Source organism: Paenibacillus gyeongsangnamensis, from assembly GCF_027533625.1.
Taxonomy (GTDB): Bacteria; Bacillota; Bacilli; order Paenibacillales; family NBRC-103111; genus Paenibacillus_G; species Paenibacillus_G gyeongsangnamensis.
This window is the reverse complement of record NZ_JAQAGZ010000011.1, coordinates 1-57,671: the sequence shown is the minus strand read 5'-3', so window position 1 is coordinate 57,671 and position 57,671 is coordinate 1. Positions and strand designations below refer to the sequence as shown.

Annotated in this window: 51 protein-coding genes, 1 pseudogene and 3 riboswitches; of the genes and pseudogenes, 39 read left to right on the top strand and 13 right to left on the bottom strand. The window is 54.8% G+C overall.

Annotated features, from left to right (window positions below; genetic code table 11):
• Positions 1-23 precede the first annotated feature (23 nt).
• From O9H85_RS17580 to O9H85_RS17545, 8 genes are all read left to right on the top strand, one after another.
• Positions 24-260 (top strand): GH36 C-terminal domain-containing protein, encoded by a 237-nt coding sequence (locus tag O9H85_RS17580; protein ID WP_269882732.1) that lies wholly within the window; start codon positions 24-26, stop codon positions 258-260.
• Positions 257-628: a cupin domain-containing protein gene (locus tag O9H85_RS17575; protein WP_269882731.1), complete on the top strand. Its 372-nt coding sequence runs from the start codon at positions 257-259 to the stop codon at positions 626-628. Before O9H85_RS17580 ends, O9H85_RS17575 begins: the two co-directional genes overlap by 4 nt.
• Positions 629-689: 61 nt before the next feature.
• Positions 690-1,877 carry a glucuronate isomerase gene (locus O9H85_RS17570; RefSeq protein ID WP_269882730.1) on the top strand — a complete coding sequence of 396 codons (1,188 nt, stop codon included), beginning with the start codon at positions 690-692 and terminating at the stop codon, positions 1,875-1,877.
• A gap of 155 nt (positions 1,878-2,032) precedes the next feature.
• Positions 2,033-2,935 carry an ABC transporter permease gene (locus O9H85_RS17565; RefSeq protein WP_269882901.1) on the top strand — a complete coding sequence of 301 codons (903 nt, stop codon included), beginning with the start codon at positions 2,033-2,035 and terminating at the stop codon, positions 2,933-2,935.
• Between the two features lie 17 nt (positions 2,936-2,952).
• A complete protein-coding gene (locus O9H85_RS17560) occupies positions 2,953-3,822 on the top strand; it encodes a carbohydrate ABC transporter permease (protein WP_269882729.1) in 870 nt (289 codons plus the stop codon).
• A gap of 76 nt (positions 3,823-3,898) precedes the next feature.
• Complete coding sequence (locus O9H85_RS17555; RefSeq protein WP_269882728.1) at positions 3,899-4,927, top strand: glycoside hydrolase family protein; 1,029 nt, start codon at positions 3,899-3,901, stop codon at positions 4,925-4,927.
• 125 nt (positions 4,928-5,052) lie between these two features.
• Positions 5,053-6,072, top strand: coding sequence for a response regulator (locus O9H85_RS17550; protein ID WP_269882727.1), 1,020 nt, complete (start codon positions 5,053-5,055; stop codon positions 6,070-6,072).
• Positions 6,073-7,893, top strand: a complete 1,821-nt coding sequence (locus tag O9H85_RS17545) for a cache domain-containing sensor histidine kinase (RefSeq protein WP_269882726.1) — start codon at positions 6,073-6,075, stop codon at positions 7,891-7,893.
• 192 nt (positions 7,894-8,085) lie between these two features.
• Here the strand turns inward: O9H85_RS17545 and O9H85_RS17540 are convergent, their stop codons facing one another.
• Positions 8,086-9,183 carry a citrate synthase/methylcitrate synthase gene (locus tag O9H85_RS17540; protein WP_269882725.1) on the bottom strand — a complete coding sequence of 366 codons (1,098 nt, stop codon included), beginning with the start codon at positions 9,181-9,183 and terminating at the stop codon, positions 8,086-8,088.
• A 232-nt stretch (positions 9,184-9,415) separates the two neighbouring features.
• On the opposite strand from O9H85_RS17540, the gene O9H85_RS17535 reads away from it, so the two are divergent.
• On the top strand, positions 9,416-9,541 hold the full coding sequence (locus tag O9H85_RS17535) for a hypothetical protein (RefSeq protein ID WP_269882724.1): 126 nt from the start codon (positions 9,416-9,418) through the stop codon (positions 9,539-9,541).
• Between the two features lie 175 nt (positions 9,542-9,716).
• Positions 9,717-11,081: a helix-turn-helix domain-containing protein gene (locus tag O9H85_RS17530; protein ID WP_269882723.1), complete on the top strand. Its 1,365-nt coding sequence runs from the start codon at positions 9,717-9,719 to the stop codon at positions 11,079-11,081.
• A gap of 201 nt (positions 11,082-11,282) precedes the next feature.
• Here the strand turns inward: O9H85_RS17530 and O9H85_RS17525 are convergent, their stop codons facing one another.
• Positions 11,283-12,011, bottom strand: coding sequence for an alginate lyase family protein (locus O9H85_RS17525; protein ID WP_269882722.1), 729 nt, complete (start codon positions 12,009-12,011; stop codon positions 11,283-11,285).
• On the bottom strand, positions 11,971-12,309 hold the full coding sequence (locus O9H85_RS17520; protein WP_269882721.1) for a hypothetical protein: 339 nt from the start codon (positions 12,307-12,309) through the stop codon (positions 11,971-11,973). Before O9H85_RS17520 ends, O9H85_RS17525 begins: the two co-directional genes overlap by 41 nt.
• 178 nt (positions 12,310-12,487) lie before the next feature.
• On the opposite strand from O9H85_RS17520, the gene O9H85_RS17515 reads away from it, so the two are divergent.
• The 8 genes from O9H85_RS17515 to O9H85_RS17480 all read left to right on the top strand — a co-directional run bounded on the left by O9H85_RS17515 (position 12,488) and on the right by O9H85_RS17480 (position 24,029).
• The gene (locus O9H85_RS17515) at positions 12,488-14,152 is read left to right on the top strand and encodes an extracellular solute-binding protein (RefSeq protein ID WP_269882720.1); all 1,665 of its coding nucleotides are present in this window, start codon (positions 12,488-12,490) and stop codon (positions 14,150-14,152) included.
• 43 nt (positions 14,153-14,195) lie between these two features.
• The gene (locus tag O9H85_RS17510) at positions 14,196-15,218 is read left to right on the top strand and encodes a response regulator transcription factor (protein ID WP_269882719.1); all 1,023 of its coding nucleotides are present in this window, start codon (positions 14,196-14,198) and stop codon (positions 15,216-15,218) included.
• Positions 15,218-17,053, top strand: coding sequence for a sensor histidine kinase (locus tag O9H85_RS17505; RefSeq protein ID WP_269882718.1), 1,836 nt, complete (start codon positions 15,218-15,220; stop codon positions 17,051-17,053). The genes O9H85_RS17510 and O9H85_RS17505 overlap by 1 nt, the downstream gene beginning before the upstream one ends.
• Positions 17,054-17,232: 179 nt before the next feature.
• A riboswitch (purine riboswitch) is annotated at positions 17,233-17,332 on the top strand.
• A gap of 87 nt (positions 17,333-17,419) precedes the next feature.
• Positions 17,420-18,862 (top strand): NAD(P)/FAD-dependent oxidoreductase, encoded by a 1,443-nt coding sequence (locus tag O9H85_RS17500; protein ID WP_269882717.1) that lies wholly within the window; start codon positions 17,420-17,422, stop codon positions 18,860-18,862.
• A 112-nt stretch (positions 18,863-18,974) separates the two neighbouring features.
• Complete coding sequence (locus O9H85_RS17495; RefSeq protein ID WP_269882716.1) at positions 18,975-19,952, top strand: LacI family DNA-binding transcriptional regulator; 978 nt, start codon at positions 18,975-18,977, stop codon at positions 19,950-19,952.
• Between the two features lie 544 nt (positions 19,953-20,496).
• Positions 20,497-21,951 carry a glycoside hydrolase family 32 protein gene (locus O9H85_RS17490; protein ID WP_269882900.1) on the top strand — a complete coding sequence of 485 codons (1,455 nt, stop codon included), beginning with the start codon at positions 20,497-20,499 and terminating at the stop codon, positions 21,949-21,951.
• A gap of 14 nt (positions 21,952-21,965) precedes the next feature.
• On the top strand, positions 21,966-22,943 hold the full coding sequence (locus O9H85_RS17485; RefSeq protein WP_269882715.1) for a PfkB family carbohydrate kinase: 978 nt from the start codon (positions 21,966-21,968) through the stop codon (positions 22,941-22,943).
• Positions 22,944-23,093: 150 nt separating this feature from the next.
• Complete coding sequence (locus O9H85_RS17480) at positions 23,094-24,029, top strand: MsnO8 family LLM class oxidoreductase (RefSeq protein WP_269882714.1); 936 nt, start codon at positions 23,094-23,096, stop codon at positions 24,027-24,029.
• 19 nt (positions 24,030-24,048) lie between these two features.
• Here O9H85_RS17480 and O9H85_RS17475 read toward each other — a convergent pair whose 3' ends face one another.
• Positions 24,049-24,351: a hypothetical protein gene (locus O9H85_RS17475; RefSeq protein WP_269882713.1), complete on the bottom strand. Its 303-nt coding sequence runs from the start codon at positions 24,349-24,351 to the stop codon at positions 24,049-24,051.
• Between the two features lie 181 nt (positions 24,352-24,532).
• Between O9H85_RS17475 and O9H85_RS17470 the strand changes: the two genes are divergently transcribed.
• Positions 24,533-25,225 (top strand): metal-dependent hydrolase, encoded by a 693-nt coding sequence (locus tag O9H85_RS17470; protein WP_269882712.1) that lies wholly within the window; start codon positions 24,533-24,535, stop codon positions 25,223-25,225.
• Between the two features lie 243 nt (positions 25,226-25,468).
• On the opposite strand, the gene O9H85_RS17465 is transcribed toward O9H85_RS17470, so the two are convergent.
• Entirely contained in the window at positions 25,469-26,440 is a 972-nt protein-coding gene (locus tag O9H85_RS17465; RefSeq protein WP_269882711.1) for a Gfo/Idh/MocA family protein, read from the bottom strand.
• Positions 26,441-26,568: 128 nt separating this feature from the next.
• Positions 26,569-26,652, top strand: a riboswitch (cyclic di-GMP riboswitch).
• A 101-nt stretch (positions 26,653-26,753) separates the two neighbouring features.
• Between O9H85_RS17465 and O9H85_RS17460 the strand changes: the two genes are divergently transcribed.
• From O9H85_RS17460 to O9H85_RS17440, 5 genes are all read left to right on the top strand, one after another.
• Positions 26,754-27,116, top strand: a complete 363-nt coding sequence (locus O9H85_RS17460; RefSeq protein WP_269882710.1) for a response regulator — start codon at positions 26,754-26,756, stop codon at positions 27,114-27,116.
• A 54-nt stretch (positions 27,117-27,170) separates the two neighbouring features.
• Complete coding sequence (locus tag O9H85_RS17455) at positions 27,171-27,611, top strand: GNAT family N-acetyltransferase (protein ID WP_269882709.1); 441 nt, start codon at positions 27,171-27,173, stop codon at positions 27,609-27,611.
• Between the two features lie 320 nt (positions 27,612-27,931).
• Positions 27,932-28,429, top strand: coding sequence for a hypothetical protein (locus tag O9H85_RS17450; protein ID WP_269882708.1), 498 nt, complete (start codon positions 27,932-27,934; stop codon positions 28,427-28,429).
• Between the two features lie 300 nt (positions 28,430-28,729).
• On the top strand, positions 28,730-30,490 hold the full coding sequence (locus tag O9H85_RS17445; protein WP_269882707.1) for an ABC transporter ATP-binding protein: 1,761 nt from the start codon (positions 28,730-28,732) through the stop codon (positions 30,488-30,490).
• Complete coding sequence (locus O9H85_RS17440) at positions 30,487-32,244, top strand: ABC transporter ATP-binding protein (protein WP_269882706.1); 1,758 nt, start codon at positions 30,487-30,489, stop codon at positions 32,242-32,244. The genes O9H85_RS17445 and O9H85_RS17440 overlap by 4 nt, the downstream gene beginning before the upstream one ends.
• Before the next feature lie 113 nt (positions 32,245-32,357).
• Here the strand turns inward: O9H85_RS17440 and O9H85_RS17435 are convergent, their stop codons facing one another.
• Positions 32,358-33,404 carry a YeiH family protein gene (locus O9H85_RS17435; RefSeq protein WP_269882705.1) on the bottom strand — a complete coding sequence of 349 codons (1,047 nt, stop codon included), beginning with the start codon at positions 33,402-33,404 and terminating at the stop codon, positions 32,358-32,360.
• 153 nt (positions 33,405-33,557) lie between these two features.
• On the opposite strand from O9H85_RS17435, the gene O9H85_RS17430 reads away from it, so the two are divergent.
• Both O9H85_RS17430 and O9H85_RS17425 read left to right on the top strand, forming a co-directional pair.
• On the top strand, positions 33,558-34,454 hold the full coding sequence (locus O9H85_RS17430; protein ID WP_269882704.1) for a LysR family transcriptional regulator: 897 nt from the start codon (positions 33,558-33,560) through the stop codon (positions 34,452-34,454).
• An 84-nt stretch (positions 34,455-34,538) separates the two neighbouring features.
• On the top strand, positions 34,539-34,949 hold the full coding sequence (locus tag O9H85_RS17425; RefSeq protein WP_269882703.1) for a cytochrome-c oxidase: 411 nt from the start codon (positions 34,539-34,541) through the stop codon (positions 34,947-34,949).
• 107 nt (positions 34,950-35,056) lie between these two features.
• On the opposite strand, the gene O9H85_RS17420 is transcribed toward O9H85_RS17425, so the two are convergent.
• Entirely contained in the window at positions 35,057-36,601 is a 1,545-nt protein-coding gene (locus O9H85_RS17420) for a sulfatase-like hydrolase/transferase (RefSeq protein ID WP_269882701.1), read from the bottom strand.
• A 233-nt stretch (positions 36,602-36,834) separates the two neighbouring features.
• Here O9H85_RS17420 and O9H85_RS17415 point away from each other — a divergent pair, with 233 nt between their 5' ends.
• The 6 genes from O9H85_RS17415 to O9H85_RS17390 all read left to right on the top strand — a co-directional run bounded on the left by O9H85_RS17415 (position 36,835) and on the right by O9H85_RS17390 (position 43,046).
• Positions 36,835-37,611, top strand: coding sequence for an FHA domain-containing protein (locus O9H85_RS17415; protein WP_269882700.1), 777 nt, complete (start codon positions 36,835-36,837; stop codon positions 37,609-37,611).
• An 18-nt stretch (positions 37,612-37,629) separates the two neighbouring features.
• Positions 37,630-38,922, top strand: a complete 1,293-nt coding sequence (murA, locus tag O9H85_RS17410; RefSeq protein WP_269882699.1) for a UDP-N-acetylglucosamine 1-carboxyvinyltransferase — start codon at positions 37,630-37,632, stop codon at positions 38,920-38,922.
• A 109-nt stretch (positions 38,923-39,031) separates the two neighbouring features.
• Positions 39,032-39,850, top strand: a complete 819-nt coding sequence (locus tag O9H85_RS17405; protein WP_269882698.1) for a sugar phosphate isomerase/epimerase family protein — start codon at positions 39,032-39,034, stop codon at positions 39,848-39,850.
• A 185-nt stretch (positions 39,851-40,035) separates the two neighbouring features.
• Positions 40,036-40,800, top strand: a complete 765-nt coding sequence (locus O9H85_RS17400; RefSeq protein ID WP_269882696.1) for a sugar phosphate isomerase/epimerase family protein — start codon at positions 40,036-40,038, stop codon at positions 40,798-40,800.
• A gap of 479 nt (positions 40,801-41,279) precedes the next feature.
• Positions 41,280-41,723: a nucleoside-diphosphate kinase gene (gene ndk / locus O9H85_RS17395; RefSeq protein WP_269882695.1), complete on the top strand. Its 444-nt coding sequence runs from the start codon at positions 41,280-41,282 to the stop codon at positions 41,721-41,723.
• 207 nt (positions 41,724-41,930) lie between these two features.
• Positions 41,931-43,046: an aminopeptidase gene (locus tag O9H85_RS17390; protein WP_269882694.1), complete on the top strand. Its 1,116-nt coding sequence runs from the start codon at positions 41,931-41,933 to the stop codon at positions 43,044-43,046.
• Here the strand turns inward: O9H85_RS17390 and O9H85_RS17385 are convergent.
• Positions 43,043-43,912, bottom strand: a complete 870-nt coding sequence (locus tag O9H85_RS17385) for an AraC family transcriptional regulator (RefSeq protein WP_269882693.1) — start codon at positions 43,910-43,912, stop codon at positions 43,043-43,045. The genes O9H85_RS17390 and O9H85_RS17385 overlap by 4 nt on opposite strands.
• A 128-nt stretch (positions 43,913-44,040) precedes the next feature.
• Here O9H85_RS17385 and O9H85_RS17380 point away from each other — a divergent pair, with 128 nt between their 5' ends.
• Positions 44,041-45,327 carry a Gfo/Idh/MocA family protein gene (locus O9H85_RS17380; protein ID WP_269882692.1) on the top strand — a complete coding sequence of 429 codons (1,287 nt, stop codon included), beginning with the start codon at positions 44,041-44,043 and terminating at the stop codon, positions 45,325-45,327.
• 487 nt (positions 45,328-45,814) lie between these two features.
• Here the strand turns inward: O9H85_RS17380 and O9H85_RS17375 are convergent, their stop codons facing one another.
• Together O9H85_RS17375 and O9H85_RS17370 are read right to left on the bottom strand one after the other, a co-directional pair.
• The gene (locus O9H85_RS17375) at positions 45,815-46,774 is read right to left on the bottom strand and encodes an MraY family glycosyltransferase (protein ID WP_269882899.1); all 960 of its coding nucleotides are present in this window, start codon (positions 46,772-46,774) and stop codon (positions 45,815-45,817) included.
• 104 nt (positions 46,775-46,878) lie between these two features.
• The gene (locus tag O9H85_RS17370; protein ID WP_269882691.1) at positions 46,879-47,745 is read right to left on the bottom strand and encodes a helix-turn-helix domain-containing protein; all 867 of its coding nucleotides are present in this window, start codon (positions 47,743-47,745) and stop codon (positions 46,879-46,881) included.
• Positions 47,746-47,921: 176 nt separating this feature from the next.
• Between O9H85_RS17370 and O9H85_RS17365 the strand changes: the two genes are divergently transcribed.
• The 6 genes from O9H85_RS17365 to O9H85_RS17340 all read left to right on the top strand — a co-directional run bounded on the left by O9H85_RS17365 (position 47,922) and on the right by O9H85_RS17340 (position 54,396).
• Positions 47,922-49,424, top strand: coding sequence for a tagaturonate epimerase family protein (locus tag O9H85_RS17365; RefSeq protein ID WP_269882690.1), 1,503 nt, complete (start codon positions 47,922-47,924; stop codon positions 49,422-49,424).
• A 92-nt stretch (positions 49,425-49,516) separates the two neighbouring features.
• Positions 49,517-50,539 (top strand): hypothetical protein, encoded by a 1,023-nt coding sequence (locus O9H85_RS17360; protein WP_269882689.1) that lies wholly within the window; start codon positions 49,517-49,519, stop codon positions 50,537-50,539.
• 243 nt (positions 50,540-50,782) lie between these two features.
• Positions 50,783-51,427 carry a chromate transporter gene (locus O9H85_RS17355; RefSeq protein ID WP_269882688.1) on the top strand — a complete coding sequence of 215 codons (645 nt, stop codon included), beginning with the start codon at positions 50,783-50,785 and terminating at the stop codon, positions 51,425-51,427.
• Between the two features lie 131 nt (positions 51,428-51,558).
• Positions 51,559-51,712: riboswitch (SAM riboswitch) on the top strand.
• Between the two features lie 109 nt (positions 51,713-51,821).
• Entirely contained in the window at positions 51,822-52,838 is a 1,017-nt protein-coding gene (locus O9H85_RS17350; protein ID WP_269882687.1) for a methionine ABC transporter ATP-binding protein, read from the top strand.
• A complete protein-coding gene (locus O9H85_RS17345; protein ID WP_269882686.1) occupies positions 52,831-53,496 on the top strand; it encodes a methionine ABC transporter permease in 666 nt (221 codons plus the stop codon). Before O9H85_RS17350 ends, O9H85_RS17345 begins: the two co-directional genes overlap by 8 nt.
• Before the next feature lie 48 nt (positions 53,497-53,544).
• The gene (locus O9H85_RS17340; RefSeq protein ID WP_269882685.1) at positions 53,545-54,396 is read left to right on the top strand and encodes a MetQ/NlpA family ABC transporter substrate-binding protein; all 852 of its coding nucleotides are present in this window, start codon (positions 53,545-53,547) and stop codon (positions 54,394-54,396) included.
• 67 nt (positions 54,397-54,463) lie between these two features.
• Here the strand turns inward: O9H85_RS17340 and O9H85_RS17335 are convergent, their stop codons facing one another.
• The 3 genes and pseudogenes from O9H85_RS17335 to O9H85_RS37785 form a co-directional block, all read right to left on the bottom strand.
• Positions 54,464-55,633, bottom strand: coding sequence for an iron-containing alcohol dehydrogenase (locus tag O9H85_RS17335; protein ID WP_269882684.1), 1,170 nt, complete (start codon positions 55,631-55,633; stop codon positions 54,464-54,466).
• 803 nt (positions 55,634-56,436) lie between these two features.
• Positions 56,437-57,111, bottom strand: coding sequence for a hypothetical protein (locus O9H85_RS17330; protein WP_269882683.1), 675 nt, complete (start codon positions 57,109-57,111; stop codon positions 56,437-56,439).
• 57 nt (positions 57,112-57,168) lie between these two features.
• Positions 57,169-57,345 (bottom strand): annotated as a pseudogene (locus O9H85_RS37785) (transposase); the annotation flags it as partial.
• Between the last annotated feature and the right edge of the window lie 326 nt (positions 57,346-57,671).

The following is a 57,671-nucleotide window of genomic DNA, read 5'->3' as shown; positions in this document are numbered from 1 at the left end:
AAAACTTTGCCGGGGAGGCCTTCATGAGCATTGTCTTCGACGCTTCATCGCAAACATTCCTCCGGAAGCTGCGCCTGAAGGGGCTGCGTCCGGACTGGGATTATACCGTGCTCGAATCGGCCGAAGGGTCTGAGCCGGCGTTGTTCGGCGGCGACGAGCTGATGGGAGCGGGACTTAACCTTCCGGTATGGAAAGGGGATTTCCGCAGCCGCCTATACCGGCTGCGAGCCGAGAATAGTACAGGAGGAGTCGTAAGATGAGAAGATACCGGTTCAAGGATTTGCAGGATGTGAGCGAGGGGCATATTCTTCAGAGCGTGCTGGATGGAGAATTCCTGTCCAGCGGAGGGCTTGCCTTTTCCAAGCCGGGAGACCGCAGCCATACGAACGACGGTCCGGACGGGCGCGACTATCACGTGCACAAGGACGACTGCGAAGCGTTCTTCATCCTTCAAGGCAAAGGCATGATGGAGCTGAACGGCGAGATGCATCCGGTACAAACCGGAGACATCCTCATCATTGAGCCGATGGAGGACCATCATCTGATCTCCAGCGAGGAGGATCCCGTCGTAACGCTCTGGTGCCATGCGGGACCTCTGAGGCATAAAAATCAAAGGAGTCCGGAATGAAAGTGATTCGCTTTGGCGTCTGATACGGATTGACATTACATACAAAGGATGGAGAACGAATATGGAGTCCAAGCTGTCGTTTATGGAAGAAATCGATCAACTGGATGTGCTGGATACCCATACGCATTTGGTGGGCGACCGGCTCGCGGCAAAGGATTTCTGGGAAATCGCGCATTACTTCTGGCTTAACCGGGAGATGCAGGCGGCCGGCTATCCGGCGAATGCCCAGGAGCTGCCGGAGAATGAGCGGATCGGCGCGTTTCTAAGCGCTTATCAAGGCTCGCGCAATACGCTGATGAACTGGGTATTGACCCGGATCTTCCAAGAGCTGTACGGGATCGATCTGAAGGATGAACGGTCCGTGCTTGAAGCGGACGAAGCGGTGAAGGCGAGCCATGCCCGTTCCGATTGGGCGCAGCAGGCGGCGGACCAAATGCAGATTCGGGGATTCGTTACGAATATTCCCGAGCATGCGGCCTTCCAAGGCATGCGGCGCAATGCGCTCGTGATCCCCCGGATTGACGGCCGCATTAACGAGTGGACCCGGCGTATCCATCGCTCCACAGGCCGGCCTTTCGAATTCGAGGCGGTCGGCGCGGAGCTGGACGAGCTCCTTGCTTCGTTCACGCAGAAGGGTTATCCGGGCATCATGACGACGCTTCCCCGCTATGGGTCCAGCGCCAACCGGGTGGACGGCGTTCGGGCGGACTCCGAGCCGGACGAGATCCTTATGGCGATTATGCACGCCATCAGCGGCTCCGCCGAACGGCGAGGCTTGTTCGTTCAGCTGTTCCTCGGGGTCGAGCGCTCTTGGTGCGGGGAAGCCGTGCCGGCGAACGATTCGGAGCGCATTCTGAAGATTGCCGGATTGTTTGACAAGTATCATTGCCCCTTCGAGCTCGTCGTCGCTTCGGAGCTGAACAATCTGGATGTCGTGCAGGCCGCCTGGAACTTTCCCAACGTTTCCGTAGGGGGCATGTGGTGGTTTAATTTCCGGGCCAGCACCTATCGGGACGCCATGCAGTACCGCCTCGAAGCGATTCCGTCCATGAAGAGCTCGATCATCGCCTCCGACGCCCGTTGTATCGAATGGAGCTACGGCAAGATCCGGCTCGTCAAGCGGCTGCTGGGGGAATTTCTGTATGAGCGGATGGCGTCGGGCTGGATCGACAAGGAGCTTGCACTTCAGGTCGCGAAGAACTGGCTTCATGACAGCGCGGCGGAGCGGTACCGGTTTTACAAATCGTAAAAAAACACAACCGGTTTCTAAGTTACGCCATGGCTCGTATTCCGTTCCCATAGTATGATCGAGGTATTCAACGGATAAGGAATTGAGGGAGGTTAACCATGGCAAGCAAATCGGCTATATCCAAGCACATCGAAGCCAGCGCTCCGGCAGTTCAAATGAGCTGGGGCGCAACGTTAAAGAGGTATTGGCCGCTTTACGTCATTTCGTTGCCGGGCATTTTCTTTTTTATCATCTTTAAATACTTGCCTTTGTTCGGTTCGGTCATCGCATTCCAGAACTATAACATTTTCAAAGGCATAACGGGCAGCCCGTGGGTAGGGCTCGAGCACTTCAAGCGGATGTTCGCTTATACCGAGTTCCTGATCATCCTGAAGAATACATTGATTATCGGGGTGTACGATCTGGTCTTTGCGTTTCCGGTGCCGATCATTCTTGCTCTGCTGCTCAACGAGATTCGCATCTCCGCATACAAGCGCATTGTCCAGACCGTCGTTTACATGCCTCACTTTCTTTCGTGGGTCATCGTCGGCGGCATTCTGGTCGGACTGCTGTCGCCGACGACGGGCTTCGTGAATCACATCATTAGCTCCTTCGGCTTCCAGCCGATTTATTTCCTGGGGGATAACGATTACATCCGCACCATTCTGATCGGTTCGGGAATATGGAAGGACAGCGGGTGGGGGACGATCATTTATTTGGCGGCGATCGCCGGAATCAACCCTGAGCTGTACGAGGCGGCGGTCATCGACGGAGCGGGCCGTTTAAGGCAAACCTTCTCGATTACGGTGCCGACGATTTTGCCGACAATCATGATTTTGCTTCTCCTGCATATCGGTAACTTCCTTGATTTCGGCTTTGAGCGCGTCTTCGTGTTTCTGAACTCGCTCAACAACCAGAACGGCGAAATTATCGACACCTACGTCTATCGCGCGGGTCTTGTAGACAGGCAGTACAGTTACACTACGGCCATCGGTCTCTTCAAATCGGTTGTCGGCCTCGTGCTCATCGTCATCGGCAACACGCTCAGCAAAAAAACGACCGGCGAAGGCCTGTACTAAGGAAGGGGATTCATCGTATGATCATTAGCAGAGCGCAGCGGGCATTTGAACGATTCAACCTGGTGCTCATGGCGATAATCGGTTTATGCATGTTTCTTCCGCTCCTTCATGTATTGGCCCAATCGCTGAGCAATAACGCAGCCATCAACAGTGGAGCCGTATCCTTCTGGCCGGTAGGCTTTACAATAGGAAACTACAAGCTGCTTGTGGCCGATACGACGATCTGGCTCGCCTTCCGGAACAGTCTGATCATCACGGTCGGCGGAACGTTATTGAACCTCGCGGCTACGGCGTCGCTGGCCTATCCGCTGTCCAGACCGGAATACCGCGGACGCAAGGCCATTCTGATCATTATCTTGATCACTCTGATCTTCCATGCGCCGCTCATTCCGAACTATCTGATCGTCAAGCAGCTCGGGCTTCTCAATACGCTCTGGGTGTTAATGCTCCCGACCATGATCAGCGCATACAACTTATTCGTCATGCGTTCGTTCTTCATGAACCTGCCGACCGAGCTGCTGGATTCCGCCCGGATCGACGGGTGCGGCGAGTTCCGGCTGATCTGGAACATCGTGCTTCCGCTGTCCAAACCGGCCATGGCGACGATGGGGATCATGTACGCGGTAGGGAACTGGAACACCTATGCGGCGGCGATTTACTATATCGATAACCGCAAGCTGTATCCGCTTCAGGTCCGTCTTAGGGAAATTATATTTACGGATAATTTCGGGCAATCGGATATTTCCAACGAGCTGCTCGCGCAGCTTTCGCCGGAAGGCTTGAAGATGGCGGTTATCGTTCTGGCCACCATACCGATCCTGCTGGTTTATCCGTTCTTGCAAAAGCACTTTATTAAAGGGATGATGGTCGGTTCCATCAAGTCCTAAATTGCTTGTCCTCTTCCTATGCTGGAGGAGGATTTTGGCTTTTCTATTCCGAATACTCCCTAAGGAGGAACAGACAATGACGAGAAGTTTGTTGGAACGCATGCTGCCGGCGCCGAAGAACGGCGGTTTCCGGATGGAAGGCCATTGGGTATGGTGCGGTTCGGTGGTTCAGGGAGAAGACGGGCGGTTTCATATGTTCGCTTCCCGCTGGCCCGAGCATCTGCCGATGCACCCGGGCTGGATCGTCGCTTCCGAGATCGTAAGAGCCGTATCCGATACGCCGGAGGGCCCGTACGAGTTTCAAGAGGTCGTTCTCCCTGCCCGGGGCGCGGAATATTGGGACGGACGCAGCACCCATAATCCGCATATCAAAAAATTCGGCGACACGTACCTGTTATACTACATGGGCTCGACGCACCCGTTCGAGGACGTGCAGCCCGGAGAAGCCTACGATTTGGAAGATCCGCGCTGCATCGCCGGACGGGCTAATAAACGCGTCGGGCTGGCCGTTTCGAAGAGCGTGTTCGGCCCATGGGAAAGGCTCGATCAGCCGATTATGCCGACGCGGCCCGGCCGGTTCGACAGCTTCTTGACCTCCAACCCCGCTCCGTGCCTGCATGACGACGGTTCGGTGCTGCTGATCTACAAAGCGCGCCGGTACGAAGGCAATACGCATGGCAAAATGACGATCGGCGCCGCCCGCGTGGATCATTACCGCGGACCTTACCGGGTGCTAAGCGACGATCCCGTCTTTCCTCCGGAGCGCTTCCACATCGAGGATCCGTTCGTGTGGAAGACGGAGGTCGGCTATGCGCTGATCGCCAAGGACATGGACGGCAATCTGGGAGGCGAGAAGCACGGGGGCATTCAGGCCTGGTCGCCGGACGGCGTCGCTTGGCGGCTCGCCGAGAAGCCCCAAGCCTATTCCCGCCGTATCACCTGGGATGACGGCACGGTTCAAGTGATGGGGAATCTGGAGCGTCCATTCCTGCTGTTCCAGAACGGCAAGCCGACGCATTTGTTCGCGGCGACGGCCGATGGCTCAGGGGGATTCCGCAACGCTTCGAATACATGGAATATGGTGATTCCGATCGCTCCGGAATGATCCGGACGGAAGGCTTGTGCTTGGGGCCGGAACCTCAATTCCATTGATGTTCCGGCCCTCCGGCGGTATGATGAAGAAGAGCGGCGTATGCAGTGACGGCATGCGGAGAAAGGAGGCCAGAATCCATGCGCTTGCTCATAGTGGACGATGAACCGGTGATTCGTCTGGGTCTGGTAAAAATGGCGGAGGACTATATGCCCCCCTTTCAACAAATCCGGACGGCGGAGAACGGGGCGGCCGCCATGGAATTGATCCGGGAGGCGCAGCCGGATCTCGTGCTGACGGATATTCGGATGCCGAAGATGGACGGGCTTGCGCTTTGCGAGCAAATCAGCGAGCAATATCCGGGGATCCAGACGGTGGTCATATCCGGCTATAACGATTTTGAATATGCCCAGAAATGTTTGAATTACGGGGTAAAGCATTATCTGCTGAAACCGGTTACCAAGAAGGACGTCCACGACATGCTGGACAACCTCTTGAAGAAACCGGCCCGCAGCTACGTTCCGGTATCCCGTTACGTGGAGCGCGTAGACCGGCTGGAGCAGTCCATCTGGTCGCTGAATATGGAAGAGCTGGACCGGCTGACGGCGGAATGGCGCGACAGCTGCTTGGCCTCGGACATGAGCCTGCCGCAGCTGCGCGAGCTGCTGGAAGATTGCATCGTGCTGCTCAGCAAACGGTTTCAAGCCCGCAGCTACTCCGTTGAGCTTGATCCGGGTTTCCTTCCGGCGGTTAGCATGAAGGAAGCGCTGGACAGCTTCGAGATGCGTCTCCGGCGCATGGCGAATGGTCTTCAAGCCTCGCGCAGCGGCCATTTCAAAGATCCGATGGAAGAGGCGAAGGCTTATATCGATAGCAGGCTGTCGCAGGAAATATCGCTTGAGCAGGTAGCCGGCATGGTCGGTCTGACGCCTACGTATTTCAGCGCGTTATTCAAGAAATTAACGAATCAGACTTTCGTCCAATACCGGATTAATAAACGGATGGAAAAGGCGAAGGAGCTGCTCTCCATCCCGCACATCCGGATTGTCGATGTAGCGGCCGAGGTCGGGTACGAGGATTATCCCCATTTTACGAAAACGTTTAAGAAAATCGTGGGCGTATCGCCCTCGGAATACCGCAGTGGACTGGGGATCAAATAAATGAAGCGATCGAGCCTGTTTCGGAAGCTGTCGATTTATTTCCTGATCGTCATCGGTCTGTCGCTGACGAGCGTTGGCCTGTTCACGTATACGACGTCTTCCCGGGAGCTGGACGTTCTCGTTCAGAACCAGATGACCCAAATCGTGAACAATGCGGTTCATCATACGGATTTATACCTCAAATCCTACTCCCGTTCGATGGTATCGCTGCTAACCAGCCGAGAGGTGAAGGAATTTATCGATCTTCCGGAGCATCCGGAGGAGTACGATTTTTACCGTTACCGGACGTTGATCCGCGATGTGGGCGTGAATCCCGTCTTCATTCGGAATCCGGAAATTGCGGCGATCTATACTATCAGTTTCAATGGGAACGCAGTTTATTATTACAATGAAACGAATGAACAATCGTTCAGCAAAGCGGATACGCTGAAGCAGTTGGAATACTTCAAGCAGAATACGAATCCGAATGGCGATATCGCCATTCTGAACAACACGATTCTAACCGATCAGCGGATGCAGATGCTTACCCTGGTCCGCCAAATTAAAGGGCTGTCCAGCACCCAGATGAAAGGGATACTCGCCATCGAGATGCGATCCGCCGATTTGTCGGCATTGTGGAAGGGCGTCGATCTTGGGCCGAAGGGCTATTTTTTTATTTCGGACGAGCAGGGGAAAGTGATCTACCATCCGGAGGCCGATCAAATCGGCAAGCCGCTTCCTGACAGCTTGAAGCGGAAGATTACCGAGGCCGGTCCCGGCCTGTTCGAGGATACGGAAAACGACGAGCGGCGCATGTACATGTCGCGGAAGTCGGACTATTCCGGCTGGCATCTGACCGTTTCCATGCCGATGGAGGAGCTGCGCAGGCCTCTATCGACTATCCGGACGACGACGATCGTCGTCGGCTTGTTCACCCTCGTCATCGCGCTCGGTCTCGCGTACCGGTTCGGCAAATCCATCACGAGGCCGATTCAGATGCTGAAGGAGGGCATGCGACAGACCGAGAAGGGCAACTGGGCGGTCATTCCGCTGCCGAACTATACCGATGAGGTCGTCGAGCTCATGAAGCGATATAACCTGATGGTGGACCGTCTCTCGGAGTTGGTCGACAAGGTTTATCAGGCCGAGCTGGAAAAGCAGGAGATTCAGCTGGAGCGCCAGAAGGCGGAGTTTCAATCGCTGCAGCTGCAGATTAATCCGCATTTTTTGTACAATACGCTGGAAACGATCGTGTGCTATGCGGTCGTCCGGGATTCCGAGGAAATCTCGGAGATCGTGCGGGCATTGGCTTATATGCTCCGGTATTCGGTACAAACGAATCTGGAAGAGATTACGGTGGCCAACGAGCTGAAGCACGTGATGTACTTTCTGGTCGTGCTGCACCACCGGATCGGCCGGGAGTTCGAGCTGGACGTGGCCGTCAATCCGGATTACCTGCTGTACAAAATGGTGCGGCTCACGCTGCAGCCGCTTGTCGAGAATGCGTTCCAGCATGCGTTCCCGGACGGCGTGGAGGATTTCCACTTCATCCGGATCGATGCCGGGGAAGAGAACGGGAAGTTCTGGGTGAGCGTAGAGGACAACGGTGTCGGGATGACCGAGGAAAAGCTGGCGCAGCTGCGCGGCAAGCTGAATCAGAATCGTCTGGCGGAGGGCAAGCCGGATGAGGAGGGCCGAAAAGGCGGCATCGGCCTTCTGAACGTGCATCGGAGGGTACAGATGGTATTCGGCGATGATTACGGACTGCGTATCGAAAGCGAGTATGAGAAGGGCACCAGATTTATTCTGGAAATGCCCGCTCAAACGAAGCCGACGGACTAAACGCAGCGCCACGGCTGCATCCGTACAGTTTGGATACCGTCATAGCCGTTACGCTTGGAAGCGTATGAAACCGAACAAACGTAAAATGGGGAAAGTATTTTGCCGAGTATGTAGAGCCGTACTTGCAGCCACTGCACAATCAAACAGCCGAAGATTCGATGAGAATCTTCGGCTGTTTGACGTACGCCGCTGTTATCCTTCTTCCGGCATTGGGCCGGTGTACTGCGAGAGCGGCCGGAAAATCCGATTGACGGGAGCCTGCTCTAGCAGGTGAGCCGACCATCCGACCGATCTGGCAAGCGTAAACGTCGGGGTGAACAGCTCGGCAGGCAGCGCAATAGCGCGCATGATGGCGGCTGCAAAAAACTCCACGTTCGTATACAGTCTGCGCCCGGGCTTGTATTCCTCCAGCAGCCGCTGCGCAACGGCTTCGACATGGATCGCAAGCTCAAACCAGGGGTCGTCGGAAACGAGCCCTTCCGTAACCTGGCGCAGCGCTTCCGCCCGCGGATCCTTCGTCTTGTAAATGCGGTGGCCGAAGCCCATCAGCCGGCCGCCCTTCTCCAGCACGCCGCGAAGCCAAGGCTCCGCATTCGCTTTCTCTCCGATGGCGTCCAGCATGACGAGCACTTCGGAAGGAGCGCCGCCGTGAAGCGGTCCCTTCATCGCGCCGACGGCCGCGCTTAACGAAGAAGCGAGATCGGACTGCGTGGAAGCAACGACGCGCCCGGCGAAGGTGGAGGCGTTCATGCCATGCTCCATCCCCAGAATCAGATAGGCGTTAAGCGCCTTCACATGAGCAGGGTCCGGTGTACGCCCGAACAGCATGTGCAAATAGTTGGCCGCGTGATCCAGATTCTCGTCCGGCTCCACCACGGGGAGGCCGTTCAGCAAACGATAACGGGCGGCAATCAGCGTCGGCACGACCGCGGTAAGCCGCATCGCTTGCTCCGTCGTCGGAGGCCAAACGAGATCGTCATCCGACATGGCGGCCAATGCGGTTTGGAGGATGCTCATCATCGGAACGGAGGCAGGCAGCAGCTCCAGCACCGAACGGATGGACACCGGCAGCGCTCTCAAGCTCCGCCACTTTTGGGTAAACGTACGAAGCTCTTCTTCCCCGGGAAGCTTCCTGAACCATAGCAGATAGGCTACCTCTTCAAAGGAACGGCTTACGGCCAAATCCTTGGCCCAGAAGCCCCGGTAAATCAAATGCCCTTGTTCGCCGTCGACCAAACCGATTTCCGTATCCGCGGCTACGACGCCTTCAAGTCCGGTTACTTTGACCATGTTCATCACCTCGTTTTGATTTGTTATTATCATACTCTCATTAGTGAATAAAGTATAATTATATGTTTAAATTATAGTGATAAAAAAAGTTAATATTACATGACTCAGGCGGCAGCAGGAGACGGGAGTAGGCGACGGTCAACAGAACGGATGGCCTGAGCCTGAGCTTGAGCAAATTCAGCTGCCGCCCAAGGACCTGCCGAACGCGAAGGAGGAGCGGCTCCGTCTCGAATTGGAGCTGAGCGAGGCGCTGAGCCGGTTGTCTTATCCGCAGACGCCGAAGAAGAAGGCGGCGCTGGAATTGCGCTATGCCGCTTTGCTGGAACTTAAAAGGAAGCTGGAAGCCGGGCGCCGCTAAGGGCCTATACCACAGCCTGCCCTTGTCGGAGGGAGGGCTGGATTTTCGTCGGATTTTGACGAACAAAGCCGTTTTCGTCGAAGAAACGGACGAAATCGAAAACAACGACATAGGACCGTAAAACAGCGTAATACCCCTTCTTCCGATTCCGTATAATATGGGTTTAAATTAAATCGTGTCTATACGGAAAGCGAGGGAATCGAATGTCCATAAAGCGCAATGGAAGCGGCGGATCAGCAGATTCCTGACCGGAGTGCACGTGGTTGTCAGTTTCCTCCCCGGAACGGGAGCGGCTCAAAGCGACAGCCTGGCATTGAACAAGCTCTCGGCCAAGAGCTCGGATACATCGTCGGGCCGTGCAGCGGCAGCCATTGACGGCAATACCTCGACTTACGGCCAGCCGCTTGCGGCCGACCGGAAAGATGACGGCATTGAATGGCTTACCGTAGATTTGGGAACTGCTGCGACATTCGACGAATCAAGAGAACGAATAGGGCAGTACGATTCCACTGCTTTGCCTTCCGTATCCTTTTTGGATAGCGTTTACATCAGCGACGCGAGCGGGAAGAAGCTGACGGAGGACGATACGATATCGAATACAATGTCCGATTTACTGTTGCACAGCCTAAAGGAGGATGGGATCATGCCAAATGCTTACCGGGAAATCCATTCGGTTCGCGACACGCAGCTCAGGACATCTTGGATCGGTACTTTAACCGGCAGCTTTAGCGAAGAGCTGCCTTGGCCGGAAGCGGCAGGTGACTTTTGTCTCCTTCTGGCCCGCAAAGGGAGAGGCGAGCTGGAGATGGGAGGTTCGATTCACGCCTTCCTGCCGGGTTATTATTACCTGCTTGAGCCGGGGACCCGAGGCCGGTTGACCCTATCCGTCGACAGCTCGGCGTTAGCCGTTTGTTTCACTTTGCATGACGACGAGCTGGAGCGCTGGATTCTCCTCATGCCGAAGGTGGGCATCAGCGAAGCCGCCGAGACGGAGGTGCTGGAGCAATGGGTACCCGCATTGGAGCAGCGAAGCATGGACCCGCATCCTTTAATGCCTTATCGCGTGGATGCCGGGGTCAAGGCGGTGCTGCTGACGCTGATGCAGGGGCCGCTGCCGGACAACGGGCCGCTAGCCAACGGTACGGACGGCCGTTCGTTCGCGTCGTTCCCGATGGCCGATTACGTACGCAACCATTATGCGGATAAATTGACGCTGGACGATATGGCGCGCCACTTCGGATTTCACCCGCATTACATCATCAAGATGTTCAACCAGCGCATCGGAATGAGCCCGATTCAATATTTGCAGGAGGTCCGTCTTCAGAAAGCCATGGAGATGCTGGAGCAAACACAACTGACCGTATCGGAGATTTCCGAGCGGCTCGGATGGACGACATCCTATTTCTCCCGTTTGTTTCACGAAAGGAAAGGAATGCCCCCTACGCAATTCCGAAAGAAGCAAGAGCGGGGCGTCGCCAAGAACGGCCTTCTTCCGATGTCCTACGAATTGAAGCGAAGCCAGCAGGCAGAGCGGGCATAGAGGCCGGCCCCGGATACGGGGCTGGTTTTCGCGTTTGGCAGCCCGCACAAAGGAGGCGAACTCCGACTCGTTCTCGATTTTGATTTGCACGTGAGGCCATGGTTTGCCGCCGAGGTAGGGGATAAGGAAATCGTATGCCTTGCGGAGGCTCTTCCCGTCGGCAGTCTTATAATTCTACAGTTCAAAGCCCGTCTTGCTGCCTTACAGCGCGATAATGGAGAAGGCCTCCAGGTTGAACACCGGATAATGAAAGGATCGTGTCCGCTTCATTTCCTCCGGCTGGCTGCCGTCCGCACCGAGCTGCTTGGACAGCCGGGCCGGCACGGTCTCGCGAAGATAGGCGGAGGCTTCCACTGCGTTCCCGCTATGGAGCATCAGGGCGCAAATAATCGCATCGTACCATGTGCCGTGGTTGTTGGAGGCGTTCTTTTCCTGCAGAGCCAGAGGGTTCGTCTTCAGCCATTTCACATAATCGGACAGCCATTTCCGGTATCCGTCCGCATCATGCTTCGTCCATCCGGAGGAGCCTTTGAGCAGCGCTGCGGCATCGGAAGTGAACAGAATGAGTCTCGAATCAAGGACGCCTTCCTTGCGTCCGTCGTAGCGTCCGGGGACACTCTGACCGAAATTCATATTCGGATTCTTCCGGGTGCCCGGGTTAAGAAACCAGGTCCGCAGCAGTTTGCCGGCGTGAACCGCGTACGGCTCTTGTCCTGTGAAATAATACGCCAACGCGAGGCTTTGGACGGTGGAGGCCATCTTGCCGAAGCGGGTCGCGTCGAATTTGTCCGTCGCCCGTTCCGGGTTCGTCTGTCCGTCCTTCTGAATATACGGCTTGCCGTCCGGCTTCGACGGGTCGGGCCACCAGTAAGGGCCCATGCTCATGTAATCATGCTTGTCGCCGCTTGGGGGGACCGCCGATTTGTCCATGACGGGATTTCAGCTCTGCATCCGCTTCGGTACGCAGCTTCCCGATCGCCGCCTTGTAAGCATCGCCTTGACTGGCTTGCCGTTGCCGCTTCACGTCCGCGAGAGCCCGTGTGTTTAGAATCAACGTATCGACGCTGTCCGTCGTCCGGTTCTGCTCCTGCGAAGGATTCCGTTCGCCGGCAGGCGCAAGCTGCGCCGCGGCCAGGGCAGGCTTAGCCGCCAGGGGAGCGCTGCAGCCGTTGCGATCGGGAGCAACCGGGTGATTGATTTTGCTTGCATACTCCCATCCTCCGATCAAATGCTCATACCTGTTCCTCATTATACTAACGCAGAGGCAGGAAACCCAATAGCCGATATTCTCCTTTTCTTGTTCATTATTCATCTGCTTGTCGTTAGAGTTGGGATTTATGGAGGAAAATGGGCGGCTCGCGTCGAATCTTTACCAATGCGGTTATGCAGAAAGGAGTGCAGCTCGGGTGACGAAGAGTGATCTGCGGAAGGCGGGCTTGCTGATGGCCGGACTGCTGCTGCTGGCCGGTTGCGATACGAGGACGGAAAACAGACCCGTCAAAGCTGAAGCGGTAAAAATCAACCCTGCGGGCGTGTTTCCCGTGACGGACCGGAAAATCACGCTGAGCGTCCTTGCCATGAGCAACAACCGTGTCGAGAATTATGCGACAAACGAATTTACGAAGTGGCTGGAAGAGAAGACAAACATTCATTTGAACTGGGAGGTCGTTCCGAATGTGTACGCCGAGGAGCGATTGAATGTCATTCTCGCGAGCGGCAATTATCCCGACGTGCTGATCGGCTTCCCGGTCTCTCCGATTCAACAGGCGCTGTTCGGCAAGGACGGGGTGTTTCGCCCGTTGAACAGCTATATTCAAGCCTACGGCAAGGAAACGAAGCGTATGTTTGCGGAGGTGCCTTACGCCAAGCCGTCGATTACTTTGACAGACGGGGCGATCTACGCGCTTCCCCTTGTTAACGAATGCTATCACTGCCAGTACGGCGCCAAAATGTGGGTCAACCGGGTGTGGCTTGACCGATTAGGACTCAACATCCCGCAAACGACGGAACAGTTCTACGAGATGCTCAAAGCGTTCAAGGAACGGGATCCGAACGGCAACGTACTCCAGGATGAAATCCCGCTCTCCGGAGCGGTCAACGGTCCTTCGACGAGGCTGGATTTGTTCCTTATGAACAGCTTTGTTGAAAGCGATTTCCAACAGCTGTTCGTTGAACAAGGGCGCGTGAAAGCCGCCTTCGTGCAGCCGGGATGGAAGGAAGGCATCCGCTATTTGCGTAAGCTCACGGCCGAAGGACTGCTGTCGCCGAAAAGCTTCACGCAGGATCGTTTTCAGCTCAAGCTGCAGGGGGATAATCCGGGAACCACGATCCTGGGCGCGGTAGCTGCCCAGAACCCGAACATTTTCGTCTCCGGCAATTACAACCGGTGGAAGTCGTATGTGACGATTCCCCCGCTGCGCGGTCCCGGAGGGCTTCGATCGGCGAAGTACAATCCGGACGCGCTGCTGCAGGGGGCCTTCATCATAACGGATAAAGCGAAGCACCCTGAAGCCGCCTTCCGGCTGGCCGACCTTCTGTACAGCGAGGAGGCCGCCTTCCGCGGATTGGTCGGCCGTCCCGGCAAGGAATGGACGATGGCCGAGCCCGGCGAGAAGGGGATTGACGGAAATCCGGCCAAATGGAAGCAGCTGCTGGGGCTCGATGCGGTTCAGAATATAACATGGTCTCAGACAGGACCGTCTTATCGCTCCGAGAAGTGGAGGCTCAGCATGACGGACGATCCGTTGCGGCCAATGGAGACGCTGTTGTACAGAGAGACGAAAAACAATTACGAGCCTTACCGCATGGATCCGTCCAAATCGGTACCGACCCTCATCTACACAAGCACCCAGGCGGAGGCAATTGCCGACGCTCGCAAAGCGGTTAACGAGTACCGCGACGAAGCTGTCGCCCGGATGGTGCTCTCGGACGGTGATTTGGATACGGAATGGGCCGGCTATTTGGAAACGATGAAACGGATCGGATTAGACCGATATTTGCAAGCGATGCAGGAAGCTTACAATGCGCAGCCCGGCATGCCAAGCACAACGGGCGATGCCGTCTCGCGCTAGAACCGGGTTTAACGGAATGCGGACAGAAAGAAGGGGACAACGGATGAAACAGATTCTTATCGTCGACGACGAACCGATGATCCGCTTGGGACTGGCCAAGATGATCAAGTCTTATCATCGCTTTCACACAATCACGGCCGTGCCGAACGGCGTGGAAGCGCTGGAGGTGATGAACCGCGGGATTCCGGATGTTGTCTTGACGGATATCCGAATGCCGAAGATGGATGGACTTGAGCTCTGCCGCGAGCTGTCCGTACGAAAGCATGGGACGAGCGTCGTCGTCATTTCGGGCTACGGTGATTTCAGTTACGCCCAGAAGTGCTTGACTTACGGAGTGAAGGAGTATTTGCTCAAGCCGGTGACGGAGCTGGAGCTGTTCCCCGTCCTTGACCGGCTGCTGCAGGAGGAAGATAAGGCGGCCTTTTCCATCTCGGATTTCGAGGAATGGGCGGATGCTGTCCATACGGCGATTTGGTCCGCGGACCGGGATACCCTTACCGATCTGCTGAACCAGCTGAAGGAAGGCGGCCTCTATGCGGGACTCAGTGCCGAGCAGCTGCAGCAGACGGCGGCCGACGGCTTAAAGCTGGTCGTGAAAAAGCTGAACGCCCGCGAGCTGTTCCGTTTCGAGCTGCCTCCGGATCAAGCCGAAGCGCAAACGCACGAGCAGGCCTCGGAATGGTTCGAGACGTGCGTTTACCGGCTCTGCGACCAGCTGATGCAGTGGCGAGGCGGCATTCAGAAGAGCGTGTTCGAGGAAGCGAAAGCCTATATCGACGACCACATTGCGGAGGAAATCAGCCTGGAGGCGGTAGCGGAACGCGTAGGGCTGGCGCCGACGTATTTCAGCTCCTTCTTCAAGAAGATGACCCAGGAGACATTCGTGCAGTACCGTATGCGGAAGCGGATCGAGATGGCGAAGAAGCTGCTGGAGCAGCCGCATGTGAAGATTGTGGATGTCGGGATGGAGATCGGGTACCAGAATTACCCTCATTTTACAAAAATATTTAAGAAAGTAACCGGTATTACGCCAACCGAATACCGGCATACGCTGGGGATCAGGTAATGAGAACGAGCTTGGCCGCCCGTGTATTCCTTTATTTCAGCAGCGTTATTGTCATCTCGGCCGCTCTCGTGGGTGTGACGCTGTATGTTCAATCGGCCAGGACGATTGACGCGCAGTCGAAAGAAATGCTCACCCAAATCGTGGACAATGCGCTGCACCATACCGATCTGTACTTGAAGGGGTATGAACATGCGACGCTGTCCGTCCTGACCTCGCCGCTTATGAAGGAGTTTCTGGAACTGCGGGAGAAAGACGTCTATTCCTACTACATGCTCTCTGCGCAAATCAAAGAGAAAGTATTCCAGCCGATCTTTATCAAAAATCCGGGTATTTCCATGATGTACCTAATCGGATACAACGGGATAAAAATCAACCAGCTGGGGATCGCGCAGCCGAGCTTCCGCGAATCGCTGCTGCAGGAAAGTTTGGATGACCTTAAGAATTTAACGAAGGACGACGGCAGCATGACGCTGATGGACTGGAGCTTTCTGAACAATCATTTGGCGATCACCCGTAAAATATCGGTGCGTCAAACCTCCAGAGCGTTCAAAGGCATTCTTGGCATCGAGTTCAAGATCGAGGAGCTGAACAAGCTGTGGAAGGGAATCCGGCTTGGTGAGACAGGCTATTTCTACATCGTGAACGAGTACGGGCGAATCGTTTATCATCCGAAGGCGGACCGGATCGGCAAGCAGCTGGACGGAGAGCTGTTTACAAAGCTGCAAGCTCGCGAGGGGCAGTTCTTCAACTCCAAGGACGATGGAAGCGAAAGGGTGCACTTCAGCCGCCGATCCGATTATTCGGGGTGGACGCTTGTGGCCTCGATGCCGGTAAACGAGCTGTACAAGCCGATCGACAACATCCGCAGAACGACCATATTTACTTGTCTTCTGGCGTTCCTGCTCGCATTCCTGCTCGCATACCGATTCAGCCGTTCGTTGGTCAGGCCGATCCGTATGCTGGAGAACGGCATGAGAGAGACGGAGAAGGGCAATTGGTCCGAGGCGCAGATCCCGCTGACCGGTTCCAAGGACGAGATGGACCGCCTTATCCTGAGCTACAACGTCATGGTAACGAGGCTGTCGGGTCTCGTCGATCAAGTCGTCGCTGCGGAGCTGAAGAATCAGGAGCATCTGCTGGGGCGCCATGTGGCCGAATTTCAGGCGCTGCAGCTCCAGATCAATCCGCATTTCCTGTATAACACGCTGGAGACGATCATATGCTACGCAGTCGTCCAGGACTCAAAGGAAATCAAGGAAATGGTCCGTTCTTTATCCTACATGCTCCGTTATTCCGTCCAGACGAACCTGGAAGAGATTACGGTGGCGAGCGAATTGAAGCATGTTCTCCATTTCATGACCATCATGAACCACCGGTTCGGACGCGAGTTCGAGATCCAGGTGCTCGTGGCTCCCGAATATTTGCTCAGGCACATGGTCCGGCTGACGCTGCAGCCGATCGTTGAGAACGTATTCAACCATGCTTTCCCTGAAGGCTTGGAGGATCATCATTCCATTGTGATCGATGGGCGGATCGAGAATGACGACTTCATAATGACGATAGCCGATAATGGTGAGGGGATTCGTCCTGACCGTCTGGCGGAGCTGCAGGAGAGGCTGGCGCATTCATCTCCTCTGAATGGACCGGAGGAGGAAGGCGACGGGATCGGTCTGCTCAACGTACACAGCCGTATTCGGATGGTGTTCGGAGAAGCTTACGGTGTTATGGTGGACAGCGTTGAGGGTTCCGGCACGGTTGTAACGCTGCGACTGCCCGACAGGAGCGCGCCGCTGTTGCAGCACGGCGGAATCATGTCCATCCAGCGAAGCTCATAATTATGTTTAATGTTCGTGTTTTATTTAGTTTATATTATGAAGTATAGGAAAATAATAAAATGGGCGGAGGAATAACGAACATTTTCCGGTTAATTGTTGACAAACATCATGTTTTGGAATAAGATATGGATGATTGATGCGCTATCCGCATTGCTTGCTTACAATTGCATAGGCTACACCGTATGGTACGGTGCGCCGTTCGTATATCCTTGACGATAAGGGTCTAGGGTTTCTACAAGGAACCGATAATTCCTGGCTACGACGGTGCGGGTTAGCTGCACCCGCACTTGGTTACAGCCGGGTTTTTTTGTGCTGCCGTCCGGCTGCTTGCTGCGGACCATTCCATCTCCAGGAGGCAATTCTATCATGAATCAGAAGTACGACGTTATTGTGGTCGGCGCCGGGCCGGCCGGGATCTTCACCGCTTACGAATTAACGCTCCGAACCCCGGGTACGCGCGTCCTGCTTGTTGATAAAGGGCACGATATCGCCCAGCGCAGCTGTCCGATTCTGGAGGAGAAGATTAAGCTGTGTCCGCCGGCCGCGGGGAAGAAGGAATATGCGGGTTGTCTGCCGGCATGCTCGATTACCGGCGGCTTCGGCGGGGCAGGGGCCTATAGCGACGGCAAGTTCAACATCACGACCGAGTTCGGCGGATGGCTGACGGACTATTTGCCTCCGTCAGAGGTCATGTCCCTCATCCGCTACGTCGATGAGATCAATTTGAAGCATGGCGCGACGGAATCGATCACGGACCCCACGACGGATGTCGTCCGTTCGATCGAGCAGCGGGGCTATGCGGCGGGACTCAAGCTGCTTCGCGCGCAGGTGAGGCATCTCGGGACGGAACAAAATTTGCAGATTCTAAAATCGATCAATGCCTATCTTAAGAAGCATATCGACATGGCGTTCAAGACGGAGGCAGCCGATTTGCTGACCGTGAAGGACAAGGAAGGCCACCGCGTGCGGGGAATCGTCCTTCGCAGCGGCGAGGAGATCGAAGCGGATTATGTTGTAGCCGCACCGGGCCGGGACGGCTCGGCTTGGCTTACGGACGTGCTCCGGAAGCGCCGTCTCAAGATGTATAACAACCAGGTCGATGTGGGTGTCCGCGTCGAAACGTCCGATGTCGTCATGCGCGAGATCAATGAGCATTTGTACGAAGGGAAATTCATATACAATACATCCGTCGGAACGCGCGTCCGCACCTTCTGCAGCAATCCGTCCGGCCATGTGGTTGTGGAAAACCACAGCGGGGTTATAGCGGCCAACGGCCATGCCTTCAAAGACCCGGCGCTCGGCTCCGCGAATACGAACTTTGCCCTGCTGGTCTCCCACCGGTTCACCGAGCCGTTCGATAAGCCGAACGAGTATGCGCGGGAAATTTGCAAAAGGGCGAACGATCTGTCCGGCGGCGGCGTGATCGTGCAGAAATACGGCGATATTATCCGCGGACGGCGGTCTACCGAAGGCCGGATTCGTGAAGGCTTCCTGGAGCCGACCTTAAAGGAAGCGGTGCCGGGAGACCTGGGGCTGGTGCTGCCGTACAATACAATGAAAAGCTTGATCGAAATGGTCGAAGCGCTCGACAAGGTTACGCCGGGCATCGCTTCCGAGCATACGTTGTTCTACGGAGTGGAAGCGAAATTTTACTCCGCACGGCCGAAGCTCTCGGATACGTTGGAGACGGAGATCGCCGGGCTGTACTGCGGCGGCGACGGGGCGGGCGTGACGCGCGGACTGGCCCAAGCCGGCGCGGCTGGGATCCGCATCGCCCGGAGCCTGACGGAGCGGATGAATGGCAGGTAATCCGGGAATCCGACCCGAGCGGCGAACCGACGCTGAAGCCGAAGCTTGTACGGGACCGGAGGATGCGTTATATTGTGAGTAATCAGGAACCACTTGGGGCAAAGGGGCATCTATGGCAACCATTCACGACGTAGCGGAGAAGGCAGGTGTCTCCGTAACCACGGTTTCGAGGGTTTTAAACAATAGAGGGTATATTAGCGACGCTACGCGCAGGAAAGTATTCGGCGTGATGGAGGAGCTGAACTATCATCCGAACGAAATCGCCCGCTCGCTGCTGAGGAAACAGTCGAATATTATCGGACTTATCATTCCGAACGTATCCCATCCGTTCTTCGGCGAGCTTGCCAACGACGTGGAATTTTTCGCCCATCGGAACGGGTTCAAGGTACTCCTCTGCAATTCCCGGCTGGAGCCCGCGAAAGAGCGGGAATACATCGAAATGATGAAGCGCAATCGGGTGGACGGAATTATTATGGGGAGCCATACCCTGGAAGTGGGCGATTATGAAAGCTTGCCCTATCCTATCGTCACGATAGACCGGCGAATCGGAGAAAGCATTCCATACATTTCTTCGGACAATTACCGGGGCGGCGAACTGGCGACCCGACTCCTCATCGATAAGGGCTGCCGCAAAATCGCTCACATCTGCGGCAGTCTTGAGCTTGATCTGCTCGCAAACCTTCGAACGGATGCCTTCGAATCCATGGCGACCCGCTCCGGCATCCATCACCTCACGATCCAGACGGACATGGACGTCTTTAACCAGGAGCAATACGAAGACATGATCCGTCGGCTGTTCCGGGAACATCCGGACATTGACGGCGTCTTCGCCACCAGCGATATTATAGCGGCTTTCGCCGTCAAGATCGGCCGCACGCTCGGCAAGCGTATCCCTGAGGAGCTTCGCATCGTCGGTTACGACGACGTGAAGGCTGCGTCCTGGCTGCAGCCGTCGCTTACGACGATCCGTCAGCCGATCCGGGAGATGAGCGAACTGGCGGTGGAGCTGATCCGCAAGCAAATGGAGGAAGCTCCTTATGAACGGGAGAATATACTGCCTGTCGAGCTGATCGAGAGGGATACGACATAACCGCTGAAGGGCCTCCTTTAGCGGTTTCAGATTGACGAGAAACCCGGATATAGAGAAAAATGCAGAAGGTAGTAGGTGGGGTATCCCCTGTAGGGGCGATAGCGCCCGCCTTTGTTATCGGAAAATGACCGCTGAATAGCGAATAAATTGAATATTTTCCGATAACAACAGCGGCCGGAAGGGGATACACCACCGGGGTACCAATGCAGATTTCTCTACTTCATGGGTTTCTCTACAGCCTGTAACCGCTGAAGGGCCTCCTTCAGCGGTTTTTTAGAATTTCGACCGGGAGTAATAGGCCAAAACACTTGATATGTCAAACGATTGACATATCACTCGCAGCAGATTTATAATTCGTCATGCAAGCCATTGTACGTTGCTGGAACCCCATCTATTCCAGTGGATTACGATCCGTAAATGTCGAAACCGATGCTTACGATTTGCCGGCGTTGCGGACTGCTTGTTTACGCAGCGGTTCATCGTTCAAGAGATTATGCGGGGATCGTTTAAATAATCAAGCATCATAGAAGGAGGCTGCAATACCATTTATACCAAGGAGTCGGCAGACCGTTTTATAGAGGAGAATAAGCATTTGCTTCGTCAGGATTACCGCTTGCAATATCATTTGATGGCGGAGTACGGCTGGATGAACGATCCGAACGGTTTCATTCATTATGGGGGGATGTACCATTTATTTTATCAGCATTATCCTTATGAGCCGTATTGGGGGCCGATGCATTGGGGACATGCGGTAAGCCGGGATTTGATCCGGTGGGACTATCTTCCGGTAGCGCTCGCACCCGGCGAAGGGTTTGATAAGGACGGCTGCTTCTCTGGCAGCGCCATAGAGCATGAGGGACGGTTGGTGCTAATGTATACCGGGCACACCGTGACCGGACCCGACAAGGATCGCGATTATAAGCAAGCGCAAGGACTGGCGGTTTCCGAGGACGGCGTACGCTTCGACAAATGGGTCGGCAACCCCGTCATCCGGTACGATCAAATTCCTGACGGGGTGAGCCGGAAGGATTTCCGCGATCCGAAGGTATTCCGCCGGGACGGGCATTATTATACCGTACTGGGCTCCAATGACGGACGAGGGCGCGGGCTTGTTCTTTTATACCGTTCGGATGATTTGACCGAATGGGAGTTCGTCAGCATCGCCGCCATGAGCGACGGAACCTTGGGCGACAATTGGGAATGTCCGGATCTGCTCCCGCTCGGCGGGCGCGACGTGCTCATCCTGTCTCCCCAGCGGGTTCCGTCTCAAGGAAACAATTACAGGAACCTGCATTCTACTACTTCGATGATAGGGAAGCTGGACCTTGAAAGCGGGAAGTTCAGCTATGATCACTATTGCCCCGTCGATTACGGTTTTGATTTCTATGCCCCGCAGACGGCTTCGGACCCTTGGGGGAGGCGCATCGTCATCGGCTGGATGGACATGTGGGAAAACGAAATGCCCACGCAGCGGGGCCACGGATGGGCCGGAGCGATGACGCTGCCCAGAGAGATTCTGCAGGATGGGGACCGCTTGATCTATCGTCCTGTGGGGGAAATCGTCGCGTACCGCCGCAACCCGCACAAAGCATATGATGTCGACGTTGAGGGCGAACGGGTTATGAAGGTGTCCGGCGACAGCTACGAGCTGAAGGTTGTATTTGATGCCGGGGATGCCTTAGAATTTGGATTGAAGCTGAGGACTGGAGGCGATGAGGAAACGGTGCTTTCTTACCGGCCGGAACACTCGCTGTTCCGGTTCAACCGCGACCGGTCCGGCATCGGACCGGGAGGCGAGCGCCGAGCCTCGGTGGAGCTTGAGGGAGGGAAGCTGGCGCTGCGCATCTTCGTAGACCGGTCTTCGGTCGAGGTGTTCATCGGCCGGGGCGAGAAGGTGATGACGGGCCGGATTTATCCCGGGGAACGATCGCTCGGGATCAAGGCATATGCCGTCGGGGCATGCCGCATCGAATCGTTCGAGAAATGGGATATCGGATAAGGAGAGATGCTTGCTTGGAGAAAGTATTTACGATCGGGGAAGCCTTAATTGATTTCATTCCCGCCGAGCGGGGGACGGAGCTGAAGGCAGTGAGCGGCTTCAGCAAGGCGGCGGGCGGAGCGCCCGCCAACGTCGCTTGCGCCGTCGCCCGTCTGGGCGGTGAGAGCGCATTTATCGGGAAGCTGGGGAAGGACGCGTTCGGCGACTTTTTGCTGGACACGATGAACGAAGCGGGTGTGGATACAAGCCGTGTTTTCCGTACGGACGAAGCCAATACGGCACTTGCTTTCGTAAGTCTGAGGGCGGACGGGGAGCGGGAATTCTCCTTTTACCGGAATCCGAGCGCAGACATGCTGCTGCAGCAGGAAGAGATTGACGAGCGCTGGTTCGGGGCGGGGGACATTCTGCACTTCTGCTCGGTCGACCTGATCGAGGCTCCGGTCAAATACGCGCACAAGAAAGCCATTGAAGCGGTGAAACGGGCAGGCGGCATCGTCAGCTTCGATCCGAACGTGCGCCTGCCGCTCTGGAAGCGCCCCGAGCTTTGCCGGGACGCCATACTCGCGTTTCTGCCTTTCAGCCATATCGTGAAAATCAGTGACGAAGAGCTCGCATTCATCACCGGCATGGACGATGAGGACCGCGCTCTGGCCTCTCTGTTTTCAGGCGATGTGAGGCACGTGATTTATACTCGGGGCGCGCAAGGCGCGGAATGGATCACGCGCGGCTTCCGTACGGCGGTGCCGGGTTACGCCGTGCAGGTGGCGGATACGACGGGTGCGGGCGATTCGTTCATCGGAGCGCTGCTGTACCGTCTGCTTGAGGAACGGCTGCCGGCGAATGAGGAGAGGGGCATCGGAGCGGATCAGGCCCGGGCGCTGCTGACTTTCGCCAATGCGGCTGCTGCGCTTACCACGTCCCGGTCCGGGGCCATTCCGGCCCTGCCTGTCCATGACGAGGTGCTGCGGATGATGGAAGAACATAGGGCATAAACGAAAACAAGACCCCTAGGCTTCAGAATGAAGCGGGGGTCGGCACTTCTTTCATGTTGCGGCCAAGCTTCGTCTCCTCCAAATTCGGGGCCATGGAGCCGTTCATGACCTGATCTGCCCGGTTTATGGTAAAATAAGGGGCGGAAGGATGTGTTTGACGTGTTGAAACTTGGCGTACTCGATCTGGTGCCCGTGCTTGCGGGCGCCGAGCCTGCGGCCGCGCTGGCAGAGGCGCTGCGGTTGGCCCGCTTGGCCGATAGTAACGGCTACAGCCGTTACTGGGTCGCGGAGCATCACGATATGCCGCAGCTCGCCTGCACTTCGCCTGAAGTGCTGCTGGCCCACATCGGATCGCATACGCAGCGAATCCGGCTTGGCTCGGGGGCCTTGCTGCTGCCGCATTATAAACCGCTCAAGGTGGCGGAGTCGTTCCATCTGCTGGCTACCTTGTATCCCGGCCGCATCGACCTCGGGCTGGGGCGCGCTCCGGGCGGGTCGGCGCACGTCGCCATCGCCCTCAGCGGGAATTTCCTTGAACATGTACGGCAGCTGCCCGAATCGCTCAAGGACTTGACGGAGCTGCTCAGTGGCAGCTACCGGATGGAAGGCGAGCCGGTACTGGCCCGGCCCGTTCCGCCGATCGCCCCGGAGGTCTGGATGCTGGGGACGAACCGCAAGAGCGCCGCCTATGCCGCCGAATTCGGAACCGGCTACGTGTTCGGTCAGTTTATGAGCGATCAGGACGGGGAGGAGGCCATCTCCGCTTACCGGCGGGAATTCCGGCCGTCCCCGCTGACGCCTAAGCCGCGCACAATGATAGCGGTTGGGGTCGTCTGCGCCGAGACGGAGGACAAAGCGCGCGAATTGGCCGCTGCGAGCCGGCTTTTCGCAAGATCGGAGGAGCCGGAAGCGGGCAAATCTTCGGCCGATAGGAAGATCTTGGCGGGAACGCCGGAACAGGTAAAGAAGCGGCTCGAAGAGCTGCAGCATACGTATGGGAACGACGAGTTTCTGATCGTTACGATGACGGCCAACTACGAAACAAGGCTGCGCTCCTACGAGCTCTTGTCCGGTGCAATCGGATAGAGAAAGGCGGATCGGCGTCCTACAGCAGCTTGAAACGCTGCAGGTGGTCCCACAGCTGCTCCCGCAGCAGGATCTCCTTCTGCTTCGAACCGATCAGATCGTAATGGGGAAAGGTCTCCCGGTGATGGATATATTCCGGATTCAATCCGCTGTCCGTGCACCATAGCTTCAGCTTGTCCAAATCGGCACAGCCGACCTTGGTCACTGTATGGCACTGCGGGAAACGGGGATCGTACCAATAGTGCGTCAAAAAAGCGATCTCGCCTCGCGCAACCGCTTCTTTCCAAGCGTTGAGCTCGATTCTGGTTATGCCGAATGCCAAGACAAGGCCTCCTAACGGTACGGGTAATTTCTGTTTCAGGCAGATTGAGCCTATTATATCAGGGCTGGGGGGCATTTACATAACCTTCGGGAAATGACCCGGCAAGACATTGGCTATCAGGCGGGACTGCAGGCTATAATGAAAGAGGTATGTATCCATATTCTTGAAGGAGGCGTTCGTTATGATTAAAGTGGAGTTTCACGGCCATTCCTGCGTTCAGCTCACCGGAGGCGAGCATTCGCTCATTATCGATCCCTTTCTTTCGGACAACCCCGATGCCCGGATCATGCCGGACAGCGTTCGCGTGCAGCATGTGCTCCTGACTCATGCCCATTCGGATCATATTCAGGATGCTGCGGCGATTGCCCTGAACAATGACGCTCAGCTGATAGCCATCCACGAGCTTGCGAACTATATGAGCTGGCAGGGTGTCCGCACGCAGGATATGAACATCGGAGGAAAGCTGTCCTTAGGCTATGCCGAGGTTCATATGGTGCAGGCGTTCCACAGCTCCGGCATCGTGCTTCCCGATGAGCAGCGGATCATTTATGCGGGAATGCCTGCCGGGCTGATTCTGAAGTGGGAAGGCAAAACGATACTGCATGCCGGCGATACGAATTTGTTCTCGGATATGAAGCTGATCGGCGAGCGCTTCGACATCGATCTGGCTTTCCTGCCGATCGGCGATTTGTATACGATGGGACCGGAGGATGCGGCGCTGGCGGCCGAGTGGCTGAAGGCGAAGCTGGTCGTACCGGTGCATTACAATACCTTCGAGCTGATCTCGCAGGACGGCGAAGCTTTCGTGGAGCTGCTGGGCAAGCGCGGCATCCAAGGCAGGGCGCTCAAGCCCGGAGAAAGCATCGAGCTATAAAACGAGAAAGGGCGGCTCCCCGGTCTTCAGTTGACCCCAGGGACCGCCTTTCTTTTTATGGAGAATATCCGCCAGCAGGAATCAGCGTCCTCCGGGTCCGTAACCGGAAGGATGTCCGTAATGGCCGTAAGGATGATACGGGTAATGATGCGCATGCGGATAATAGTGATGAGTTATTTCGAATGGATAGAACAGCCTATGCGAGGGGAAGAAATATGGTTGCTTATCCTTGGAACTTGGGCGTCAGTACCCCCGGATCATGGCGTCCATCACCCGGCTGGTCCGTATTGCCGTATCGCCGCGGCTGGGGCATGCGCCCCGTCCGAGAAGCTCGTCGACGATGCTTTGGATGAGCGGCTGCTGCACATGTGCGGGATGCTCGATATGGCGTTCTTCCGTACCGGACTCCCGGATCAGACGGACCGGCGCCTCGGTGAACGTCGAGAATTCGATTCGGCCCTTGCTGCCGATAATTTCATTCTGCTCATAATCGAAATTGGAGGAGAAGCACCAAGTCCCCACGCCGTGAACGCCGGATTCGAACACGTAGGAGCCGGTCACGATATCTTCTGCGGCATAGAGCCCCGCCTGGTTGGAAGCGTCGCCGCTGACCCTCACGATCGGACCGAGTAAATAATCGAGCAGATCCAGCGTATGGCTCCCGACATCGAAGAAATAGCCTCCGCCGGACAGCTCGGGCTTCACGCGCCAGCTCGGCTCCCCCGCGAGCTCCTGTGCCGTCGGCTTCCCGTAATGCCGCGTAACGACGGTGCGGACTTCCCCGATCGCGCCTTCCTCCAGCCACATCTTCACCTGCAGGAAGCGGGGAAGAGCTCGCCGGTAGAACGCTACGAAGAGCGGCACGCCGGCTTTGGTGCAAACCGCCTCCATCTCGTCGCATTCCGCTGCATTAAGCGCCATCGGCTTCTCGACATACACCGGCTTGCCTGCGGCCGCGCAGGCTAACGTATAAGGATGGTGATAGGCCGGGGGCGTAGCGATATAAACCGCGTCCACTTCCGGATCACGAATCAGTTCGTCGGCCCGGCTGTACCACTTGGGCACCCCGTGTCTTGCGGCATAATCGGCGGCAAGCACCTCGTCTCTGCGCATAACGGCGACAAGACGGGAGTTCTCCGCCTTCTGAAACCCGGGGCCACTTTTCACTTCCGTTACGTTCCCGCAGCCGATAATTCCCCATCGAATTTCGTTCATTTGCGTACGTCCCTTCTATATGAGGATGGGTATTCTACCGATCATTATAGCAAGGAAAAGGCATTTATTGCGAATGATGGTCTTGTTTTTTTACAGGAGGATGCTATAATACAACTGAATCACCCGCTGTCAAGATAAGGCAAACTTGGTGAAAGCCAAGGACGCAAAGCTATAGGGACTAATGTGTAAAGCTATGTCAGCCAGCTGCCGAAAGACATGAGGAACTTAGCTGATCATGAGCCTCCCTTTTGGCCTGTCCAGAAGGAGGCTTTTTTGTACCTATCACACGTCCGGGTTTGGGGGCTTAGATCGCGTGAAGAGAATAATGATCGTGGATGATTCGCTGTTTATGAGAATGATACTGAAGAACGTGATCGAGGAGCTCGGTTACGAAATGGCCGCTGAAGCGGGTAACGGGTTGGAAGCGCTGACACTGTACGAGGAAGTGCACCCGGATCTCGTTACCATGGATATTACGATGCCGGAGATGGACGGGATTACGGCGCTCAGAGAGCTGAAGTCGAGCCATCCCGACGCCAAAATCATGATGGTATCCGCAATGGGCCAGCAGGCGCTGCTCATCCAGGCCGTTACGATGGGGGCGTGCGATTTTATCGTCAAGCCATTCAATAAGGACCGGGTACGGGAAGCTCTCAAGAAAGCATTTTCCGCTTAAAGGTGGTATAATGAGCAGGTTCGTTACAACAGAAAGGAATCGGGAGGCAAGGCAATGGAAGTACGTCATGTCACATCAAATCAGGAACTGGAGATGTGCTTCGAGGTTCGCGAGAAAGTATTCGTGGAGGAACAGAAGGTACCGAGAGACGTGGAGCTGGACGAGTTCGACGATTCGCCGGAGAGCTGCCGTCATTTCGTCGTTCTGGAGGAAGGCCGGCCGATCGGCACAGGGCGCTGGAGGATGTATGACGACAAGACGGCCAAACTGCAGCGGATCGCCGTGCTGGAATCCCATCGGGGACAAGGCCTCGGACGCGTCATCATCCATGCGCTCGAGAACGATGTGCGGGGGCAAGGGGTACCTGCCGTCATTTTGGACGGCCAGGTGCAGGCGGAGCCGTTTTACCGGAAGCTGGGCTATGAGGTCATTTCCAAGGAGCCGTTCCTGGATGCCGGGATTCTGCACGTCCGTATGCGCAAGTCGCTTCAGTAGAAAGCCGGAGGATCAGCCTTCATGAAAAAAGCGGGAACTCTTGTTATGAGAGTTCCCTTTTTGGCGAGAGGTGTGACATCGTCCGTAAATCCGCAAGCCGCTTAAGCTTATATCATTCGTCGGTATGCATAAACAAAACGCGGGCGGCGGGTGAATTCCGTCGTCGGCGTTGTTTTGGGCATAACCCGGTAAAGTGATAGGTTAAGCCTGATAGACTGGGTGCCGAATGAATTCCGATAGCCTCGGAAGAAGTAGCCGGTCGCATTTGCTTATGTACGGCATACACTGAACTAGGAACCCTTGAAAGAGGAGGCAGCCCCATGAGATACACGGTGCAATATATCCCTCTCAGCAAGCTTAAGCCCGGAATGTCAGCTGTCATTACACAGAGGATCAAGGAGCTGCGGAAGACGGCGCAAGACTGCATGCATTTGATGATTGTCCGCAAAAGCAAAAAAGAAGGCGGTTACGTCATCGTCAGCGGAAATAATCATTACGAATATTTGAAGAATCATACTAAAAAAGCGCTCGCCCCCTGTCTTGTGGACGAAAGCAAAGCTGCCTCGGGCCTCAGCTCCCTGTTGTACCGTTTCCGCAAACGAAAGCTGCCCTACGATTTAAAATTTTTGAAGCCGGAGCGCTGGAACGACAACAGCTGGACGATCATCCGCTCGTTCCTGAGGCAGGAGCCCCGGTTCCGGCGGCTAAGCCGCAAGCAGCAGGTACGGGTTATTTGGCTCGGCCTCCGGTATAAGAGAACGACGGTGGGTTCCATGAAAGCGAGGGTAGATCAGTTCATCAAGAACAAGGAAAAGTGAAGGGAGCCTTGCCGGCTCATAGATTGACGAGAAACCCGGAAATGCAGAACGATGCGAAAGGTAGTAGGTGGGGTACCAAGCAGATTTTTCTATTACATGGGTTTCTTTACAGACTGGGAGCCGTCCGGGGCTCTCTTTTTGCTTTTCCGCCGGAGGAAGGCTGCCATCCGGGCCTTGCTGCCGAGTTTGGGATAAAATATTGCATAATCAAATTTCATATAGCCGCATGTCTGCCGATGTATTAAACTACATAAGATTAGGACTACTTTCTTTTTTTCGGAGGGGGCTTTGGGAAAAACCATGAACAGGAATGCGCGCAAGATCCCGGTCCGCGATTATACCCGTTTGCTGTACCGGTATTTGAAGCCGCAGCGCCGCAGTATGATCGGTCTGACGGCGCTTCTGCTTTGCGGGATCGGGCTCCAGCTCGTCAATCCGCAGATCATCCGCTATTTTATCGATACCGCGCAATCGCAATCGTCGGGCAAACCGCTCGTATTTGCCGCCGTGCTGTTCCTTGCCGCGACGCTAGTTCAGCAGCTAGTGAATGTCGCCGCGACCTACATCGGGGAAAATGTCGGGTGGAAGGCGACGAATTCGCTGCGCAGCGATGTGGCGGCGCACTGCCTGAAGCTCGATATGTCGTTTCACAAATCGCATACGTCCGGGGCCATCATCGAACGGGTCGACGGAGACATCAACAACCTTGCGAATTTCTTCTCCAATTTCGTCATCACGCTGCTCAGCAATCTCGTGCTTGTGGCGGGGATGCTCGTGCTGCTCTTCCTCGAGGGCTGGGTGATTGGAGCCGGCATGCTCGTGTTTGTCGTGCTTGCCATTGCCGCGATTCAATACATACGCCGCTTCGCCGTTCCCCATTGGGGGAAGCTGCGGCAGATCAGCGCGAAGTTCTACGGCTTCCTGGGCGAGCATCTGGAGGGCACGGAAGATACGCGGGCAAACGGGGCTACAGGCTACGTGATGCACCGCTTCCATTCCTTGCTCAAGGAATGGCTGCCGGTTCGCGTCCGTGCGTTTCTCGGATGGGCCTCGATGTGGATTACGACGCTGATCGTCTTCGCGATCGGCAACGCCGTCGCCTTCGCATTAAGCTATTATTTGTGGAAGACGGGCTCGATTACGATCGGAACGGTCTATATGATTTTTTATTACACCGAATTGATGGCGAAGCCGATCGAGAAGATCAGGACCCAAATGGAGGATTTGCAAAAAGCCGACGCCAGCATCGGCCGTGTCCGCGAACTCTTGGCGACGGAGTCCGCCATCCGCGACGGGGCGGGAGCCCCACTGGAAGACGGCGCCTTGTCGGTCGTCTTCGAGAACGTCCTCTTCAGCTACGATACCGAGAGTACGACGCTTCATGACGTCAGCTTCCGTCTGGAGCCGGGACAGGTGCTCGGTCTGCTCGGGCGGACCGGCAGCGGCAAGACGACGCTCGCCCGGCTGCTGCTACGGTTCTACGATCCGCAGCAGGGATGCATTCGGCTTGGCGGAACGGATATCCGCGAGGCCAAGCTGCAGGAGCTGCGGGGCCGGGTCGGCTTCGTCACGCAAAATATCGAGCTGTTCCAGGGAACGGTCCGGGATAACCTGACCTTCTTCGATGAAGCTGTAGGGGATGACCGAATCGTCCGTGTGCTGGAGGAGCTCGGATTGGCTTCGTGGCTCATGTCTTTGCCCGGCGGGCTCGATACGATGCTGGAGTCGGGCGGCGGCGGGCTCTCGGCCGGCGAAGCGCAGCTCCTGTCCTTCGCCCGCGTATTTTTGTCCGATCCCGGGCTTGTAATTCTCGATGAAGCATCGTCCCGGCTGGACCCTGCGACAGAGCACCGGATCGAGCAGGCGATCTCTCGGCTGCTGCAAGGCCGCACCTGCATCATCATTGCGCACCGATTGGCCACAATCGAAAGGGCGGACCGCATACTTGTGCTGGATGACGGGTGGATCGCCGAATTCGGGGAGCGCGGGCGGCTGACCTCCGATCCGAATTCGCGCTACAGCCGGATGCTGGAAGTAGGAATGGAGGAGATGCTTGTATGAGCACGTTCTCGTTTTTGACGAAATTAACGGGCTATCGCTGGGGATTGTATATTCTGAACGCCTTGGCCTGGTCGCTGATTTATTTGGCTCCGATCGTGCCGGGGCTTGTGACGAAGCAATTCTTCGACGTGCTGTCCGGCAGCGCGCCTTACCGGTTCGGGGTCTGGTCGCTAATCGGGTTTCTGATGCTGGCGGCGCTGGCGCGGGTCGTGCTGATCCTTTTCGGATTCATCACGGACGTCCAGTTCCGGTTCCGGATCGGCGCGCTGCTCCGCCGCAACCTGCTCCGGCACGTGCTGAAGGAGCCGGGCGCCCGCGCCATCCCGATCTCGCCGGGAGAAGCGATCTCCTCGTTCCGCGACGACGTGGATCAGGTGGAGGAGACGGTGAGTTGGTCGGTGGACGCTTTCGGCATGACCTTCTTCGCAGCGGTGTCGATCTTTATCCTGATGCGGATTAATGCGGAGATGACGCTTTTGGTTTTTCTTCCGCTGGTCGTCGTAGTAACGGTCGCCCAGCTGTCGACGTCCCTCCTGCAGAAGTACCGGGCTGCCAGCCGCGAGGCGACAAGCCAGGTCACCGGAGCGATCAGCGAGATGTTCTCCACCGTGCAGTCGATCCAGGTGGCGGGAGCGGAGGATCGCGTCATCGGCCGCTTCAGCCGGCTGAACGACCTGCGGCGCGAAGCAATGCTGAAGGATAAGCTGCTGGGCTCGGCGCTGGACTCGATCTTCTCCAACACGGTCAACTTCGGCACGGGGCTCATCCTGCTGCTCGCCGCTCAATCGATGCGCAGCGGAAGCTTCACGGTCGGGGATTTCGCGTTGTTCGTATATTACCTTACTTTTGTAATGCAGTTTATCCAAAATTTTGGAAAATTCATGACCTACTTCAAGCAGAGCGCCGTCGCTAAAGACCGGTTGACGCACCTGCTGCAGGGGGCGCCGGAGGCGATCCTGACCGAGCATCATCCGCTTTATCTGCGAACCGCCATTCCGGAGGCGGTGACGGCGCAGCCGGGGGAAGTCGACCTGCTGGAGCGGATTGAGGTGCGCGGGCTTACATACCGCTATCCCGAGAGCGGAAGAGGCATCGAGGCCGTCGATCTCGATCTGCCGCGGGGCTCTTTCACGGTTGTAACGGGACGCATCGGCAGCGGCAAGACAACCCTCGTGCGAGCGCTGCTGGGGCTGCTGCCGATCCAGGCGGGCGTCATCTGCTGGAACGGAAAGCCTGTCGAAGCGCCGGGCGATTTCTTCATTCCGCCACGCAGTGCTTATACTCCGCAAATTCCGCGTCTGTACAGCGATACACTGGCCAATAATATATTGCTGGGACTGGATGCGGGGGAAGAGCGGCTGCGCCGGGCGATTGCCTCTGCCGTGTTGGAGCCGGATCTCGATCGGCTGCCGCACGGGCTGGATACGGTCATCGGTCCGAGGGGCGTGAAGCTGTCCGGAGGCCAAGCGCAGCGTACCGCCGCGGCGCGCATGTTCGTTCGAGACGCGCAGCTAATGGTGGTCGACGACCTCTCCAGTGCACTAGACGTCGAAACGGAAAGGAAGCTGTGGGAGCGGCTGGAGGAGGAAAGGCAGGGCGCTGCCTGTCTCGTCGTGTCCCACCGCAAGGCCGCGCTGGCGCGGGCCGATAAGATTATTGTCCTGAGAAACGGGCGGATTGACGATACAGGCAGGCTGGAGGAGCTGCTTCAGCGGAACGAGGAGCTGAGAAGCTTGTGGTATCGGGAGGAATAGCCGGGAACGGGGCGTGAACCTTGGGTGCCGCTTCCGCGCATTTCCCGGGAAAGCGCAGAAGTCGACACGTTTCGTCTCGCGGCTCCGCTTGAACGGCCCGTTGGTATTATATCCTAGTTTAAGCCGAACCAGGATACCAGAATCCGGCCGAACCCGGAGAGCAACATGGAGCCGAGAAGTCCCGCAGCGAGCGGCTTCAGACCGAGCCGCCGGAACGATCCCAGATCGACGTTCAGGCCGAGACCGGCCATCGCCATCGCCAGCAGCGTGTAAGAGAGGGTGACGGTTCCCTCGACGGCCGGCGCAGGCAAGATCCCAAGGGAATGAATGCCGCTGACGAGCAAAAAGCCGAAGATGAACCAAGGAATCGGCAGCTGTCTCCAGCTGCGGCCGGGGCTTTCCTGCTGCCCCGTCAGCTTCCGTTCCTCACGAGCGGTCCACCAGCCGGCCGCGACGGCCACGGGTACGAGAAGCGCAACCCTCGACAGCTTCACGAGCAGAGCGATGCGCAGCGCCTCTTGTCCCCCGGGTGCGGCGGCTGCCAGCACGTGTGCGATTTCGTGCAGGGTTGCGCCGGACCAAGCGCCGTAGCCCGGGGACGAGAGTCCTACAAAGGGCATGAGCAGGGTATAGCTTAGGGTGAAAGCTGTACCGAGCAGCGCGACGATGGCCGCACTGACAGCCGTCTCTTCGTCGCCGGCCTTCACCTGCGGGGCGATGGCGACGACGGCAGCCGCTCCGCAGATCGCCGTGCCGCAGGCGGTCAGCAGCCCAAGGCGGCGGTCGATGCCGAGCATGCGGCATAGGCCATAGACGGCTGCCAGCGCAAAGACGAGGCAGACGGCGGCTAGCAGGAACACCTTCGGCCCCGCCTGCACCATATCCGGCCAGCTGAGCCGCATGCCGAGCAGAATAATGCCCAGGCGGAGCAGCTTTTTGCTGGAGAAGCCGATGCCCGCCGCGGCACCCGCCGGGATGCCGAAGACGGCTCTCCAGGCCATGCCGAAGAGGATCGCAAGAACGAGCGGTCCCATGATGCGAAGCAGCGGGAGCGAAGCGGCGGTTTGCGCGAGCACCGCAAGAATGAGGGCGAGCAGAAGGCCTCGGACGAACCCGAGGTCCTTCTTGCTGCTTAAAGGAACAGAATGTGCCTGTGACATGATGCGTGAAGCCTCCTTCGATACGAATCGTTCGGTTAAGCTATGGCTTCACTATATAAGGGATCGGTCCGGAAAGGAAATACCGATTCGCAATCGCCATCATCAGCTTTGCTTATGATGGATGTGCTTGAACATCAGGAGGGATGCTAAGCCATGAATGCCGAAACGCTGCAAATTTTCGTAACCGTTGCCGAGCAGAAAAATTTTTCCCGGGCCGCCAAGCTGCTGCATCTTTCCCAGCCGGGCGTTAGCCTCCATATCCGCAATCTGGAGCAGGAGCTGGACGCCAAGCTGTTCCATCGCTCGCCCCAGCAGGTGAAGCTTACAGAAGCGGGGGGCCTGCTCTATGAACGGGCGAAGCGGATTCTCTCCCTGATGGAGGAAGCCCGTGAGTCAATTCACTCGCTTCAGGGGGAAGTGACGGGATCGCTGAAGCTGGGAGCCAGCTTCACGATCGGAGAATATTTGCTACCGCGGGTGCTCGCCGAATTCGCCGCTCCGCACCCCCGCGTCGATATCGAGGTCACGATCGGCAATACGGGGGAGATTGTGCAGGGCGTTCGCGATAACGCACTCGACCTCGGCTGGATCGAGGGAGAGACCGCTTACCCCGAGCTGACGGTGGAACCGGTCATGCAGGATGACATGATTCTCATCGCCTCGCCTGACCACCCCCTTGCGCTGGAGCGCTCTGTCCCTCCGGAGCGGCTGAACGACCAGGTATGGGTGCTTCGCGAGCTCGGCTCGGGCACCCGGGCCGTAAGCGACAGGTTTATCGGAAGCTACGATCTCAGGATGCAGCGAACCTTCGTGCTGAACAGCAGCCAAGGCGTCAAGGAAGCGGTCGCCGCCGGACTGGGCATTGCGATGCTGTCCCGCTGGACGGTGCGCAAGGAGCTAGAGAGCGGAGACGTCTCGCGCATTCCGCTGTCCTGCGGGCGGATCCTGCGCGATTTTGCGCTGATCCAGAGGAAGGACGCAGCCGACAGCCTGGCCAAACGGAAATTCATCCAATATCTGATGGCGTTCGCGGCCGAGCATACGATATAAAAAGTTATTTAGGTATGCATAACGGAGGAGGGAACCGGATACGTTGGTGATGTAAGTTAACGTTGGCGGGAGAGGGGGTTATGTATGGGGCCAAGATTGGTTAAAATTGCGTCCTGTTATTTTATTATCGGCGTGTTCTTCGGCATGTTCATGTCGATCACGCACCACATGGAATTCGCTTCGGTCCATGCTCACTTGAATTTGGTAGGTTGGGTCTCGATGGCTTTGGCCGGTCTGATTTATTCGGTATTCTCCAAAGCGGGAGCCAGCAAGCTGGCGGTCTGGCATTTCTGGTGCCATAACATCGGTTTGCCGATCATGATGATCGCACTGGCGCTGCTCGTCGGCGGCGCGGGAAATACGGAGCCGATCATTGCCGTTGGCGGCATTATCACGACGCTCGCCGTTATTTTATTCGTCATCAATGTGTTTAAGCATGTCAGTTTGCCCTCATCTCCTGTCGATCAAGAAAAAGCTTATCGCGCGAAAAATTGAACTCGGAAAAAACAATAACCGTACAGCCTGGGAAGGGGGGCTGTACGGTTATTGTTGCTGGAGCAGATGCCACGGTTATGTAATTCATCGTTATTTTGAATAACCGTTCATTGCTTTTTCTCTGTTACCGGAACGGATACAGTGTTGGATGTCCCGAGAACGTTATTCTTCGAATCGATCACCTTCACCTGCACGTTCAGCGTGCCTGGCTTGGCGGCGTGCTCCTTTGGCAAATTCACGGTCAAGGTCTGCTCGCTTTGCCACGTCGACGGTACCGGACTCCCGTTAATGAATACCGTCGCGCCGAGGCCGAAACGTCCCCCTCTTAACGTCAGCTGGGTGCGTCCGAAGCTGTCTCCGCCGACCGGCACGCTTTCAGGCGAGACGCCTTCCAGCGCGGGAGCGCCGTACCCGAGCACGAACGGATTATCCGGTTCGCCGTTTGCCGGCGTTTGCGAGTGAAGTTTTTGCGCTTCCCATTGCGCCTGCTGCCGTGCTTCATATTCTTTCACAAGCGCGGGATCGATGCCCATGGCCTGATAGCGGTCCGCAGGAGGTACGATCGGCAGCTTCTTGTAAAGCTCCGCCAAATAATCCGTATAGGCGCTTCCCGTGCGTCCGGCCGTCTGGAGAATGAGGGGCCCGAGGAAGGAAGGGCTCAGATGAAGCTCCTTATCGGCTGCTGGAGGCAAATAATTGCTCCAAATCAGAACCGGCGTATTGTGCATCTTCTCGAGGAAATCCGGGTCATTCTCTCCGCTGATGTATTTGGTTTGCTCGTATACGTAATTTTTCTCCAGCGAAGGCAAGTGGTCGCCAAACCAGACGAGAATGGTGGGCTCACGCAGGTCGTTGTAGTATGTGACCAGCTCCTGCAGCATCCGGTCGGCTCCTTGGGAGCCCTGTGCGTACGTTTCGGCAATGCCGAGTGCGTCGCCGGGGGCATCGCCGGTAATGTCGATGGTATTCCTCTTGAACTTGCCGGGCCAATAGTGGTAGTGATTTTCCATCGTGTTGGCAAAAATAAAGTCCGGTCCCGGACTTCTCCGGCTCTCTTCGATAATGCGCTTCGCTACGGCGTGATCCCCGATGTAAGGTCCGACGTATTCGTCCGGGTTAAAATACTCGAGCGAGATGAAACGCGAGAATCCCAGATCCTTGTACACCTCAGAGCTGTTGAAATACCAATGGTAGAACGGGCTGATGGCCGTCGTATGATACCCCTGTGCCTTCAGCAGGCTGGCAAGCGACTCTGTCGGCTGTTTAATGTAGTCCTCGTAAGGAATGGAGTCCTCCGGGAAAAAACGCATCGACAAGCCCGTAAGCACCTCGAGCTCGACATTGGCCGTTCCTCCTCCGAACATCGGGGAGAGCAGGGTTCCGTGCGTCGTTTTTTTCTGCAGGGAATGAAAGAAAGGAATCGGATCGCGGCTGAATTTCAGGCTCTTGATCTGCGTAATGTCCCAGAACGCCTCGCTCAGAACGATAATAATGTTTGGCGGCTTCTGCAGCTCGTCCTTCGACCATTCGTTCTGAACGGTAAGATCGGGAAGGGGTGGTAATGAAAGCGGTTTAATAAATTCGGACGAAGGTACCGTCAGGCAGAGCAAGAGCCCGAGGACGCCCGTCCAGCGGCGGGTCCATGGCGGCATTGGCAGTTCTCCCATAGTTAGCGTAACTAAATATTAAGCTCATTATATCACGCTTGCCATGATTGTATAGTAGGAAACGTAACGGGCCCTCTGAGGGAATAGAATGCCAAATTGCTGCGTTGTAGGAGGAGCTGAAAGAGGACCGGCGCGAATGCCCCCGGTTAGAAGACCTGTTACTGTTTTGTCAGGGGGGCGTCAGGGCTTAGGGGTTTTAATCGGAGGCGCTTTGAGTTATGATGAATAGTGGAGTCATTTCCAATCTCGGCGGCTGGCGAAATGCCCTGGCGCCGCAATCGGAGGGGACGAAACTGGATAATTTCGCATGCTTGTATGTGATACGCGGCGAGCCGTACCGTTCGGGGACCTGTGTGAATCTTACCGCGGACGAGACGCTGGTAGGCCGGGTTTCGAACGAATTTACTCCGGACTTGGCTTTTACGAACGCCTTCATTTCACGGAAGCATTTCGTAATCCGCAAGGAGCAGGAGCAAGCCGTTCTATACGATCTTGGCAGCCGTCACGGAACGGAGATTAACGGGGTCCTCGCGACGCCGAATAAGCCGTATCCGCTGAAATCCTTCGACATCATCAAGCTGGCGAGGGGGATGACGGTCATTCATTTCTCTTATATGTTCGCCGATCAGACGCTGGAGATCGAGCCCTTAAGCGTGACGAGGCAGCTGGAGATGCCGGAGATTCCGCCTTTGTCCATCCATTGGGAGAAACGGGAATGCGTTGTGGAAGGCAGAAGGATCTCCATGTCGGAGAAGGAATACTTGCTCATCCGCGTGCTTCATGATAATGCCAACCGACTCGTGCCGCTGGAGGAGATCAAGTCGAAGGTATGGCCGGAACGAACGCCGGGAACGTCGGGCGTGCCGGATGTAACGCTCGACGAGCTGAACGCTCTGGTTTACCGGGTTCGCAAGAAATACGGCAAGGATACGTTTCCCATCAGCGCCGTGCGCGGCAGCGGATATGTGCTGGAATCGGAATTGAAATCGTCATAACGAAAGTGGGATCGCCTCATGAAATATATCCAAGCGGAATATTCGGGTCCGCTGAACGGTACGGTACATATTCCCGGTGCAAAAAACAGCTCGCTCGCTCTGCTGGCCGCAGCTTGCCTTGCGGATGACGTCGTTACGCTGGAAGGCATACCGCAAATTGACGACATCAAATTGATCGCCGGCATCGGCCGGGATATCGGAATGGAGATGCGGCAGAACGGGGACGTCGTTACGATCGACCCAAGGTGGATTCACAGCGCCGTCATCGACCCGGGCAAGGCGTCAAGCTACCGTGCTTCCTATTACTTTGCCGGGGCGCTGCTGTCGAAATTCGGCCGGGTTACGATCGGGTTCCCGGGAGGGGACAATTTCGTATCCCGTCCCATCGACCAGCATATCAAAGCCTTCCAGGCGCTTGGAGCGCAGGTGCAGTTCTTTAACGATTATTATGCAATCGAAGCCCGTGAGCTGAACGGCGCGGACATTTATTTCGATACCGTCACCTCCGGCGCGACGATTAACGCCATGCTGGCGGCAGCGCGAGCCAAGGGGCGCACGCAGCTTCATAACGCGGCCGTCGATCCCGAAGTGGTCGATACCGCTACGTTCCTCAACCGGCTGGGAGCCCGGATTTACGGAGCAGGCACCGACCGGATCCGGATCGAAGGCGTTCCTTACTTGAACGGAGGAAGCCATGCGGTCATTCCGGACCGTCTGATTGCCGGAGCGTTCTTGATGGCGGCCGGTCTCCGCGGCGGACAGGTAACGGTAATGGACGTCATTCCGGAGCATCTCGGCGCTTGTCTTGCCAAGCTGGAGGAGGTCGGGCTTGAGCTGGAGTGCGGCGAAAGCCACATTACCGCATACGGCAATGGTTCTCTTAAGGCGACCCGCGTTCGTGCAGGCATGTATCCCGGCTTTGCGACGGACCTGCAGCAGCCGATGACGGCATTGCTGCTGCAAGCTAGAGGCAAGAGCATCGTCACCGACCGCGTCTATCCGAAAAGATTCGCCCATGTGCCGCAGCTGCGCAGGCTCGGCGCAGAAATCGAGCTGCGGCAGGAGTGCGCCTTCATCCGCGGCGGACGTCCGCTTCAGGGCGGATGGGTGCACGCGACCGATGTAAGGGCCGGAACGAGTCTGATCTTGGCCGGACTCGCCGCAGAAGGCACAACCTGCATCACCGGTGTGGAGCACATTGAACGAGGGTACCAGGATGTGGTCGGCAGCTTCCGCATGATCGGTGCGAAGCTGTCCATGAGGGAGCTCGAAGCACATGAGCTGCCGGATATAGCTACAACGCAGCGCTAACGAAACAAGCACTCCGCTTAAACTGGCGGAGTGCTTGTTTTGTTTGGCTGCAGCAGTTACGATGGAAGAAGCAGGAAAACCTGCAAGCCATCATAGGAGGTTATCGTTTATGAAGCTTTCATTCACGACGCTGGGCTGTCCGGAATGGGACCTCGACACGATCATTCGGAGCGCGGCGGAATATGGCTTCGATGCCATCGATTTTCGCGGTGTAGGTACGGAAATGAATATTTACAAGCTGTCGGCCTTCTCGGACTCGGCGCAATCCACGAAGAAACAAATTCAAGCTGCCGGCCTTCGGGTTTCTTGCTTCTCCAGCTCCGTCCAGCTTGTGTCCATCGAGAAGTTCGGCGATTATTTGGCGGAGATCGAAGCTTACGCCAAGCTGTGCGCGCTTTTCGGCACCCGCTACATCCGCGTGTTCGGCGGAAAGATCGGAGACCGGGACCGGGCCGAAGCGCTTCAGGCCATGGTGATGCATGCGGAGCGAATGGGCAAGATTGCGAAGGAGTACGGCGCGAAGCTGCTGCTGGAGACGCACGACGACTGGACCGCATGCGGGGAAGTGAAGCGTTTCATGGAGCAGGTGGATACCGAAGCCTACGGCGTGCTCTGGGATGTCCATCATCCTTACCGGATGCTGGGAGAACGCCCGGAGACGACATGGGAAGCTCTGGGCGAATGGATCGACTATGTTCATGTCAAAGATTCGCTCTTAACCCCGGACAACCCGCGAGGGTACCAATATTGCTTACTGGGCGAAGGAGACGTCCCGCTGCGAAACATAATCGAGGTGCTGGAGCGAAACGGCTATAACGGTTACTATACGCTCGAATGGGAGAAAAAGTGGCATCCCGACATAGAGGAACCGAACGTTGTTTTTCCTCATTATGTACAGAAGATGCGAGGTATGGAGCAGGAGCTGTAACCCTGCGGATAGGCGGGGCTTGGCTTGGGTTCGCCTTTTTCGTCATCACGAAAGAGCCGGACCCGTTTGCAGCTATTTGAACCGGCGCCGTCATTAGGCGAAGGCAAGAATCATATGATGTTGTAAACGCTTTCTGATAGCGTTACCGGAAGGTAGGACAATCCTTAATAAAGGCGGGGGTTAAGATGAATTTATTCGGCTGGTGCACGGATATCCGGAATGCGGCTTTACTTCATACGCTGGGCTACGATTACATCGAGACGCCGCTTGCCCCGCTGCAGCTGGAGAACCGGGAGGAATACAAGCGGCGGCTTGAGCCTTTGCTAGACAGTCCGCTTCCCGTGAAGGCGTTCAATATTGCTTTTCCGCGCGATATTCGCATTGTAGGACCGGAGGCCAAAGAAGTCCGGATCCGGCGTTATGCCGAGCTGGCCGTAAATACGCTGATCCGTACGGGCTCGGAAGTGCTTGTTCTTGGAAGCGGTGGATCACGCAATGTCCCCGAGGGCTGGGAGCGTACCAGGGCGGAAGAGCAGTTCATGCAAGTGCTGTCGTGGTTCGCAACCGAGCTGCATGGCACGGGAATCCGGCTTGCGATTGAGCCGCTCAACAAGAAGGAGACGAACTTGATCAACAGCGTGAAGGAAGCCGTGGATTACGCCAAGCAGTTGAACGATCCGAGCATTCGGGTGCTGGCGGATTTTTATCATATGGATGAAGAACGGGAGCCGCTGGCCGAAATCGGCAGGTATAAGGAATGGATCGCGCATATTCATTTGGCCGATACGGACCGTCGTCATCCGGGATCCGGCCGGTACGATTACGATACGTTCGTGAAGGTTGTGAAGGACAGCGGATACGAGGGAATGATCTCGGTAGAATGCCGGACAGAGCAGGAAGAGGAGGAGATGGGAGCGAGCCTGGATTTCATGAAGCGCAAATGGGGATAACGGTATACCATTGAGAAATCTGCCTTGGTACATCGGTGGGGTACCCCCCTTCGGCCGCTGTTGTTATCGGAAAATTTTCAATTGATTAGCTATGCAGCGGTCATTTTCCGATAACAAAGCCGGACGCTATCGCTCCTACAGGGGATACCCTACCTTCTACCTTTTGCATTTTCTGTATATCCGGGTTTCTCGTTATTTTGGAGCAGTCATGGGACTGCTCTTTTTTTGTTATATGATCTAGCGAAAAAAAAGGATAACGCTTTCTATAATACATAATAAAAATTTAATGAAACATACTATTTACATAAAATACCTAAATGTGATATCTTAATTATGCGATATTTGATTGAATCTTATCGGTTTAACGGATCGCACGGCGAATCCAACCCTTTATAAAGAATGAAATGATGCTGCATTGGGAATAATGTCCAGTTGAAGGCACAAGTTCCCTACCAACAACGAAACGGGAGTGTTGATCGATGGAAAAAACATATCTGATGATTAAGCCTGATGGCGTCCAGCGCGGACTGGTCGGCAAGATTGTACAGAGATTCGAGGAAAAAGGCTTCCAGCTCATTGCGTCCAAGCTCCTCCATATGTCCCGGGAGCAAGCGGAATATCACTATGCGGAGCATAAAGGCAAGCCTTTCTTCGGCGAATTGGTTGATTTCATCACCTCCGGTCCGGTGTTTGCCATGGTATGGCAGGGCGATAACATCATCGCGCTTTCCCGCGCCATGATGGGGAAGACCAACCCGATGGATGCGGCCCCCGGCACGATTAGAGGAGATTATGCGGTGCACGTAGGCAATAACATTATTCACGGCTCGGATTCGGTGGAGAGCGCGGAACGGGAGATCGCCAACTTCTTCAGTCCGCAGGAGCTCATTACGTACGAAATTCCGCTGCAAAAGGTTATATAGGCTTTCAAGCTTGTGTACGGTACGCCTTTCCGTTCGACGGAGAGGCGTTTTTGCATTTTGCATGTAAATTAACAGCGAATTGAATGATTATTTTCCTGATGATACCAAATTCTCGCGCAAACCGAAGGGCGGCATTTGAACTTTTGCGTAAAATTGGTTACAGTGAAGCTGTAGATTGGAATGCAGCCTTCAAAGGAGAGAATGAACATGAGAGACCCGCGTTTAAAACAGTTTGCGAAAAATTTGGTGAGATACTCGGTGGACTTGCAGCCGGGTGAATATATTTTGATCGAGATGATCGGACTGCGCGATCAGGAATTGACCAAATGTTTAATCGAAGAAGTATATGCCGCAGGCGGCCATCCGTTTGTTGAATTCCGCGATCCGTCCGTAACCCGTAGCTTGATGCTGGGCGGCACGGTGGAGCAATACCGGACGCTGGCCGAGCTTGAGCTGAACCGGATGAAGAAAATGCAGGCTTACCTTGGCGTGCGAAGCGGCGAGAACATCACGGAAACATCCGATGTGCCGGAGGAGCAAATGCGTCTGTATGTACGCGAATACCAGCGCCCGGTAACGGATCAGCGGGTCAATCACACCAAGTGGTGCATCATGCGCTATCCGAACGGGTCGATGGCCCAACTGGCGAACACAAGCACCGAGGCATTCGAGGACTTTTATTTCAACGTATGTAACTTGGACTACAGCAAAATGTCCGCGGCCATGGACTCCCTGGTCGAGTTAATGGAGAAGACGGACAAGGTGCGTATTGTCAGCCAGGGTACGGACCTGACCTTCTCGATCAAAGGCATCCCGGCAATCAAATGCGCGGGCAAAAACAATATTCCTGACGGCGAGGTGTTCACCGCTCCGGTCAAGGATTCCGTGAACGGCGTCATCGCTTATAATGCGCCTACGATCTATACGGGCACGTTCTTTGAGAACGTGACCCTGCGTTTTGAGAACGGCAAGATCGTCGAAGCGACCTCGAACGATACGAAGAAGCTGAACGACATTCTGAATACGGATGAAGGCGCGTGTTATATCGGAGAGTTCGCCATCGGAGTCAACCCTTACATTCAGAAGCCGATGAAAGATATTTTGTTCGATGAGAAAATCGACGGCAGCATCCACTTCACACCGGGTAACGCGTATACGGATGCGGACAACGGCAACCGCTCTTCCGTGCACTGGGATATGGTGCTCATCCAACGGCCGGAGTACGGCGGCGGTGAAATTTATTTCGACGGCCGCCTGATCCGCAAGGACGGCAAATTCGTGGTGCCGGAGCTGGAGAAACTGAATCCGGAGAACCTGATCTAGATTCTCGCAGGCTCCTCCGCTGCAGCGGCTTTGCGGTATTGGAGCGGGGAGACGCCGCAGATGCTTTTGAATACGCGGCCGAAATGCGTGCCGCTGTCGAAGCCGACCCTGCCGGCAACCTCGCTCATTTGCAGCCGCGTAGCGCTTAGCAGCCGCTGGGCTTCGCGGACGCGCAGACGCTGGATATATTCGACCAGGGTAAAGCCGGTCGCTTCTTTAAAGATACGGCAAAGATAATAAGAGCTGATGTGAAACCGGTTAGCTACCGTGTGGAGCGTCAGCTCTTTTTCGTAATGGTCGTTAATGAACTGCACGATCTCCGATACTTTGCGGTGCAGCGTTGTCGGATGCTCCGTACCCGGCAGCGCTCCGCGTCCCCCGGGTAGTTTCCCTTGACGGTAGATCCAGAGCAAGAGCTCGGTCAGCAGCAGCTTCAGGAGACCTGCGGAGCCGGGCCCTCCATGCTCTTGTTCGGCGAGCATTCGCCCGATATGGGCATCGGCCCAGGCTTTTTCCTTGGCTTCCGGCCGAATGATCGGATTGTCGCGGAAGGCGCTCAGCAGGTCGTCCGGCATGTCTTCAAGGAACGAATGGATAGAGGCTTTCTTGAAGTTAAACAGCACACGCTCATGATGGGAGCTGTAGGCTTCGGTCGTCCGGTGCAGGACCATCGGCTCGATCAGCACCAGATCGCCCTCGCGGACAAGATAGGAGCGGTCCTTGATGAAATAGTACCTGGCTCCGGCTTTCATATAATAAATTTCGTACGAATCGTGCGCATGGTTCGTGTTCATATTGAAGGGGCCGGAACGGATGGTATGCTCCAGCAGGAACGTTCTCTTGGGTTGGTCTGCCGAAGACGGCATTCAAATCACCTCATAAGGTTTGTGCAATATATGTTGAAAATATAAGGAAGTAAGCAATAAACGTGCTGAAAACATCATAATCTTGCGCTATACTCCAACTATATCATACCTATGAGGAGGAGCAACAGATGTCGAAGAAAAAGTATGTCCTGGTAGGAACGGGTGGCCGCGCCCAGTTTTTTTACAAAGCGATTGTCAGGGATTTTAGCGAAACCTCCGAGATTGCCGCTTTCTGCGATGTGAATCAAACCCGGATGGATTATGCAAACAAGCAGATCGCCGAATTCGGCGCGGGGCCGGTTCCGACCTATAAAGCCCATGAGTTTGATAGAATGATTGAAGAAATCAAGCCTGATATTGTAATCGTTACTTCTGTAGACCGTACGCACCATAAGTATATTATTCGTGCGATGGAGCTCGGCTGCGATGTGATTACCGAGAAGCCGATGACGGTGGATGAGGAGAAGTGCCAAGCGATTCTCGACGCGGTAAAAGCGACCGGACGGAATCTGCGCGTAACGTTTAACTATCGTTATTCCCCGCACAATACGAAGATCCGCGAGCTGATCATGGACGGTACGATCGGTGATGTCCACTCCGTTCATTTCGAATGGCTGCTCAACACGAAGCACGGCGCCGATTACTTCCGCCGCTGGCACCGCGACAAGCGCAACAGTGGAGGCCTTCTCGTGCATAAGTCGACGCACCATTTCGACCTCGTGAATTTCTGGCTCGGCACGCAGCCGAAGACGGTGTACGCGCTCGGCGATCTGATGTTTTATGGCAAAGAAAATGCGGAAAAGCGTGGCGTAACTGAATTTTATTCCAGAGCGCACGGCAGCGCTGCAGCGGAGAACGACCATTATGCGCTGCACATGAAAGATAACCCTTCGCTGAAAGCGATGTATTTGGATGCGGAGCATGAGGACGGCTATTTCCGCGACCAGAGCGTATTCGGAGACGGCATCAACATCGAGGATACGATGGGCGTCATGGTGAAGTATCAAAGCAAAGCGATTCTTACGTACAACCTGTACGCTTTTGCGCCGTGGGAAGGCTTCCGCGTTGCGTTCAACGGCACGAAGGGACGCATCGAGATGGAAGTGATTGAAGCATCCTACGTGAACTCCGGCGGCGATCAAGCGCTGGAAGGTGCGGTCAAAGGCAAGAAAATCCTCGTACATCCGATCTTCGAGGCGCCTTACGAGGTGAAAGTGGAAGAGAAGAAGGGCGGTCACGGCGGCGGCGACCCTGTGCTTCTGAACGATTTGTTCGGCACTCCGAGTCCTGACCGTTTCAATCGCGCGGCGTCCCATGTAGACGGAGCGATGTCCATCCTTACGGGCATCGCAGGCAACAAATCATTACGCACCGGGCTTCCGGTTCAAGTGAAGGACCTTGTAAGCTTCGACTAAACGATAAGCCCCGAATTATCGGCAAGGCTTGAGTGCGAATAAGATTGAATAAAACCCGACGGAGGCTTATCCTGTTTAGGATACTTCGGTCGGGTTTTCCAGTTAGGCTTACTTGCGCAAGTTTACAACAACCGTGAATGGGCAGCACGTCTGCGTAATGACCTTGGCTTTGCTACAAAGTGCTGTGTACGCTCTGATACTGCTATAGTGAACTTCAATTCCCTACAAATGAACCTGGAGACACCAAAACAGCTCTGAGGTTCATTACAACGTGCCGACCGGCCAAATGCCAGCGCGTAGAGACCCTAGCATCATTACTAGCGCCCCAAGGTCCGCTATTGCGCCACCGAGTTCACTACAACCCACATACTTTCCATTTCAGCAGCAGCGATCTCATCTCATGATCCTATCAAGCAGCAAAACGGCCGAATCCGTCATCCCGATGCAGCCTGGTTGAAGGGGGGGAAGATTCGGCCGTCCAATAAGGTCATACCTTCAATAAGAGCAAAATAATCGATGCAAGTCCGAAGCACGTATTGATCAAATATAAGAACATCACGACCTGCTTCGGGCTCAGCCCGCTGCGCAGCAGTCGGTAATGCGCCTGCGTCGCGTCAGCTTGATAGATCGGTTGGCCGTTCTTCATCCGTCTGAACACGACAAACAGGTTATCGAAGATCGGCACGCCGAGCGCGAGAATCGGAATGAGCAGCGAGAGTACCGTAGCCTGCTTGAAAGCACCGTCGAGCGCGATCACGCCGAGCAGGAAGCCGAACAGGGTAGCGCCGGCATCGCCCATGAATACTTTGGCCGGGAACTTGTTGTACCGGAGATAAGCAATCGCTGATCCGACAAGAATAATCGCCAGCATGGCCGACTCGTTCTGGTGCTTGGCCAATGCTACGATGAACAGCGTGACCGCCGAGATGGCCGACAAGCCGCCTGCCAATCCGTCCATCCCGTCGGTGAAGTTAATGACGGTCGTGACCCCGAATATCCAGGTAACCGTCAGGATGAACTGAAGCACGTCCGGCAGAATGAAATCCGTCCCGGTGAACGGGTTATTGAAGCCGTAGAAGACGGTTCCGGTCGAGTAAACGATACCTGCAGCCGTGAGTTGCACCAGCATCTTGGGCAGGGCGGGAAACTCCTTGCCGTGCGTTTTGTACCAATCGTCGACAAGGCCGATCGCCAGAATCAGGAACGAGCCGCTCAGGATGCCGGCCGTTTGCTTCCATTCGTTATGCACGAACATCAGGTAAGCGAGCACGAAGGCGATGAAGATCGCAAGGCCCGCCGTGAGCGGAATCGGCTCCCGGTGTATTTTACGTTCGATATTTTCCTTGGGCTTGTCCACGAAATCGATGCGAAAGGCCAGCTTCCGCAAGGGAGGTATCAGGAAAAGGACGACGAGAAACGAAACGAGAAACGCCGCAAAATATAAAATAACTATCCCTCCAAAATTCGCCAAAATTGCGATGGCGCATCTTTACTCATTATATCACATGCTCCAAGCGTGACAAGACAAGTCAGCGGTTTATCACTCCTCCGTCAGTCGGCTAGAGGCACTTGCTGTTGCATCTTGCGAAAAGCAAGCGGTGTAAGCTTGGTCAGCTTTTTGAACATGCGCCCGAAATGCGCGATATTCTCGAAGCCGACCGCTTCGGCGATGCCGATGATCTTCATATCCGTTTCCTTCAGAAGCCGCTGGGCTTCCTTGATGCGCGCCGTATTCACGTATTCGATAAATGTAAATCCTGTGACGTCCTTGAAAGCCCGGCTCAAATAATAAGGGCTCATGTAAAAGCGCCCGGCCAGCCCGGCCAGCGTCATCGGTTCCTGGAAATGACCGTTGATGTACTGAACGATCTCGGAGATCTTTTTATGAAGCGGGCTGGCATGCTCGAACGGCACCGTCTCCTGGCGCTCCGCGCATCTGCCCGCGAAGAGAAGCAGCTCCATGAGCAGCAGCTTCGTATAAGTCTCGTAGCCGGTGGCGCGTTCTTTCAGCTCCTTCGTCAGCTTGTTCATAATGGTCTGCACGAATATTTGCTCCTGCAGCTTCAAGCTGAACACATGAGAAGGATGCTGGAATGCGGCAAACAACGATTCATGGTACAAAGGATGATCCTTGCCGAGGAACCGGTCGCTGAAGTTGATGACGATCCGTTCATGCCCGGGCGGGCCGATATTGGACGTTTTGTGCACATCGTGCTTATTGATGAAAACCAGATCGCCGGGAGAAATCAAATAGGAGCGGTCTTTGATAAAATACCCCCGCTGCCCCGCCAGCAAATAGTAAATTTCATAGGTGCCGTGAAAATGGTTCGTCCGCTCGAAAGGCTCCGTCCGCTTCACATGCTGGATGTAAAAATCGCCTTCTTCGGCGCCGTAATTCAGAGCTATCGTTTCGCTCATGCTCGGTCCCCCCTGCTTACCGTTCTGCGCTTTTTTTCCTCCATTGTATCAAAAGGCGTACAGATTGGACAGCAAAATATGCATATGTTAATTAAAAATCAGCAAGATCGGTGAAGAATGTGAACGTATTTTGCGCTATGATAAAGCAGAAGATTTTATAACGAGGAGGTCCACTCATGGGCAAGTTTCAAGCAATCATCGAGGCGTTGGCCGCAGGGAAAGTAAGCGATATCGGCGGCGGAGACGTAAAAGTGTATGCGCAATCATTGGCACAATCCGGAGGCACTAAGCTGCTGATGGTCAAGGATACTCCGAATCATACCAAATATATTCTAGCGGCAGGCGAAGGCCCTCTGTACGACGAGCTGCAAGGGCAAGTGGAGGACGGGGCCAAGATCAGCCCGCTCACGCATGAGAACCGCCTGGTTTTGAACAAATATTTCGACTATACCGTGCCCCGCGCGTTCGGAACCCAGATCGCGACAATCGGTCTTGGCGACCGTCTCGGCATCGCATCTCCAGGCCATATCAAGACGGTGCAAGGCCGTGACGTGCGTCCGATTCTGGCGCAGCAGTCGATCCGCGAGCTGAACCTGACGGGCCGGGATTACAAGCAAGTCGTCGACGCCGCTTGCTACGCCGTGTTCCAGGAAGGCTATAAGGACGGCTTCGGTGCGGACGGCGACCACCTGAAAGTGGAAGCGGACATCGAGATGGCGCTCGACCTCGGGTTCACCATGCTGACGCTGGATTGCTCCGAGAAAATCGACAACACGATCGAAGGCACCTCCGAGGCTGAACAGGAAGCTAAATACGCACAGCTGCCGGAAGCAGTACGCAGCCATTACGAAGCCCGTTACTTGAATCAGACGTTCCCGGCCGCAGGCACGGCCATATCGTTCGACCGCCCGACCCTGATCAAGAACGTGCTCATCTACGGCGCAGCGATCGATTTCATGGAGCATATTTATACGACATATATCAAAAACGCTGCACGCGCTGTCGACTTCGAGATCTCGATCGACGAAACGGCTACGCCGACGGCTCCGGAATCTCACTTCTTCGTGGCGAAGGAGCTGTACAGCCGAGGACTGACGATCTACAGCATGGCGCCTCGTTTCTGCGGCGAGTTCCAGAAAGGGATCGATTACATCGGCGACCTCGAGCAGTTCGAGAAAGAGCTGATCATCCATGCGGGTCTTGCGGACGACTTCGGCTACAAGCTCAGCATTCACTCCGGCAGCGACAAATTCAGCGTTTTCCCGGTCATCGGCAAGTATACCAAGGGCCGCTTCCATGTGAAGACCGCCGGCACGAACTGGCTCGAAGCGGTTCGTACCGTGGCGAAGGTCAATCCTTCCTTGTACCGCCGGATGCATCAATATGCATTGGAGCATTTTGAAGAGGCAACCGCTTATTACCACGTATCGACGGATCTGAGCAAAATCGCGCCGCTGGACCAAGTGTCCGACGCCGATCTGGCCGATACTTATATGAACGAAGACAATGCCCGCCAGCTGATCCACATTACCTACGGCATTCTTCTTCAAGCGAAGGACGCGGCCGGAAATTCTCTGTTCAAAGACGAATTTTTCCGGACGCTCAGCGAGCAGGAGGAAGCTTACGAGCAGTCCTTGATCTCGCATATCGGCAAACACCTTGATTTGCTCGGTAAATAATGGCTGGAATGGGAGGGGGCTGATAAGCCCCCTTTCTTGCGGTTAGAGGATCAGAAATGATACAGGTTTCGTTAAGGAGGCTTTGGGAAGGCATGACTCAAGCCGAGCGGGCTGAACGGATATGGGATGCCCACTTCGTGAAGCGAACCCCGATGGGCGAAGCTAGCTTCAGCATTCTAAGTGTGCTGCATACGCTGGGGCTCCGTCCGGATGGGCGGCGTTTGCCCGTTTATCGCGAGTTTTTTGACCGGATGTCGGCCTCGGATCATATGGAGCTGGTGTTTAAGCTCACGGGTGTAACAACGGTATGCCTTAGCTTTGATCCGTTATCTCAAGAGCAGCAGGCGGCGTGGGAAAGCTTTGGAGCGCTGGATCCGCGTTTGAACGCTTCGCTTCGTCTGAATGCTTTGATCGACGGTTGGTCGACGGCGCGGCTGCTCCTTCGGAATTGGGGGTATGAAGGCGAGGAGGAGATTACCGACAAGACGGTCGAGAGCGTCCGGCGATTTCTCCGATACTGGATAGCAAAGGTGGATCCGTTATATTTAGTTTATGATACAGGGGGATCCGCGAGCGCTTCGCCTTCCGAGACCGAGAGACGGCTTATGGAGCAGTGCGTGCTTCCGGTGGCCGGGGAAGCGGGAATTCCGACGGCCATTTTTCTAGAAGACCAATATGAACGTCAGTATCAGATCGATGAACTCGTCAGCCGCTATCCGGAAAATAGGTTTCTCTGCTCTGCCCGCTGCCAATACCAACAAGCGCAGCTGAAGAGGCTTTCCCGTAAGTACGGCAACGTGCATTTATTCGGCTGCGGAGGCCCGCGGCTTCCGGTAAGCTCCATGGAGCCGGTGCTGCGGACGCGGATGGGACTCCTCGGAATGGATTTCACACCTGCAGCATCAGGTGCTGTGGTGTGGGATGCGCTCATTCCTGCTTGGGTCGGTGCGCGTTCTCTCATTGCTAAGGTGCTGATCGACAAATACGGCGAGCTGATGAACTGCGGCTGGCAGCTGGCGGCCGAAGATATCGAAAGAGACGCTGCCGCGCTGCTCGGCGAATCGTTCTGGCGCTTCTTGGGCAGGCCCAATCCGGCTCTGCACGTCGGGACATGACATTAGGCTTCATAAAAGCTTTATCCGTTATCATCCCTAAGCCCTGGACTTGGTCCGGGGCTTCTTTGCGTATGGGTGACTAATCACCAAAGTGATATAAACAGATGGATTAAGTCGGAGTTGTTTACGTTTTTACTCAGAATTTTAAAAAGTTAATTCATAAAACTGACAAGAGTTTATTCCAAAATGGTTAAATGTAAGGTATAATAGAGGACAACAAGGCTGGATACGGAGGAGATCGCGATGCCGAAGGAGAACAAGATTCAACTATTGTGGGACATTTTTTGGACGTTTTTTAAGATTGGTCCGTCCACCTTCGGAGGCGGTTATGCCATGATTCCCGTGATCGAGAGGGAAATGGTCGGACGCAAGGGATGGGTTTCCGAGCATGAAATGGCCGATGCGCTTTCGATTGCCGGTTCGGCGCCCGGGGGGATCGGCGTGAACGCCTCTGCCTTCATCGGATTCCGACTTGCGGGAATTCCGGGAGCGATCGCGGCGGTATTCGGCATTACCATGCCGACGTTTTTAATTATTTTTGCGTTAAGCATGACGATTTCGTATTTTCATGATAACCCGAAGGTCGAGGCTGCGCTTCAGGGGATCCATGGAGCGATCGTCGCGCTTATCATTGTGGCGGCGTATAAGATGGGCAAGTCGGCGATTTTCGATAAAACGACATTTTTTACCGCGGCGGCCACTCTGATTTTGCTCTTGGCCACCTCAATTCAACCACAGCTGATCGTGCTTCTTGGTTTGGCAGTCGGCATTCCGGTGATTCGCGCCAAGATGAAATTAGGTCTTCCGGCGAACACGGAAAAGAATTCAGCCGAGAGTGAACCGATCCATTATAAATATGCCGATTATTTTATTGCCGAGGGCATTTAAAATTCTGGTATATTTTAACATGAACATTTTTTTGAAAATCCGAGAAAACGTATTGACATTCATTTCATAATTTTATACACTAACGAAGCTGATTGCCAATGGTAAAATAAAATCTCATAGCATAGAGCAACTTCTTATTAAGAGTGGCGGAGGGATAAGGCCCGATGAAGCCCGGCAACCGTTCCTGTATGGACGATAGGTTCGCATGATTTATTTTTAATGAACCCCTCCAAGGATTATGGTGCCAATTCCTTCGAAACCGATTCCGGTTTCGAAAGATGAGAGGGGCGCACGATTGAGGAGATAATCCCCTGTTCCGATGCGTTCAGGGGTTTTTTATATGCTTTGGGAAAGAATCAGATCAGAGAGTATTCTCGAAGCGGGAGGACAAGCAATGATTCAATTAAAGCAAATCAGCAAAACCTATGCGTCAGGCGGCAGGCTTGTCCATGCGCTTAAGGACATCCAACTGCATGTGACCAAAGGCGAAATCTTCGGGATTATCGGTCATTCCGGGGCTGGCAAGAGCACGCTGATCCGGACGATCAATCTGCTGGAGAGGCCATCGACAGGCCAAGTGGTTGTAGACGGCGTGGACATGACAGCCCTCTCTCAGAGCAAGCTGCAGGAGGAACGCCGTTCCATCGGCATGATTTTCCAGCATTTTAACCTGCTTTCTTCCTTGACGGTGAGAGAGAACATTGCGTTTCCGCTGCGGCTTGCGAAGCGGCCCAAGGATGCCGTGAAGCGAAGAGTAGATGAGCTTATCGGCTTGGTCGGCCTGCAGGAGCATGCTGATAAATTTCCTGCGCAGCTGTCCGGAGGACAGAAGCAGCGGGTAGGTATCGCCCGGGCACTGGCAACGGACCCGAAGGTGCTGCTATGCGATGAGGCGACCTCCGCTCTGGATCCGCAGACGACGCAATCGATTCTATCACTCCTGCTCGAGATCAACCGGCGGCTCCACATTACCATTGTGCTGATTACGCACGAGATGCAGGTTATTCGTTCGATCTGCGACAGGGTCGCCGTGCTCGACAGCGGTGAAATCGTGGAGACCGGCCTTGTTGCTGACGTCTTCCTCAAGCCTCAGCATCGGACGACGCGGGATTTCGTCGCCCAAGTCTCCGAACTGCCGGAGATTGCTCAAGGATCTACCGATGGGATGAGCGGGAGGACGCAGGTGCGTATCACGTTCATCGGGGAGCAAACGTATGAGCCGGTTCTGTATCATACGATGAAGGAAAAGAATGTTCCGTTTGCCATCCTTCAAGGGACGATCTCCCGGTTAAAGGACGTCCCTTACGGACAGCTCGTCGTCGAGCTTCATGCGAGCGGAGGCGAAGCGGAACGGACAATTGCCGCTCTCCGGGAGCAAGGCTTGGATGTGGAGGTGCTGAAGCATGGATAAAACTTTCTGGGATCTTGACTGGAATGAGATCGGACAAGCCTCTCTCGATACATTGACGATGCTGGGGACGTCAACGCTGTTTACGATACTAATCGGATTGCCTTTAGGCATTCTTCTTTTCCTAACGTCAAGCGGGCAGCTGCTGCAGCAAAAAGTCGTCTACAATGTGCTTTCCGTCATCGTCAACATTTTGCGTTCCGTCCCTTTCATCATTCTGATGATCGTCATGATCCCGATGACGAAAGCGCTGGTCGGTACCTCGATCGGCGTGCCGGGTGCGATCCCGCCGCTGGTTATCGGCGCGGCGCCCTTCTTCGCGCGGCTTGTGGAGACATCGCTGCGGGAAGTGGACCGCGGCGTCATTGAAGCGGCTGAATCGATGGGCGCCACCTACGGCCAGATTATTTGGAAGGTGATGCTTCGGGAAGCACGTCCCGGCTTAATCACAGCCATTACGATTACTGCGGTTACGCTGGTGTCCTATACAGCGATGTCGGGTGTGATCGGAGGCGGGGGACTAGGGGATTTGGCTATCCGATTCGGGTACCAGCGCTTCCAGACGAACGTGATGATCGTGACGGTCGTGCTGCTCATTTTGCTTGTTCAAATTCTTCAAATGCTTGGCGACCGGCTCGTGCGGAGCTATCAGCGGAAGTAAGAATTTTTAATTATAGATGACACCAAGAAAAAAAGTGGAGGGTTCTCAATGAAAAAGATCATCGTTACCGCTTTATCCGCCGTACTGGCACTTTCCTTGGCGGCCTGCGGCACGAAGCCGTCTGCACAGGCTCCGACCCAGCAGCCTGCGAACGGGGCTGCAGGCGGCAGCCAGCCGAAGGAAGTGACGCTGAAGGTTGGTGCTACCGCTGTTCCTCATGCGGAAATTCTGAACTCCGTTAAGGCTAAGCTGAAGGAGCAGGGCGTGAACCTGGAAGTGAAGGAATTTACCGACTACGTTCAGCCGAACGTGCAGGTCGCCGAGAAGCAGCTGGACGCGAATTTCTTCCAGCATACACCTTACTTGGAGCAGCAAAACAAAGACAAAAACTTTAACCTCGTTAAAGTGACCGGGGTTCATATCGAACCGTTCGGCGCTTATTCCCAAAAAATCAAGAAAGTCGACGAGCTGAAGGACGGCGCTACCGTAGCGATCCCGAACGATCCGTCGAACGGCGGCCGCGCGCTCGCCCTGTTGGCGAAAAACAACCTCATCAAGCTGAAGGATGGCGTTGGCGTGAACGGCACAGTTAAGGATATCGTTGAAAACAAGAAAAACCTGAAGATCAAAGAGCTGGAAGCGGCTATGCTGCCTCGCGTGCTCGGCGAAGTAGACCTGGCGTTGATCAATACGAACTATGCGCTGGAAGCGAAGCTGTCGCCGACGAAGGACGCACTGTTCATTGAAGATAAGAACTCCCCGTACGTGAACATTCTCGTTGCACGTCCCGACAACAAAGATTCCGAAGCTATGCAGAAGCTGGCTAAAGCTTTGAATTCGGACGATGTGAAGAAGTTTATCGAAGACAAATACAAAGGCGCGGTTCTTCCCGCATTCTAAGGACCAGTCTGCAAAATAAGGGCGCTCAAGATCATGGACTTCATGATCTTGAGCGCCCTTGTTCTTGTTATAGGGACAAGCGGTAAATCTCCAGTACGTCATTCCGTTCAAGCTTCTTGAAGTTTCCGAAAGGACCGTACACCATGGCCTTATCCGCCATAATATCCAGCTTGGCATCGTCGATATCGTAATCGGCCAGCCGGCTTGGCGCGCCGATCGAGTTCCAGAACGAGCGAAGCGCCTCAATGCCTTCTTCGCCGATCTGCCGATCGCTCTTGCCGGCAGGATCAATACCGAAGACGTTGATGGCAAACTGCTTGAAGCGAGGTACGTTTTCTTCATCCTTCAACACGTGCTTCATCCAATTCGGGAATAGAATTGCGAGTCCGCCGCCATGAGGAATATCATATACCGCACTTACGGCGTGCTCGATATTATGGGTGGCCCAGTCGCCGCGGATGCCCATGCCGATCATGCCGTTCAGCGCCATCGTGCCGCTGTAGAGCACCGTTTCGCGAAGCTCGTAATCCTTGAGGTTGTTCACCAGCTTCGGCGCCGCCTGGATGACCGCCTTCAGCACGCTCTCGCATAGGCCGTCCTGAACCGGCGTGTTCGGGGTGTGATGGAAGTAGGTTTCAAACACATGAGACATAATATCGCAGACGCCGTAGACCGTCTGGTCCTTTGGAACTGTATATGTATTCTCCGGATCGAGAATCGAGAATTTCGGATACGTATACGGGCTGCCCCAGCCATATTTCTCCTGCGTCTCCCAGTTCGTGATAACCGAACCGGAGTTCATTTCGGAGCCCGTTGCCGCGAGCGTCAGAATCGTCCCGAACGGAAGGGCATCCTGTGCTGCGGCCTTGCGCGTAACGATGTCCCAAAAATCGCCGTCATATTTGGCGCCTGCGGCGATCGCCTTGGTGCAGTCAATGACGCTTCCTCCGCCAACGGCCAGCAGCACCTCGATTCCTTCCTTCTTGCACAGATCAACGCCCCGATGAACGGTGGACAAACGCGGATTCGGTTCAACCCCGCTCAGCTCATAGATCTGAGCTCCAAGTGCGTTCAGGATGCCGATCACATTATCGTATAGGCCGTTGCGTTTGATACTGCCGCCTCCATAAACCAACAGAACCTTCTTGCCGTATTTCGGAAGCTCGGCTTGCAGCTGTTCCAAGGTTCCTTTACCGAAGATCAGCTTCGTCGGGTTGTGAAAAGAAAAGGTATTCAATGCTCGTGAGCTCCTCTCGTTATTTAATATCGGTAAGATGCTTCCCACGCCAAATGGTACCACGCTTCCTGGATACAATCAAATTCAGTGCGGCGCCATGAAAGCCCATCTTCATATCATGCTTGACTTCAGCTGCTTTATTCATGTGGCTTTTCTACCAATCGAGTTCGTCTTTGACGTTTGTATAAATCAACGAAATGTGCTTCTGGGTAATATCTCTTTCGATTCCCTATAGCGTATTATCCCCTTGGCTCAGTTAAGGGGTTAGATTAGTCTGATTTTGAAATTACTATCTTAGATCAGACCAGATGAGATAAGATCAGATTGATAAGCAGATTGATAAGCAGATTGATAAGCAGATTGATAAGCAGATTGATTAACAAATTGATTAGTAGAATGATGAGCAGAATGATAAGCAGATTGATGAGCAGATTGATGAGGAGATTAATTAGCAGATTGATTAACAAATTGATTAGTAGAATGATAAGCAGATTGATGAGCAGATTGATGAGCAGATTAATTAGCAGATTAATGAGCAGATTAATGAGCAGATTAATGAGCAGAATGATGAGCAGATTAATTAGCAGATTAGATTAAGCCGGATCAAATTGAATTGGATCAGGTTATTTTCTTCATTGGGAGATCCCGCATTACAAGGATAGTCCCTTCAAATATATGGAAACCGGATTCGAGGAGGGTCCTTTCATTTTTGTGAACCGTGTATAAGTTAGGTCCTATCACTTAGGTGAACCGTGAACAAGGAGGGCCCTTTCTTTATGGGAATCAGCGTATAAGACAGATCCTTACCACTGTATAGCTAAAGAAAGGTCTTCGTTTGAGTAAATCAATTTGCGGTAAGTTATTGGTTTGTTAGACACGCACATACTGGTGAGATGCTTGAATATGACATAGATGTTATCAGAGCAGTTCATTCTAAAACAGTACTCGTCCAAATAAAATTGAAGGTACTTTCTGCCGATTCCATGATAAGTGGCGGTTAACCAACGACCTGCTTGCGCGACGGAGGTCAGGAGATTTTTAAAGCGATGGGAATCGTATTTGCGAGTTACGATTTGAATGTGTTCTACATGTGAATCGATATGGTTGGTACGAAAGTCGTAGATGGCGGTTGGCAGACTTGTTTTTTCGTTTAAATAGTGGTCTGGAATCAGCTTCATTTTGAAGTAGGGGGCAGGATTGCAGCCTAGCGTATCCTCAGCAGAAGCGACAAATAGAGGCTGCTCTCGGTGGTGTCGAATAATTGAGGATTGATCTGGCTTCCCGTGAACAGCTGCATTAACGCGAATGATTCCCGAAAGCAGCTTTTTATGGTCGGCTTCACTAATGGCGTGTCTTATTTTGTGCAGGATGAGCCAAGCCGTTTTATATGTAACTTTGATTAATCGGCTCAGTTCCGCAGCGCTTGTTCCCCGATTGGAACGCGAGAAAAAATAAATGGCCGCGAACCATTTTTGCAAGGGGGTTCTGCTTCCTTCAAATAGGGTCCCCTGGGTGAGAGACGCTTGGTAACCGCAACGAAGACATTGATAGAGAGGAAGTCTGCGAGTTCTGATCATAGAGGCTAGGTGATGGCTGCAGCGGCAGCAGCGAAAGCCTTCCGGCCATTTCAGTTGTAACAGAATCTTAATGCATGTTTCCTCTGATACAGCCTCCGGTTGAAAATCTTCCAAGCTCAGCGTTGAATGCTGCACATTAATTCACCTCTAAATACCTATTACGTAAAGAGAACATTAGTTCGCGTATGTATAAATTATATAGAACTAGCGTTCCCATTTCAATACTTATTTTATAAAATATTGCATTAGCGTTGCATTAATTTTCTCTGAATGTTCATAATCTTCTGTCTTTTTATCATCAGGGCATAAAAAAATCCTTTACAATGAAATGGCAGGTAGTTCCTGTCCATAATCCACTGAAAAGGATTAAGCCCATGGACAAGGATACTCTATTTTCTTCATTTGGTAAATGGTTAGCACCCATTTGTACGAAATCGTTCACGGAAAAAGTGAAGGAAACG

Excerpts from the sequence above, each read along its gene's own strand:
- O9H85_RS17365 (WP_269882690.1), top strand. The coding sequence starts at position 47,922 with ATGGGCAAGTTTCAAGCAATCATCGAGGCGTTGGCCGCAGGGAAAGTA.
- O9H85_RS17390 (WP_269882694.1), top strand. The coding sequence starts at position 41,931 with ATGAGAGACCCGCGTTTAAAACAGTTTGCGAAAAATTTGGTGAGATAC.
- O9H85_RS17495 (WP_269882716.1), top strand. The coding sequence starts at position 18,975 with ATGGCAACCATTCACGACGTAGCGGAGAAGGCAGGTGTCTCCGTAACC.
- O9H85_RS17575 (WP_269882731.1), top strand. The coding sequence starts at position 257 with ATGAGAAGATACCGGTTCAAGGATTTGCAGGATGTGAGCGAGGGGCAT.
- O9H85_RS17550 (WP_269882727.1), top strand. The coding sequence starts at position 5,053 with ATGCGCTTGCTCATAGTGGACGATGAACCGGTGATTCGTCTGGGTCTG.
- O9H85_RS17345 (WP_269882686.1), top strand. The coding sequence starts at position 52,831 with ATGGATAAAACTTTCTGGGATCTTGACTGGAATGAGATCGGACAAGCC.
- O9H85_RS17540 (WP_269882725.1), bottom strand. The coding sequence starts at position 9,183 with ATGGTCAAAGTAACCGGACTTGAAGGCGTCGTAGCCGCGGATACGGAA.
- ndk (WP_269882695.1), top strand. The coding sequence starts at position 41,280 with ATGGAAAAAACATATCTGATGATTAAGCCTGATGGCGTCCAGCGCGGA.
- O9H85_RS17570 (WP_269882730.1), top strand. The coding sequence starts at position 690 with ATGGAGTCCAAGCTGTCGTTTATGGAAGAAATCGATCAACTGGATGTG.
- O9H85_RS17415 (WP_269882700.1), top strand. The coding sequence starts at position 36,835 with ATGATGAATAGTGGAGTCATTTCCAATCTCGGCGGCTGGCGAAATGCC.
- O9H85_RS17355 (WP_269882688.1), top strand. The coding sequence starts at position 50,783 with ATGCCGAAGGAGAACAAGATTCAACTATTGTGGGACATTTTTTGGACG.
- O9H85_RS17420 (WP_269882701.1), bottom strand. The coding sequence starts at position 36,601 with ATGCCGCCATGGACCCGCCGCTGGACGGGCGTCCTCGGGCTCTTGCTC.
- O9H85_RS17405 (WP_269882698.1), top strand. The coding sequence starts at position 39,032 with ATGAAGCTTTCATTCACGACGCTGGGCTGTCCGGAATGGGACCTCGAC.
- O9H85_RS17370 (WP_269882691.1), bottom strand. The coding sequence starts at position 47,745 with ATGAGCGAAACGATAGCTCTGAATTACGGCGCCGAAGAAGGCGATTTT.
- O9H85_RS17450 (WP_269882708.1), top strand. The coding sequence starts at position 27,932 with ATGAGATACACGGTGCAATATATCCCTCTCAGCAAGCTTAAGCCCGGA.
- O9H85_RS17435 (WP_269882705.1), bottom strand. The coding sequence starts at position 33,404 with ATGTCACAGGCACATTCTGTTCCTTTAAGCAGCAAGAAGGACCTCGGG.
- O9H85_RS17560 (WP_269882729.1), top strand. The coding sequence starts at position 2,953 with ATGATCATTAGCAGAGCGCAGCGGGCATTTGAACGATTCAACCTGGTG.
- O9H85_RS17505 (WP_269882718.1), top strand. The coding sequence starts at position 15,218 with ATGAGAACGAGCTTGGCCGCCCGTGTATTCCTTTATTTCAGCAGCGTT.
- O9H85_RS17470 (WP_269882712.1), top strand. The coding sequence starts at position 24,533 with ATGATTAAAGTGGAGTTTCACGGCCATTCCTGCGTTCAGCTCACCGGA.
- O9H85_RS17360 (WP_269882689.1), top strand. The coding sequence starts at position 49,517 with ATGACTCAAGCCGAGCGGGCTGAACGGATATGGGATGCCCACTTCGTG.
- O9H85_RS17440 (WP_269882706.1), top strand. The coding sequence starts at position 30,487 with ATGAGCACGTTCTCGTTTTTGACGAAATTAACGGGCTATCGCTGGGGA.
- O9H85_RS17580 (WP_269882732.1), top strand. The coding sequence starts at position 24 with ATGAGCATTGTCTTCGACGCTTCATCGCAAACATTCCTCCGGAAGCTG.
- O9H85_RS17350 (WP_269882687.1), top strand. The coding sequence starts at position 51,822 with ATGATTCAATTAAAGCAAATCAGCAAAACCTATGCGTCAGGCGGCAGG.
- O9H85_RS17465 (WP_269882711.1), bottom strand. The coding sequence starts at position 26,440 with ATGAACGAAATTCGATGGGGAATTATCGGCTGCGGGAACGTAACGGAA.
- O9H85_RS17380 (WP_269882692.1), top strand. The coding sequence starts at position 44,041 with ATGTCGAAGAAAAAGTATGTCCTGGTAGGAACGGGTGGCCGCGCCCAG.
- murA (WP_269882699.1), top strand. The coding sequence starts at position 37,630 with ATGAAATATATCCAAGCGGAATATTCGGGTCCGCTGAACGGTACGGTA.
- O9H85_RS17340 (WP_269882685.1), top strand. The coding sequence starts at position 53,545 with ATGAAAAAGATCATCGTTACCGCTTTATCCGCCGTACTGGCACTTTCC.
- O9H85_RS17545 (WP_269882726.1), top strand. The coding sequence starts at position 6,073 with ATGAAGCGATCGAGCCTGTTTCGGAAGCTGTCGATTTATTTCCTGATC.
- O9H85_RS17510 (WP_269882719.1), top strand. The coding sequence starts at position 14,196 with ATGAAACAGATTCTTATCGTCGACGACGAACCGATGATCCGCTTGGGA.
- O9H85_RS17445 (WP_269882707.1), top strand. The coding sequence starts at position 28,730 with ATGAACAGGAATGCGCGCAAGATCCCGGTCCGCGATTATACCCGTTTG.
- O9H85_RS17430 (WP_269882704.1), top strand. The coding sequence starts at position 33,558 with ATGAATGCCGAAACGCTGCAAATTTTCGTAACCGTTGCCGAGCAGAAA.
- O9H85_RS17455 (WP_269882709.1), top strand. The coding sequence starts at position 27,171 with ATGGAAGTACGTCATGTCACATCAAATCAGGAACTGGAGATGTGCTTC.
- O9H85_RS17500 (WP_269882717.1), top strand. The coding sequence starts at position 17,420 with ATGAATCAGAAGTACGACGTTATTGTGGTCGGCGCCGGGCCGGCCGGG.
- O9H85_RS17425 (WP_269882703.1), top strand. The coding sequence starts at position 34,539 with ATGGGGCCAAGATTGGTTAAAATTGCGTCCTGTTATTTTATTATCGGC.
- O9H85_RS17525 (WP_269882722.1), bottom strand. The coding sequence starts at position 12,011 with ATGGACAAATCGGCGGTCCCCCCAAGCGGCGACAAGCATGATTACATG.
- O9H85_RS17565 (WP_269882901.1), top strand. The coding sequence starts at position 2,033 with ATGAGCTGGGGCGCAACGTTAAAGAGGTATTGGCCGCTTTACGTCATT.
- O9H85_RS17555 (WP_269882728.1), top strand. The coding sequence starts at position 3,899 with ATGACGAGAAGTTTGTTGGAACGCATGCTGCCGGCGCCGAAGAACGGC.
- O9H85_RS17400 (WP_269882696.1), top strand. The coding sequence starts at position 40,036 with ATGAATTTATTCGGCTGGTGCACGGATATCCGGAATGCGGCTTTACTT.
- O9H85_RS17385 (WP_269882693.1), bottom strand. The coding sequence starts at position 43,912 with ATGCCGTCTTCGGCAGACCAACCCAAGAGAACGTTCCTGCTGGAGCAT.